Source organism: Klebsiella sp. RHBSTW-00484 (assembly GCF_013705725.1).
In the GTDB taxonomy this organism is placed as follows: Bacteria; Pseudomonadota; Gammaproteobacteria; order Enterobacterales; family Enterobacteriaceae; genus Klebsiella.
Genome location: NZ_CP055481.1, coordinates 4,706,978 through 4,764,648 on the forward strand (window position 1 = coordinate 4,706,978; position 57,671 = coordinate 4,764,648).

51 protein-coding genes and 2 pseudogenes (1 of these 53 cut by a window edge) are annotated in these 57,671 nt (G+C 48.2%); 16 read left to right on the forward strand and 37 right to left on the reverse strand.

What is annotated here, in order from left to right; all coding sequences use genetic code 11:
* Positions 1 to 176 precede the first annotated feature (176 nt).
* The 5 genes from HV213_RS22205 to HV213_RS22225 all read left to right on the forward strand — a co-directional run bounded on the left by HV213_RS22205 (position 177) and on the right by HV213_RS22225 (position 6,875).
* Complete coding sequence (locus tag HV213_RS22205; protein WP_181483325.1) at positions 177 to 1,577, forward strand: MFS transporter; 1,401 nt, start codon at positions 177 to 179, stop codon at positions 1,575 to 1,577.
* 99 nt (positions 1,578 to 1,676) lie between these two features.
* On the forward strand, positions 1,677 to 2,855 hold the full coding sequence (locus HV213_RS22210) for a Gfo/Idh/MocA family protein (RefSeq protein ID WP_181483326.1): 1,179 nt from the start codon (positions 1,677 to 1,679) through the stop codon (positions 2,853 to 2,855).
* Positions 2,856 to 3,013: 158 nt separating this feature from the next.
* Complete coding sequence (locus HV213_RS22215; protein WP_181483327.1) at positions 3,014 to 4,378, forward strand: MFS transporter; 1,365 nt, start codon at positions 3,014 to 3,016, stop codon at positions 4,376 to 4,378.
* Between the two features lie 1,258 nt (positions 4,379 to 5,636).
* On the forward strand, positions 5,637 to 5,963 hold the full coding sequence (locus HV213_RS22220) for a hypothetical protein (protein WP_181483328.1): 327 nt from the start codon (positions 5,637 to 5,639) through the stop codon (positions 5,961 to 5,963).
* 744 nt (positions 5,964 to 6,707) lie between these two features.
* Positions 6,708 to 6,875, forward strand: coding sequence for a hypothetical protein (locus tag HV213_RS22225; RefSeq protein ID WP_181483329.1), 168 nt, complete (start codon positions 6,708 to 6,710; stop codon positions 6,873 to 6,875).
* Between the two features lie 501 nt (positions 6,876 to 7,376).
* Here HV213_RS22225 and HV213_RS22230 read toward each other — a convergent pair.
* From HV213_RS22230 to HV213_RS22290, 14 genes and pseudogenes are all read right to left on the reverse strand, one after another.
* Positions 7,377 to 8,306, reverse strand: coding sequence for an ACP S-malonyltransferase (locus HV213_RS22230; protein WP_181483330.1), 930 nt, complete (start codon positions 8,304 to 8,306; stop codon positions 7,377 to 7,379).
* Between the two features lie 12 nt (positions 8,307 to 8,318).
* Complete coding sequence (locus HV213_RS22235) at positions 8,319 to 9,707, reverse strand: hypothetical protein (protein WP_228288563.1); 1,389 nt, start codon at positions 9,705 to 9,707, stop codon at positions 8,319 to 8,321.
* Positions 9,704 to 10,456: an outer membrane lipoprotein-sorting protein gene (locus tag HV213_RS22240; RefSeq protein WP_442788171.1), complete on the reverse strand. Its 753-nt coding sequence runs from the start codon at positions 10,454 to 10,456 to the stop codon at positions 9,704 to 9,706. The genes HV213_RS22235 and HV213_RS22240 overlap by 4 nt, the downstream gene beginning before the upstream one ends.
* Positions 10,457 to 10,501: 45 nt before the next feature.
* Positions 10,502 to 11,812: an ABC transporter permease gene (locus tag HV213_RS22245; RefSeq protein WP_181483332.1), complete on the reverse strand. Its 1,311-nt coding sequence runs from the start codon at positions 11,810 to 11,812 to the stop codon at positions 10,502 to 10,504.
* Positions 11,813 to 12,040, reverse strand: coding sequence for a hypothetical protein (locus HV213_RS33345; RefSeq protein ID WP_228288565.1), 228 nt, complete (start codon positions 12,038 to 12,040; stop codon positions 11,813 to 11,815).
* A 101-nt stretch (positions 12,041 to 12,141) separates the two neighbouring features.
* Positions 12,142 to 12,462 (reverse strand): hypothetical protein, encoded by a 321-nt coding sequence (locus HV213_RS33350; RefSeq protein ID WP_228288566.1) that lies wholly within the window; start codon positions 12,460 to 12,462, stop codon positions 12,142 to 12,144.
* Positions 12,446 to 13,153, reverse strand: a complete 708-nt coding sequence (locus HV213_RS22255; protein WP_181483333.1) for an ABC transporter ATP-binding protein — start codon at positions 13,151 to 13,153, stop codon at positions 12,446 to 12,448. The genes HV213_RS33350 and HV213_RS22255 overlap by 17 nt, the downstream gene beginning before the upstream one ends.
* Positions 13,150 to 14,118, reverse strand: coding sequence for an ATP-binding protein (locus tag HV213_RS22260; RefSeq protein WP_228288567.1), 969 nt, complete (start codon positions 14,116 to 14,118; stop codon positions 13,150 to 13,152). The genes HV213_RS22255 and HV213_RS22260 overlap by 4 nt, the downstream gene beginning before the upstream one ends.
* A 13-nt stretch (positions 14,119 to 14,131) precedes the next feature.
* Positions 14,132 to 15,352 carry a beta-ketoacyl synthase N-terminal-like domain-containing protein gene (locus HV213_RS22265; protein WP_181483335.1) on the reverse strand — a complete coding sequence of 407 codons (1,221 nt, stop codon included), beginning with the start codon at positions 15,350 to 15,352 and terminating at the stop codon, positions 14,132 to 14,134.
* A 4-nt stretch (positions 15,353 to 15,356) separates the two neighbouring features.
* A complete protein-coding gene (locus tag HV213_RS22270) occupies positions 15,357 to 17,915 on the reverse strand; it encodes a beta-ketoacyl-[acyl-carrier-protein] synthase family protein (protein ID WP_181486479.1) in 2,559 nt (852 codons plus the stop codon).
* An 84-nt stretch (positions 17,916 to 17,999) separates the two neighbouring features.
* Positions 18,000 to 19,169 (reverse strand): aminomethyltransferase family protein, encoded by a 1,170-nt coding sequence (locus HV213_RS22275; protein ID WP_181483336.1) that lies wholly within the window; start codon positions 19,167 to 19,169, stop codon positions 18,000 to 18,002.
* 28 nt (positions 19,170 to 19,197) lie between these two features.
* Positions 19,198 to 19,479 carry an acyl carrier protein gene (locus tag HV213_RS22280; RefSeq protein WP_181483337.1) on the reverse strand — a complete coding sequence of 94 codons (282 nt, stop codon included), beginning with the start codon at positions 19,477 to 19,479 and terminating at the stop codon, positions 19,198 to 19,200.
* Positions 19,480 to 19,500: 21 nt separating this feature from the next.
* Positions 19,501 to 20,049 carry a hotdog family protein gene (locus HV213_RS22285; RefSeq protein WP_181483338.1) on the reverse strand — a complete coding sequence of 183 codons (549 nt, stop codon included), beginning with the start codon at positions 20,047 to 20,049 and terminating at the stop codon, positions 19,501 to 19,503.
* A gap of 3 nt (positions 20,050 to 20,052) precedes the next feature.
* Positions 20,053 to 20,670 (reverse strand): annotated as a pseudogene (locus tag HV213_RS22290) (SDR family oxidoreductase); the annotation flags it as partial.
* Between the two features lie 89 nt (positions 20,671 to 20,759).
* Here HV213_RS22290 and HV213_RS22295 point away from each other — a divergent pair.
* Positions 20,760 to 21,980, forward strand: a complete 1,221-nt coding sequence (locus tag HV213_RS22295; RefSeq protein ID WP_086816680.1) for an ISL3 family transposase — start codon at positions 20,760 to 20,762, stop codon at positions 21,978 to 21,980.
* 31 nt (positions 21,981 to 22,011) lie between these two features.
* Here HV213_RS22295 and HV213_RS33355 read toward each other — a convergent pair.
* The 5 genes and pseudogenes from HV213_RS33355 to HV213_RS22315 all read right to left on the reverse strand — a co-directional run.
* Positions 22,012 to 22,131: pseudogene (locus HV213_RS33355) on the reverse strand (3-oxoacyl-ACP reductase); the annotation flags it as partial.
* Between the two features lie 19 nt (positions 22,132 to 22,150).
* Positions 22,151 to 22,519, reverse strand: a complete 369-nt coding sequence (gene acpS, locus HV213_RS22300) for a holo-ACP synthase (RefSeq protein WP_181483340.1) — start codon at positions 22,517 to 22,519, stop codon at positions 22,151 to 22,153.
* 19 nt (positions 22,520 to 22,538) lie between these two features.
* Positions 22,539 to 24,185: a ShlB/FhaC/HecB family hemolysin secretion/activation protein gene (locus HV213_RS22305; protein WP_181483341.1), complete on the reverse strand. Its 1,647-nt coding sequence runs from the start codon at positions 24,183 to 24,185 to the stop codon at positions 22,539 to 22,541.
* Between the two features lie 61 nt (positions 24,186 to 24,246).
* The gene (locus HV213_RS22310) at positions 24,247 to 26,907 is read right to left on the reverse strand and encodes a two-partner secretion domain-containing protein (RefSeq protein WP_181483342.1); all 2,661 of its coding nucleotides are present in this window, start codon (positions 26,905 to 26,907) and stop codon (positions 24,247 to 24,249) included.
* Positions 26,908 to 28,030: 1,123 nt separating this feature from the next.
* The gene (locus HV213_RS22315) at positions 28,031 to 28,522 is read right to left on the reverse strand and encodes a YajQ family cyclic di-GMP-binding protein (RefSeq protein ID WP_181483343.1); all 492 of its coding nucleotides are present in this window, start codon (positions 28,520 to 28,522) and stop codon (positions 28,031 to 28,033) included.
* Positions 28,523 to 28,664: 142 nt separating this feature from the next.
* Here HV213_RS22315 and panE point away from each other — a divergent pair, with 142 nt between their 5' ends.
* Positions 28,665 to 29,576 (forward strand): 2-dehydropantoate 2-reductase, encoded by a 912-nt coding sequence (panE, locus tag HV213_RS22320; protein WP_181483344.1) that lies wholly within the window; start codon positions 28,665 to 28,667, stop codon positions 29,574 to 29,576.
* The gene (gene yajL, locus HV213_RS22325; protein ID WP_181483345.1) at positions 29,539 to 30,129 is read left to right on the forward strand and encodes a protein deglycase YajL; all 591 of its coding nucleotides are present in this window, start codon (positions 29,539 to 29,541) and stop codon (positions 30,127 to 30,129) included. The genes panE and yajL overlap by 38 nt, the downstream gene beginning before the upstream one ends.
* Before the next feature lie 63 nt (positions 30,130 to 30,192).
* Here the strand turns inward: yajL and thiI are convergent, their stop codons facing one another.
* Complete coding sequence (gene thiI, locus HV213_RS22330; RefSeq protein WP_181483346.1) at positions 30,193 to 31,641, reverse strand: tRNA uracil 4-sulfurtransferase ThiI; 1,449 nt, start codon at positions 31,639 to 31,641, stop codon at positions 30,193 to 30,195.
* Between the two features lie 199 nt (positions 31,642 to 31,840).
* Between thiI and xseB the strand changes: the two genes are divergently transcribed.
* The 4 genes from xseB to HV213_RS22350 are packed head-to-tail and all read left to right on the forward strand — an operon-like array spanning position 31,841 to position 35,898.
* On the forward strand, positions 31,841 to 32,083 hold the full coding sequence (xseB, locus tag HV213_RS22335) for an exodeoxyribonuclease VII small subunit (RefSeq protein WP_110273767.1): 243 nt from the start codon (positions 31,841 to 31,843) through the stop codon (positions 32,081 to 32,083).
* Positions 32,084 to 32,983, forward strand: a complete 900-nt coding sequence (gene ispA, locus HV213_RS22340; protein ID WP_181483347.1) for a (2E,6E)-farnesyl diphosphate synthase — start codon at positions 32,084 to 32,086, stop codon at positions 32,981 to 32,983.
* A gap of 18 nt (positions 32,984 to 33,001) precedes the next feature.
* Positions 33,002 to 34,864, forward strand: a complete 1,863-nt coding sequence (dxs, locus tag HV213_RS22345) for a 1-deoxy-D-xylulose-5-phosphate synthase (protein ID WP_181483348.1) — start codon at positions 33,002 to 33,004, stop codon at positions 34,862 to 34,864.
* 59 nt (positions 34,865 to 34,923) lie between these two features.
* Positions 34,924 to 35,898, forward strand: coding sequence for an aldo/keto reductase (locus tag HV213_RS22350; protein ID WP_181483349.1), 975 nt, complete (start codon positions 34,924 to 34,926; stop codon positions 35,896 to 35,898).
* A 127-nt stretch (positions 35,899 to 36,025) separates the two neighbouring features.
* On the opposite strand, the gene pgpA is transcribed toward HV213_RS22350, so the two are convergent.
* The 6 genes from pgpA to nrdR form a co-directional block, all read right to left on the reverse strand.
* A complete protein-coding gene (gene pgpA, locus HV213_RS22355) occupies positions 36,026 to 36,541 on the reverse strand; it encodes a phosphatidylglycerophosphatase A (protein ID WP_181483350.1) in 516 nt (171 codons plus the stop codon).
* The gene (gene thiL / locus HV213_RS22360; protein WP_181483351.1) at positions 36,522 to 37,496 is read right to left on the reverse strand and encodes a thiamine-phosphate kinase; all 975 of its coding nucleotides are present in this window, start codon (positions 37,494 to 37,496) and stop codon (positions 36,522 to 36,524) included. Before thiL ends, pgpA begins: the two co-directional genes overlap by 20 nt.
* A gap of 74 nt (positions 37,497 to 37,570) precedes the next feature.
* Entirely contained in the window at positions 37,571 to 37,990 is a 420-nt protein-coding gene (gene nusB / locus HV213_RS22365) for a transcription antitermination factor NusB (RefSeq protein ID WP_110273773.1), read from the reverse strand.
* 19 nt (positions 37,991 to 38,009) lie between these two features.
* Entirely contained in the window at positions 38,010 to 38,480 is a 471-nt protein-coding gene (gene ribH, locus HV213_RS22370) for a 6,7-dimethyl-8-ribityllumazine synthase (protein ID WP_110273774.1), read from the reverse strand.
* 88 nt (positions 38,481 to 38,568) lie between these two features.
* Entirely contained in the window at positions 38,569 to 39,672 is a 1,104-nt protein-coding gene (gene ribD, locus HV213_RS22375) for a bifunctional diaminohydroxyphosphoribosylaminopyrimidine deaminase/5-amino-6-(5-phosphoribosylamino)uracil reductase RibD (RefSeq protein WP_181483352.1), read from the reverse strand.
* A gap of 3 nt (positions 39,673 to 39,675) precedes the next feature.
* The gene (nrdR, locus tag HV213_RS22380) at positions 39,676 to 40,125 is read right to left on the reverse strand and encodes a transcriptional regulator NrdR (protein ID WP_110273776.1); all 450 of its coding nucleotides are present in this window, start codon (positions 40,123 to 40,125) and stop codon (positions 39,676 to 39,678) included.
* A gap of 147 nt (positions 40,126 to 40,272) precedes the next feature.
* Here nrdR and HV213_RS22385 point away from each other — a divergent pair, with 147 nt between their 5' ends.
* Positions 40,273 to 40,815 (forward strand): SadB/YajI family lipoprotein, encoded by a 543-nt coding sequence (locus HV213_RS22385; protein WP_181483353.1) that lies wholly within the window; start codon positions 40,273 to 40,275, stop codon positions 40,813 to 40,815.
* Positions 40,816 to 41,110: 295 nt separating this feature from the next.
* Entirely contained in the window at positions 41,111 to 41,995 is an 885-nt protein-coding gene (locus tag HV213_RS22390) for a nucleoside-specific channel-forming protein Tsx (protein WP_181483354.1), read from the forward strand.
* A 44-nt stretch (positions 41,996 to 42,039) separates the two neighbouring features.
* On the opposite strand, the gene HV213_RS22395 is transcribed toward HV213_RS22390, so the two are convergent.
* The 8 genes from HV213_RS22395 to queA all read right to left on the reverse strand — a co-directional run bounded on the left by HV213_RS22395 (position 42,040) and on the right by queA (position 50,144).
* Positions 42,040 to 42,729: a helix-turn-helix transcriptional regulator gene (locus HV213_RS22395; protein ID WP_181483355.1), complete on the reverse strand. Its 690-nt coding sequence runs from the start codon at positions 42,727 to 42,729 to the stop codon at positions 42,040 to 42,042.
* 14 nt (positions 42,730 to 42,743) lie between these two features.
* Complete coding sequence (locus tag HV213_RS22400) at positions 42,744 to 43,109, reverse strand: VOC family protein (protein ID WP_181483356.1); 366 nt, start codon at positions 43,107 to 43,109, stop codon at positions 42,744 to 42,746.
* Between the two features lie 64 nt (positions 43,110 to 43,173).
* Complete coding sequence (locus HV213_RS22405; protein ID WP_181483357.1) at positions 43,174 to 44,565, reverse strand: M24 family metallopeptidase; 1,392 nt, start codon at positions 44,563 to 44,565, stop codon at positions 43,174 to 43,176.
* Between the two features lie 115 nt (positions 44,566 to 44,680).
* A complete protein-coding gene (secF, locus tag HV213_RS22410) occupies positions 44,681 to 45,652 on the reverse strand; it encodes a protein translocase subunit SecF (protein WP_181483358.1) in 972 nt (323 codons plus the stop codon).
* A 10-nt stretch (positions 45,653 to 45,662) separates the two neighbouring features.
* A complete protein-coding gene (gene secD / locus HV213_RS22415) occupies positions 45,663 to 47,510 on the reverse strand; it encodes a protein translocase subunit SecD (protein ID WP_181483359.1) in 1,848 nt (615 codons plus the stop codon).
* 27 nt (positions 47,511 to 47,537) lie between these two features.
* Complete coding sequence (gene yajC, locus HV213_RS22420; RefSeq protein WP_110273784.1) at positions 47,538 to 47,870, reverse strand: preprotein translocase subunit YajC; 333 nt, start codon at positions 47,868 to 47,870, stop codon at positions 47,538 to 47,540.
* Between the two features lie 22 nt (positions 47,871 to 47,892).
* Positions 47,893 to 49,020 carry a tRNA guanosine(34) transglycosylase Tgt gene (tgt, locus tag HV213_RS22425; RefSeq protein ID WP_181483360.1) on the reverse strand — a complete coding sequence of 376 codons (1,128 nt, stop codon included), beginning with the start codon at positions 49,018 to 49,020 and terminating at the stop codon, positions 47,893 to 47,895.
* A gap of 53 nt (positions 49,021 to 49,073) precedes the next feature.
* The gene (gene queA, locus HV213_RS22430; protein ID WP_181483361.1) at positions 49,074 to 50,144 is read right to left on the reverse strand and encodes a tRNA preQ1(34) S-adenosylmethionine ribosyltransferase-isomerase QueA; all 1,071 of its coding nucleotides are present in this window, start codon (positions 50,142 to 50,144) and stop codon (positions 49,074 to 49,076) included.
* A gap of 91 nt (positions 50,145 to 50,235) precedes the next feature.
* On the opposite strand from queA, the gene acpH reads away from it, so the two are divergent.
* Complete coding sequence (gene acpH, locus HV213_RS22435; protein WP_181483362.1) at positions 50,236 to 50,817, forward strand: ACP phosphodiesterase; 582 nt, start codon at positions 50,236 to 50,238, stop codon at positions 50,815 to 50,817.
* Between the two features lie 170 nt (positions 50,818 to 50,987).
* Positions 50,988 to 51,587: a peroxiredoxin gene (locus HV213_RS22440; protein WP_181483363.1), complete on the forward strand. Its 600-nt coding sequence runs from the start codon at positions 50,988 to 50,990 to the stop codon at positions 51,585 to 51,587.
* 49 nt (positions 51,588 to 51,636) lie between these two features.
* Here HV213_RS22440 and HV213_RS22445 read toward each other — a convergent pair whose 3' ends face one another.
* The 3 genes from HV213_RS22445 to HV213_RS22455 all read right to left on the reverse strand — a co-directional run.
* Positions 51,637 to 53,031 carry a DUF3999 domain-containing protein gene (locus tag HV213_RS22445; RefSeq protein ID WP_181483364.1) on the reverse strand — a complete coding sequence of 465 codons (1,395 nt, stop codon included), beginning with the start codon at positions 53,029 to 53,031 and terminating at the stop codon, positions 51,637 to 51,639.
* Positions 53,028 to 55,685: a DUF2339 domain-containing protein gene (locus HV213_RS22450; protein ID WP_181483365.1), complete on the reverse strand. Its 2,658-nt coding sequence runs from the start codon at positions 55,683 to 55,685 to the stop codon at positions 53,028 to 53,030. Before HV213_RS22450 ends, HV213_RS22445 begins: the two co-directional genes overlap by 4 nt.
* A gap of 137 nt (positions 55,686 to 55,822) precedes the next feature.
* Positions 55,823 to 57,671 carry the 3' portion of an amidohydrolase gene (locus tag HV213_RS22455; protein WP_181483366.1) on the reverse strand. Its footprint extends 20 nt past the window's final position, so only the last 1,849 of its 1,869 coding nucleotides appear in the window; its start codon lies off the right edge, out of view; its stop codon occupies positions 55,823 to 55,825.

The following is a 57,671-nucleotide window of genomic DNA, read 5'->3' on the forward strand; positions in this document are numbered from 1 at the left end:
TCTCTGACGCAATATTTTCATTTTTCGATCCCCCTCGCATATACAGAAATTAAATTTCAAATAACCATTGAAATGAAATAAATATTTCCATATGTTCTGGCTGACATTCAGGATAAGGTTGTGCCGGCGGAACTGGCACTGAGGTACTTACTTGTCCCCCGACAAAGGAATAGACCATGAGTGAACAGCAGATCCTTCTCTCCCCCGCAGCGGCGCGCGGCGATAAGCTAACCTGGACCACCCGCATTGCTTACGGCGGCGGCGATACCGCCTGCAACGTCGTTTTCGGCATGATTGGCACCGTATTAACCCTGTTCTATACCGACTACGTAGGAATCAGCATCGCCACCGTCGGTCTGGTGATGCTGATCTCCCGTCTGTTTGACGGCGTTTCCGATGTAATAATGGGTTTGATGGTCGAACGAACAAACTCCCGCTGGGGTAAATCGCGTCCCTGGCTGCTCTGGATGAGCGTTCCCTATGCCGTTTCCGCGATCCTGTTATTTACCGTCCCGCAAACCACCGGCACGCTACAGTTTCTCTACCTGCTGGTGGCTTATAACTTCTGTACCACCGTGTGCTACACCGCTATCAACCTTCCCTACGGCAGCCTTTCCGCCATGATGACTCGCGACTCATGGGAAAGGGATATGCTCAGCATCACCAGAATGTCGATGTCGCCATTCGGTCGTATTCTCGCTGTAGCTTGTACATTGCCACTGGTGAAATATTTCGGCGACGATCAGGCCGCATGGATCAAAACCATGTCTATCTGGGCTTTTCTGGCGCTGCTGTTGCTGCTGTTCTGCTTCTACAAATGTGAAGAGAAGGTAGTTATCAAAGCGCGAGAAAAACAGGGAAATGTTCCCGTTAAAAAACAGCTCTCTGCGCTCTTTCGTAACCAGTACTTCTGGGCCAGCGCAATCCTGTGGACAGCACAGAGTGTTTACTACACCGTGGTTGGGATCGCACTGCCTTACTACTGCCGTTATGTACTGGGCGACGATACCTTCTATAGCTCCATTTTCGTTGCCGAAACTGCCTGTATCATCATTTTCACCTTCCTCAGTTCCGTCCCCATCCGCAAATACGGTAAGCGCAATGTTGCATTGTGCGGCATTGTGCTGGCGACCATCGGGCAGGTGCTGTTTATGTTTAACTCCAATGATTACCACTGGGCGCTGGCGAACGCGATTATTCGCGGTATTGGCTTCGCGCCTCTGAACGCCGTGCTGTTCGGCTTCTGCGGCGATGCCGTTGAGTTCGGCCAGTGGAAAACTCGCGTGAGGCAAGAAGGAATGATTTTTTCCGCCGGTTCCGTCGGAACGAAGCTCGGCGCGGGTGTTGCCGCTGCGGTTATCTCCGGCCTGTTGAGTATGGCGGGCTACGTCAGCTCCAGTAGCGGCTCCGGCGTTCAGCCGCAAAGCGCTATCGACATGATTAACAACGTTTACCTCTACGGCTCTTTCTTCCTGTGGATCCTGGTCATTATTACGCTGCTGTTTTACCGGCTGGATAAGCAGTACCCGCAGATTATGCAGGAGCTGAAAGAACGCGAAGCCCGTGGAGAAATGTAAAACCTATTCTGGAATTGCCCAGAAACCACACCTGCGCTCTAAGAGCGCGGGTACACAGAACCTCTGAAATCCGTAGTATCTATAAAGGAGAGCACCATCATGTTAAACGGCATGAAACCCTTATCTCGCTCCCTGCGCTGGGGAATGGTCGGCGGCGGCGGTACCAGCCAAATTGGCTATAGCCACCGCTGCGCGGCGCTACGCGACAATGTCTTTACCCTGCTGGCCGGTGCGCTCGATATAGATGCCGAGCGGGGGCGTCAATTTGGTGAGCAACTCGGAATCGCTCCCGAGCGTTGCTACGCCGATTATCAAACATTGTTTGCAGAAGAGGCCAAACGTCCTGACGGTATTGAGGCCGTTTCGGTGACCACGCCAAATAATACCCACTTCGCCATCACCAAAGCGGCGCTGGAAGCCGGGCTGCACGTTGTCTGTGAAAAACCGCTGTGCTTTACCGCCGATGAAGCCCGCGAACTGCTGGCGCTGAGTAAAAAGCAGAATAAAATCATCGGTGTGACCTACGGCTATGCCGGACACCAGATGATCCAGCAGGCACGTCAGATGATCGCCGAAGGGATGCTCGGTGAGATCCGCATTATTAATATGCAGTTTGCCCACGGTTTTCATAATAAAGCCGTCGAACTGCAGGCTGAATCTACACGCTGGCGCGTGACGCCAAAATATGCGGGGCCAAGCTATGTGCTGGGGGATTTGGCAACTCACCCGCTGTTTATTGCGGAAACGATGGTGCCAAATCTCAACATCACCCGGCTGATGTGCTCCCGCCAGAGCTTTGTCAAATCCCGCGCCCCGCTGGAAGATAACGCCTTTGTACTGATGGAATATAACAATGGCGCAGTCGGTTCTCTGTGGACCAGCGCAGTCAACAGCGGCGCAATGCACTCACAGAAAGTGCGCGTTATCGGGGAAAAAGCCAGTATCGAATGGTGGGATGAGCGCCCGAACCAGCTCAGCTATGAGGTACAGGGCGAACCGGCACGCGTTCTTGAGCGCGGGATGCCCTATCTGAGTCAGCAAGCGTTGGCGGACGATCGTATCGGCGGAGGCCATCCGGAAGGATTATTCGAGGCTTGGGCTAACCTCTACCGCCGCTACGCTATCGCCATGGACGCAATGGATCGCGGCGATCGTGAGTTCCTGGAGACCTTCTGGTATCCGAACGTCGAAGCCGGACTTCACGGCGTTTACTGGGTTGAACAGTGCGTTAAATCCGCCGATGCAGGCGGTCAGTGGGTTGACTTCAACTGCCAATAATCTCTGCGCGCCAGTGGAGGCTCCTCCACTGGTTTCTTTCTCTCTCTACCCCACCCACCTCATCATGCAACACTGCCGTAATATCTGTTAAACAAACATTTATTTACGCTTTAGATTCCCCCCACTACACTAGTCGCAGTTTTTATATTGAGGTGGTAATGAACGATAACAAAATGACGCCAGGCGAGCTGCGCGCGACCTGGGGTTTGGGGACCGTATTCTCTCTGCGCATGCTTGGCATGTTTATGGTCCTCCCGGTTCTGACCACCTATGGCATGGCGTTACAGGGCGCAAGTGAAGCACTCATTGGTCTGGCTATTGGTATCTATGGGCTGGCTCAAGCGATATTTCAGGTGCCTTTCGGCCTGCTTTCTGACCGAATTGGTCGTAAACCGCTGATCGTCGGCGGCCTGTTAATCTTCGTTATCGGCAGTATTATCGCCGCCCTATCTGACTCCATCTGGGGCATCATTCTTGGCCGCGCGCTACAGGGCTCCGGCGCGATTGCCGCAGCGGTAATGGCGCTGCTTTCTGATTTAACCCGCGAGCAGAATCGTACCAAAGCCATGGCTTTTATTGGCGTCAGCTTCGGCGTCACCTTTGCTATCGCTATGGTTCTCGGGCCCATTGTTACTCATCAGCTTGGCTTGCATGCCCTGTTCTGGATGATTGCCGTCCTGGCGACGCTCGGTATTTTGCTCACTCTGTGGGTGGTGCCTAACAGCCACAATCACGTGCTGAATCGCGAGTCCGGGATGGTAAAAGGCTGCTTTCGCAAAGTGCTTGCAGAGCCAAAGCTGCTGAAGCTTAATTTCGGCATTATGTGCCTGCACATCATGCTGATGTCCACCTTCGTCGCCCTTCCGGGTCAGCTGGAGGCCGCAGGTTTCCCTGCCGCGGAGCACTGGAAAATCTATCTGGTCACCATGCTGGTCTCATTTGTCGCCGTGGTACCGTTTATTATCTACGCCGAAGTGAAGCGCAAAATGAAGCGCGTATTCATGCTGTGCGTGGCTATTTTGCTGATAGCTGAAATTGTCCTTTGGGGAGCTGGGGGATACTTCTGGGAGTTGGTGGCCGGCGTTCAACTGTTCTTCCTTGCGTTCAACCTGCTGGAAGCGCTACTGCCCTCGTTAATCAGTAAAGAATCACCTGCCGGATATAAAGGCACCGCAATGGGAATCTACTCTACTAGCCAATTCCTCGGCGTGGCAATTGGCGGAGCTCTCGGCGGTTGGGTGGATGGCTTCTTTGACTCGCAAACCGTATTCCTGCTCGGAGCATTGCTGTCTATGCTGTGGTTACTGGTAGCCAGCACCATGAGCGAACCGCCATATGTCAGCAGTTTACGAGTAGAAATTCCAGACGATGTTGTGGCTGATGCAATGTTGCAGGCGCGCTTGCAATCTAAAGAAGGTGTAAAAGAGGCTCTGGTGGTTGCAGAAGAGCGTTCGGTGTACATCAAAATCGACAGTAAATTGACTAACCGCTTTGAGGTTGAGCAGGCCATCAATGAAAGATAGAGATAGGCTCCTGCTAATGTTTGATTTTATTCAGCAGTTGCCACATAAAATGGCACTGATAATTGCGTGTTACTGTCTAATGTAACGCAAGCTACAATAACTCAGCTCAATTCACCCACGGTAAATAAATCGGCTGAAATATAAGTTTGAATTCGAAGTTCTTTTCTAGCCAATTATCGGTCTCTTTGCTTTTATGGATACGATAGTTATGGCATGAAAATGTATCTGTTTCATATCTTCGAATAAATTGATAGACAAGGAAGTTTTATACTGGCCCTGCAGTATGAATCACCTCCTGCGCAAGATAATATCTTGCGTTAATTCCTGTCGTGACGGCACCATTTTATGGTCCTCAGGGTTGCCAGCCCGCACCGAACTTAGACTCACTGCTCCATTACGAGCGCTGATACCCAAAATCAGCAAGAGAAAACGTTATCAGATGATGTAATAGCTGACTAACGCGTTCTTTCGACCCAGAGGAAGGGACTCCCGCGCATCCATACAGCCAGCGTTGAACCGTCCAATGGATGAGAGTGTGCTGGCAACGTGGCTGGCACTGTCCCCTTGGCGCAACATCAGCATGGGGATCAGTCGGCGGGCATGGTTTTTGTCACGCATCTTATGGATAGTTTTCTGCATCTGGCATCGTTCAGTACAGGGAATGGGGGTCATGATCGGTATCACTCAGTCCGGTTGATGATTTTGATTAGTTTGGCAATTGCTCAGACCACACAATACAGGCTGAGCTCCTCACAAGAGAGCTACTATTTGGCGCAGCTATTTATACCCACTCCGCGATATTTCAGGTTAGGCCTGGCAAAATTCTGCAGTACGTGTCCATCCTATCTTCGGTTGTCAAAGCAATCACTGGATACATCTTTTCTATCCTAACCAGAGAAAAACACCAACAATAACCATGCTTGTTTAGTTTTGTATGAAATCACCAACAATAAAGCTCATTTCCACATGGCTACCAATATAAAAAAAATTGCCAAGAGCTTGTGTGATTTATATTACAATTAGCATAACATGAACACATTCAGTTCATAAAGAAGGCACAAAACGCTCCAGCATTGAATCATCTCCACAAAATTAATTCACATATGATATTTTATCATTCTCATTCATAAAAACTTATTCATAGAATAATCTAATAGATCATTTCAATATTCACTATGATTAATAAAAAAGGATCAGTAATATATAAATGATGGTTACACACCATCAAACCCTCATTAATTTAAAATGGAAATAAGAAATGAAAGAACTCACTCAAGCTGAAATGGAATATATCTCGGGTGCGGGTATTATCGACCTCCCTTGCGCATTGATAGATTTTACTGTTAAATCAGCGCTTGGTCTTGTCGGCGCGGGCTTTGAGAGTGGCTGGAATGCAGCTTTTGCAGCAATGGAAACCACATTTGACATTGTGAGTAACCTCCTGAGCGGCTCTCCGAATAGCCTTGGAAGTATCCTTACAGATCATATTAACTCCTTGCTGTATGCCGAGTCTGGTGTATGGTCAAACTTTGTCTATAATGCAGCAACCAACTGGGGTAACGTTACTTATTCTTTACAAAAATAAGTAATACATATATGGCCAGTCAATGTTTCGACTGGCCATACTAAATAATCACCCATAGTTATGTATTTAAAAATAATCCACCTGCTTTATCTGAGCAATGTAAAAACACTATTTCAGATATGTTTCGCAATTCCAATCATAGCATCAGAACTCGATTCCCAACGGTGTCTGGTATAGAGTTTATTCAGCAAAACGACGAAAAAAATCAGAGCAAGGATTACAGAAATACCATCGAAATACTTGATGAATCACCGTAACAGCAATGACAACTGATTTCCTGATCTCTCTATATATAGACAAGCATCATTACCAGGCAGTTTTATTTAACACTTCCAATAGATTGAATCTTAAACACAAGAGGTAAAAATGGACCACATGATGCCATGTGGCCCGATAAATAATCAAAGGAGGTTATTTTTTTTATCAATTTCACCACACCGGAAATACATATCACATGCGGAAAGGTAATCATGATGCCATAACCAATAAACATGAAGATAGAAGTAACCTGTTATGGGTAAAACACATAATGAAAAATAACCATAAAAATTTATATTCAATCCTACCTGAGAGAGAATCATACTGATTATAAATACCCACAAGGACTCAACAACAAATAAAATAATCAATCGCCACCATGTAGGTTTCTTATAAAAACCAGGAAATGGAATGGATTTAGATAAACTGAAATCAATTTCCTTTAGAAACAATCTTCCTAAAAAACTATAGCGCCGGGAAGATCGAGTGAATACCAAATTAACAAGAAGAACTAAACTACAAACGATCAAAATTGCTATCATCAAACGAAATGAAAAAAAACCTTCAGATAAAGAAAAATCAGAATGTGTCGCTAAGGGGCTAACAATTAGAGAACTAGTAATGAAGGCGATAACAACATTAAAAGTGACATAACTGTATAAACTTTTATATTTGAGTTTTTTGGCCGTTGCTTGTCGCATCAACTTCACATAGGTATGCCTGGTAAGCCAAAATAGAAAATAAATAACCATTGGTGAGACCATTGCAATACAGAGTAAAGCGCTAATAGTAGAAAAGAAGAATAAGCAACTTTTGGCTATCAGATAACATAGTAAAAAAACACACCCAGAGACAATCGCCGGATGTGAAAGAAAGGTTTCATATCGTGATATTGATCTATCATGAAAATAATAAAAATCAATGTTTTTTATCGCGCATTTGTATGCCCAATAGCCCTTTAACTCATATATAAAACCAAACATTATTAATGATAAAATGGCACTAATTGAGTAAGCATCATTGGGGGACAGCGAATACCCACAATTCTTCCAAAATAGACCTAACAGAAAAATGCACACAAAGTAGAGGTATGGAAGAAGTCTCTTATCCTGACGATAAATAAAAATTAGATAACCTGGAATCATAATAACCTCGTTAGCACTCAACCCATTTTCTGCAATGTGTAACATTTTCAGTTCTAAAATTATCGAAGTCTTTAAGCAATTGTCCCAAATAAGCTTTATTACTTATTTCGAAAAACATCACAGGCGCGGAGGGTTGTAAAAATGAAGTCATCGAAGTTGTCCATCGCACCGTATTTGTCAGATGTAAAGATAAATTCTCTTTAATCTTCTGTGGATTAAATTCTTCCTGTCCTGTGACATTCATAAACACTGGATATCCAGGTTGACCAATGTAAACCTGTTGTAAGAAATCTCGCATAAGCTGAACACCCTCGGCCATAAGATGCGTATGCCAGGCACCGCTGACCCCCAGCTTTACCACTTCAAACCCTGAACCGATCAAAACCCGGGAGAATTCGTTTACATCAGCAAGCTCGCCACCAATCACCTGTTGGAACTGGCTGTTATCACAGCAAATGTCAAGCGAAAGCATAGAATCAGAAATCAATCTAAACATTGATTGATAGTCAGTACCTTTAACTGCAAGCATGGCGCCTTTATAAATCTGACTTAGATTATTCATGATATTTGAACGTACATGTATTATACGGAATAAATCTTCCATGCTTATCGCTCCCGCAGCATAAAGCGCGCTGTATTCCCCAACACTATGACCGCAGGAACCAACCACACTCTCTTTTTCAAGTTTTTTAGTACATAGAGTGTAAAGCGTCACATTAATAGCCGTTACTGCTATCTGCTGTACTGTCGTCTTAACCAGACGATTCATAGGTCCCTTCTGACACAATCGGCGAACATCCATACCTGTAATATCACTGGCACAATCCCAGATATTCCTGGTCAGGGTATTTAAACCCCATAAATCGGCCCCCATTCCAATAACAGGATTCCCTTGACCAGCAAAAAGAAGAACATGTGATTGTTCAAACTGGTTTTTCATTGTAATACATCCTTATAAATAATATTTAAAACCAAAATATACTCCGACTGTATCGCCAAAAAGTTCAAATTCAGAATTTTTACTCCCCTGCGCACTATACAACCCCATATAAAATTCAGCCTGATCGTTGGCACCTTTTAGAGGTTTCACGTAATGAATTCCCAATAATGTACTGTTATCTAATAAGTTCATAACAAGATAGGGTTGTATAACTGAACTACCCTTGTTTTGTAAACTCCCCCATGTATTAACATAATGTCTTCCTTGTAGCATTCCTTTATTTGATGTATTGCTAATCTCCCCTCCCATCAAGTATTTATAATTATCAAATGCCTTATTCAAAGTCTGATAACCTGTATCTCCATTCAGAAATTTAACGAAGTTAACCTGATTACGCCATTCAGACTCTGTATACCCCTCACTCTGAAAATAATATTCCATACCAAATATACTAAAGTTATTGGTTGTATATTGTCCGCCAACAGAGAATTCAATCCCTTCTTTATCTTCCTGTGAATATAGTGATGAAGGATAAACTCCAGATAACACTTCATTCTTTTTCTCATTAGAAAAATGTCGCCACTGCTGATTCTTATGTAATGCCAATTCGCTATTAATAATAAATTGAGTGATATAGTTATAACTGTCAGCTAGCGCGATTGAAGGCGAATCACCCAACATCATGTTTACAGATAAGCTATGATTTTCAAAGCGATAGTCAGCATAACCAAATAAATAACGTTCACTGCTATTGGTACGTTTATTTTCACTCCAGTTACTGGAAGACTCATAGTAATTATTTATATTTGCTAATTTTGGCGATATTGTCAGAGAAAAAGCATAATCACGATATTCCTTAGATATACTTGCCCCCCAGTAGGAATCGCTATAAAGCGATTTCATTGCTGGATCATATATTCTGGTAGATTTAAACCCTGAGTAATAATTGGTTATAAGCTCCGCTGGCGATCTTAAAAAAAATGCCCCCTGTGGGGTTGGGAGTTTGCCTCCTTCCAAACGAACCGTATTGGATAGCGTCCATGTTATACGAAGTTTTTCTGTAAGAACCTTTGAGCGACTGTCATCTTTTTCAAATAAACCCACGCTACGAGTTGGATAGTAGCCTAACGCATATAGAGAGAAATCTAAATCCAGCATATCATTAGTTAAAGAGCAAGCACTGGCAAACTTAAGGGCAATATCATTGTAAACATTGGTAGCAGTATAGGGATTTTTCCTATTTATTTGCCAGATAGATTCATTTTTGTGAACAAAAGAGGTCTGCCCAGTGAGTACAATTTCTAGATTTGACCGCAACTCCTCTCCAGAAAAACAACCAGCCTGCCCCCATGGAGATACCATGGCAATAGGTAAGATAAAAATAGAGAGTCCCACTTTCACTTTGAGCCTCGCTGAATAGATTCCTTGGTAAAGTAAAATTCAGGCAAAGATTCGAGCCGAACATCGCTATATTTCATAACTGAATATCCCCTGGAGTATCGGGCATTCTGCACAACAATTTCAGTGGGACGATGACGCCCTAAAACCATTTGATATTTTTTATATGACACTTTTTTGAGTAAGATATTATCAAGAGAATAATAGGATGCCTGGTATGGTCGATGTTCAGCATCCTTTTCTACCAGATAAATTACCTTAGGGTAGGTGACCGAATCAACTTTACGCACCAGTGATAACCTGTAGCATTTTTTATCACCGCAAACCTCTTCTCCCTCCAGAGTTGAATCATAGGAATACTCAAAGTTCGTAACAATAACGTCACCATTAGATATTTGGCCGATTAATCTTTGCGATCGAGAAATAGGGATTGGTCGACGGAGGTCTGGAGTATAAAACCATAGGTCGTACCAATCAGATAGCATCACCTTCCCCTTATCACGTGGAGGATAGATAAACCTCACCAAGGAGCGGGCATCAGCATGAGTACCATTTTCTGGTTTAATGAAACGCATTGATATATCTAAAACTTGCTTATTTTCTGGCTCTATAGCACCCTCTTTATATTCAAGCACTGTCACCGTATAACGAAATGGTTCATTTGGTGAACGAACACTATCCGCCTTGCGTATAATTTCAAGCGCCAAAGCTTCATCAGAAGCCAGTACAGGTATCACTGATTGAGCTAACATGATTACTATAAATAAACACCAGACATGTTTTTTCATACTCATCCCTTATGAAGACTTAAATGCATCAGAAATATTAAGCCGGGATGCACGAATAGCTGGAAGTATAGAAGCAAGAGCTGATATTATAATTGGTAATACTATCGTTATCCAAATCAGTTCTGCATTATCTGTTTTAATAAATGCGGTGTAACCTGCCGATTGCCCTGGTGATGGAGGCATTGCAACTCCAGAAATATTAATCATTGCAGAAATTGCGTAGCCAACAATAAGACTCCCGAGAGCACCAATAATACCAACAAATACCCCCTCCAACCAAAATAGCAATGTTACATGTCCAGACTGTAACCCAATAGCCCTTAGCGTAGTAATCTCTCTGGTTCGCTCTACTATATTCATGGTCATTGAATTACTGATCATAAACACCACAATGAGAGCAACAATAAGTTTGATAAAGAAATAGATACCCGACAGCATTCCCTCTACTTGCTGATAATAAAGAGAACTAGATTTCCAGTCCTTAACAATCAATGGTAATTTGTTATTAGCTATATATTTCTTCAGTTTCGTTAAAAACGGTAAAACATCATCATTTTTGAGTAAAATAAGAATTTTACTCACGCTGTTAGTACCCATTATTTTTTGCGCTGTATCAAGTGGAATCTTCATTGCCACGTCATCATAATCCTTGATACCTGACTCAAAAATACCACGTAGTTTTAAAGACATGGCTCCCTGCCCACCGGCAGTATTAATGACTATAACATCGAGCCAATCTCCGTATTGACTGTCAAGCGTTTTTGCTAAACCACTACCAATGGTAATTTCGTTATTTTTTACTCTTGATAAATCACTACCAAAAACAATCTTATCAAATGCACCTAATTTCAAAGCCGGTAGAGGCTCTACGCCAAGAGCAGAAAAATAGTTAGATGTTTCACTCTCATAGTGTGAAATAATACCCGTAAACTCAAGCTGCCCTGAAATTGTCGATATATCTCGGAATAAATCTGGATTATTTAAAATATTATCCTTTAATGATGTGTAATCAACAATAATGCTTTTATTTTTATTAGATGTATCAAAATAAGATTTATTGTAAATTTGCACATGTCCAATATTTGTACGGATCGTTTGTTCCTTAAGAATCCAAAAAGAATAATTAATAAATCCGCCATATAAAAAAATTGCACAGCCACCTAAAATAATAGCTAAAATAGTTGAGAATGTTCTTCTACGATGACGTAGAAGATTAAGGAAAGCAAATTTTACATCACCAAAACGAAAGGCAATGTTATACATAATAAACAATAACACCAAAATCACAATGCAGTTAATAAACATCATATCCTTTGACATCTAATCACCTTTAATGACAGGAAGAATAATCTGCGTAACTTCTGAAATATTCCAGGCGGGAGAATCGCTTTGCACAAAATTTATTTCGAAACCTGGATATCTCTGTTGCAATTGAGCCAGTAAAAGATTGGCCTTATCATACATTTTACAAGCATTCAGAGCTCTTAAGCGCATCTCATTTATATATTTAACAATATCATCGCTAAATTTTTCTTTCTCTTGTAACAATAGCGCGGTATCCTTAATCGTTACAACACAACGTCCAAGGCTGGCTGGTAAATAAGCATCAACCCGTGCACGTAAGTATCTAATAAGAATTTCATTCTCATTTAAATCAACTGCCTCATCCAGATAAAAAAACCTATTTTTGCATACTCTGAGGCTTCAATTATATTATTTACACTAAGGAAGTAATTTGCTTGTCTCAGCATTCCCCAAGAGTAAAAAACCAATGAACCTGAGTTACCGTTTTCTTTATATTCTTGAAATAAGTTTTCTGTGAGAAGAGCTAATTTCTCAGGTTGTGCCGGAAACCCATTTTGTAGTACACGATCAACCGCTGGAGTTGAAATCATACCTGCAACTCCGGAAAAAAATGTCATCGACAGACTTAGACATAACACACTAAAAATTCTATTTTTCTGAATCATAGGCTATTTCCCCATCCTTAATTTCAACCACTCGTCTAGCACGCTCTTTAAGTTGAGTGGAGTGGGTAGAAATAATGAAGGTAGTTGCTGTTTTTTGATTAATCTCAAATAAAAGATCCAGGATTGCTTCTCCGGTAGCATGATCGAGATTACCAGTAGGTTCATCGGCAACAACGACCCGAGGGCCATGTGCTAATGCCCTTGCAATTGCTACTCGCTGTTGTTGCCCACCCGACAATTGTCCTGGCTTGCGATCCTTCATGTGAGTCAAACCAACACTATCGAGAAAGTGCAAACTCCGCTCCTTTGCTTCTTTGCTCTTAAAATGAACGTTCAGCACTAATGGATAAAACACATTATCAAAAGCATTTAGTACAGGGATTAAGTTGAAAAACTGAAATATGAAACCAAGATGTTTACCACGAATAGTTGCTAAATCCTTTTCTGGTAAAATAGTAAGGTGTTTATTAAGAAAAAAGACATTTCCAGCTGATGGCTGATCAATACCAGAAAGTATATTAAGCAAGGTACTCTTACCACTACCTGAAGGCCCACATAACGCTATAAACTCACCTTTAGAAATCTCGAGATTGATATTTTTAAGTGCGTCAATTTTATTTTCATGGGAGCTGTAACTCTTATATATGCCATTCAGAAAGACATCAGGCAATTCCTTTATATTACTTCTCATTTTAATTCCTCCTCTTCAAAAAAAGTATCAAAATAAGTATAACCACCAGGGTTACATGGAATTATTGTTCTTGTACAACTAGAATTCAAAGAACGATGAAAAATATATTGCCAGATTAATGCAGGTGTCATACATCCGCTGTAACCATAGATATTAAGCAGTTCTATAACATTCCCAGGTGAGTTTGAAATTTGGTTTATACCTCCAGCATATGCAATTTGATCAATATCATGAGTAGTACAATAGCCTTGTTCAAGAACCTCATTAATATTACTGTTAATATACGGCCCACAGTTTATCCTCAGATCACTCCCTCGTTGACTAAAAATAAAACAACCAACCCGTTCAATAGATAAGTTTATATGTGGTGTCAACCGTTCTTCTTTTTTTCTCTCATCTAAATTGATGTTTTCAGCAGTAAATGATAACAACGGAACAGTCCGATAACCGCCACAAATAACTACAAAATCAAATATATTCCATGCAAGATAATCTTGGGCCAATCGCATAGCCAGGACAAGTGAGTTGCTTTCCCCACGAATTTTACAAGTGACATCAGTTACTGAAAATTTTTTAATTAAATTCCTAGGTAAAGTGTCAATCGCTGATAAATGCAGACTGCTTATATTACATTCAAATATCCCAGACTCTCCCCATGAGTCAATATAAACAAAGGCGGTTCGAGATTTCAATAATAGCATACACTCTTTAGCAGATAGTTCATGTAACGCTGTATCTGAAACCTTGTCCAATGCATTTATATAAGGAATATGCTCTGGTCGACGAGTAATTTCCCTGCTATATACTGCCTCCGATGATCCAAATCGCTTAAACGCCCAACTATTTGCACCTGTAGACTTCAATGCATTATTGTATGAGTGAGATTCCCAAACATTCAACCAACTGGGATAATATAAAAAAAATGGTTCTTCCGGTTCAATGAAAGAATATGATGATAAATACATTGCATTCCTCATTTCAGTCACCCCGCCTATCCATATTGGTCAGAATAATCGCAATAACTGAGCCATCTACGCCAAGCCCGGTTTTCAGAAGATGTATTTTATCGTGTTTTTTTACTCCGGGACCAATGAGTACATGAGGTGCAATATTTTCCATTATAGAATCATTACTAATAGGCATAATTAATTCACCATTAACTAATGAATAATGACCAATAATTAAATCCACTAAACCAGAGCCTGTAGCTGTATAACCAATTTGACCTTTATAAGCCAAAACAGGCAGAGATTGCTCCCCCACCAACATACTGATAACTTTTGCCTCAACGCTATCACTAAACGCTGCACCGTTACCATGTGGAATTAGTGCACATAAGTCTTCAACTTTTACGCCAGTCTCATTAAGTACCTTATTAATTAATTTATATATGTTAGTGCTTTGCCAGTATGCATCATTACCTCTACCAGCATTAATTTGCTTATAGGCTGATTTTATACTCACTCCGTAGCTCAAACCTCTGGCTTTACGATGCTGGCTACTTTCAAGCAACATCACGCTATATCCTTCGGAAAACATTACCCCCTTACTGTTCACACCGAATGGCTGAGCAATTTTACTATCCAACATCGATTGATTTTCAAGAAACCACATATCCTGAAGCGTAACTTTAGAAATATTGATTATAAGTGCGAGTTCAATTCCTCCTTGCTCAATAGCCTGAGAACTCAAATGGACTGCAACCAATGAAGAATTACTAGTACAGTTCATATTAGGTGGTAAATATGTAAGGCCATACTTATTTGCCAAATGATATGAGATACTATCCTGCGACATATTTGCAACACATAAATTCGTTATCGAAGGAGTAAGATTGATATCCTCCATGTCATTGTAATTATAAAAGCCCCTATAATCCACTACATCAACTCGAGGACCAATCCCTGTCATATAAACTCTGACATTATTCTCTTTCAGAGAATCCTCTTTTAATCCAGCCTGCGCAAGAGCTTCACCAATAAGTTGATAAAGGAGGCTGAAATCGCTATCACCCACAGATTCAAGCTTTGCGGAAAATATATTCCTGGCAAATCCATACTTAATAGCCTGTTCATCCGAATTGAACCACGGCAACACACTCACACGTTCACCTTGCTTCAGATTTGTAATAACCTGAGCACTACTACCTGCAAACGGCAAATAAGAACTATAGCCAGAAATAATAGATTCTCTGTGCACTTGATTATCCTTTAATAACAAATGCGTAATAATTACCGCCTTCAGTAGCTCCAACCAAAAGAGCATTTTTAATAGTTATTTTGAGAGGCCGCGTTACGAAATTGATTCGTTCATCTACAAATTCTTTAGTGTACGGAATAGCAGGAACCAACTCGTTTTTAATACAATCCAGAAGTAGGGCTAAGTTTAACAAGCCGGCGGACGAAGAAACAAACCCAAAGAAAGCATTATAATTCACCACAGGCACTTGCGGATTATACAGATGGAATGACTCAAAAATTGCATTAATTTCTATTAATGAGCAAACTGCACTGCCATTGCTGGTTCCGCAAACTAAATCAACATCCCCAGACGAAATTCCCGCATCTTTAAGCGCACGATCGATCGCCAGGGCCATAGCACCAGACTTCTCTTCTATCTGAGAAGCATCAAAATAACTATTACTGCATGATTTACCATAACCAGAGATTTCAGCCAAAACATCAGCGCCACGTGCAACTGCCGCTTGCGAGTCCTCAAGTAACAGCATACAGGCACCTTCACCAGGTACGTAACCTTTAGCTCCTTCAGCATATATTTGATAATCACTAGCATCAGAAGTCATATGAATTTTATTAGTCACCGCATCCATATAGAGTGACATGGAGGGAAAGTATTCGTCGGCTCCTCCAACGATAACTTGAGGCTGAAGTTGCTGGCGAACAATTTCATAGCCATATGTTAATGCGCCAAGTGAAGCGTTTTCGCCTGTTGCCAGGGTCGTCGTATATCCTTTTATCCCTTCTGAAATTCCACAAAATGTTGCAATTGAGTTCATTAATGAACCAGGAAATTCAGAAGTACGAACTTTTCGTGGATCCGGTTTCAAACTTTGCAAATATTTATAGGTCGTTTCTTGCGGACCTCGTGACATTCCCATCACCATGCCAAGCTCTTCTCCATCACGCTTGATCTTACGTTTAGCCATATTTAACGTTTCTGAAAGCGCAATCAGTGCAAATGTACCTCCGCGAGTGGCTTTGCGTGGATCGTAGCGGCGCAAGTGCTTACGAGGCTCAAGCCCACTAATCTGGAAAGATTTAAAATCCTTTTCTTCTTCTGGCAAAGTGTTGGCGTCAAAAAGATACTCGTTACCAAATAATTCCTCAAACTGGTTTGTTTTTATCAATACATCCAGTAATTCCCTAACTTCTTTAACCGTATCTTCAGGGAACACTTTCCCGCCAAGCCCAACTGCGCTATCGCCTCCATCAACACGGTGCAGAATTTCATTAATACTGTGACCAATGGCAGTAACTGCACCAATTCCGGTTATAGCAACTCGCTTTGCATCGTATGATGTCAGCGGAACCGAGCATGGTTTCATACTGACAATCATGCAGCAATTATTTCCACCGAATGCATAGTTGTTCTTCATGAATATATTAATATCTTTTTTCCGAAACTCATTCGGAACGTAATCCAGATCGCAATTAGGTCGTGCAAGTGAAAAGTTTAGGGTTGGTAGAACATTTTTCTCAGGCAACGTGACTAAGCATGCTATCAGTTCGACGATTCCTGCGGCCCCAATATTGTGACCAAAATATGATTTAGTAGAACTGATTAATACTTTCTCTACGTCGGAGAAAACTTTTTTCATCGCCAGCGTTTCAATTTGGTCATTGGCTTCAGTGCCGGTGCCATGCGCGTTAACGTAATCGATTTGATCTGGCGTGATGCCAGCATTCATCATAGCTTTCTGCATTACCTGCGTCGCACCGCTGGCTCGCGGATCGGGCCCGGTTTCATGGTATGCGTCGCAGGAAGTGGCGTAAGACAGAATTTCGCCATAAATTGTTGCACCACGCGCTACGGCATGCTCATATTCTTCCAGGACAATAGCTCCAGCCCCTTCGCCAATTGACATACCAGACTGACCTGAAAACGGCGAACAAGAAACGGGATGCATGACATTTAATGCATAAAAACCAGCAAATGTTGGCAAATAAATAGGTTCGGTTCCGATAGCCAACATCGTTTTGCTTCTACCATTTTGGATATAGTCGAAAGCCATGCCGACCGCATTTGGACTCGCGGTACAGGCTGTTGCAACCAGTTCCACGCCGCCTTTTAACCCTAACAGCGTTGACACACTGGAACAACAGGAGGAAAAACCTCCTGAAAATAGTGCCTTGCGTAAAGAAAAATCCTGTACTCGCTGCTCAAAAAGAGGAAGAAAAGCTTCTGTCCCTGCCGAAGAGACACCGATAATTAACCCGGTTTCATCAAGACATACACGATTTTTTGCCAGACCAGCCTGCTCAAGTGCGTTTTTACCCACTTTATAAGCCCAGAGTGCTGCATTATCCAGGGAGGCAACGACTTCTTGAGATAGCTCCGAATAATCTATTTTGTGCAGTATTTCTGCCGCTCGAGCGTTCTCAAACCATGTAGAAAAACGCTCGCTGTCAGCAATGCCGTTTTTTTTCTCCAGCAACGTCTGCCTGAAGTCCGCAATATTATCCGCAAGAGATGACAAAATTCCCATGCCAGTGATAACAACTCTTTTTCTACTTGTCTTCATAGTTTCCTGACTCTTCTCAATTTCGCCAGCCATATCGTCATATTATGGAGCGAATGGTCACAAAGATATTTCTTCTGCTAACTGTTATTCGATTGGCAATGCGCTCTTTGCTTTTGATGCATCAACATAGCTGTGCATTGTTGGATTGACTAACAAACTTAGGTTATAAATGAAAGGCACATTTTGAGTTTTCGCAGCGACCTCACCATTAGCATTTTGTATAGTAAAACCAGCAATATCAGATAAAGCATAGCATTCATCAATTAGCGCCAGGGCAATCCAATTATGCAACGCAGGGGAATATAAAGCCTGAATAATAATACCGACCTGCAGTCCATTCATTAAAACTTTATCCGATGAGTCAATAATATTACATTCCGTACATGGCATTATCCCAACAACCTTACGAACAGCCCCCATAATAGATAACCGTTCAACAGCATGTTTGCCAATAAAATCATCTTTGTCATACTGAATAGCCCATTGGATTTGTAATTCAATGGGGTTACGCGAGTAACTCCCGAACAAACTTTCATCCCAACCCGTATTCTCAATACGAGCTAAACGCTGATAATCTAAACCACCTGTCTTCAGCAAATACTTATCACCGATACTCTGTAGTTTTACCCACATACCAACCAATGTACTTTGCGGACCAATTAGCAGATATGCGAATTCACCATGCTTACCACAACGGAACACCATCAGTTCATCCGAAGTATTCATATATTCATAATATGGTAACCCGATGATATCAAAGCCATAAACTTCAGCCATAACCTCCCATGCATAAGGTCCTTCAAGCATAATAGCTCCCCAGGAATCTTCCGCCATAGACTTGATTTCCGGATTTTCCTGAATATCTAACTCATCCGCTTTTTCCAGAATAGTTTTCAGTGCCTCCATAATATATTCAGAAGAAATATTTTCTGATAAAATATAGTAACCTTCAGCAGAACAGAGCACATAAATATCGCCACGAATAGTTCCATCATCGTTAAGCACCAGAGAGTAAATACCTTGCTCATCGCGAATAATGGAAACATCAGCCGATACCATATAGTTTACCAGCACCCAAGAGTCATCCCCAACAACACTGACAATAGACATGTGCGAATAATCGACCAGCAAAACGTTCTCTCTTACTGCTTTATATTCTTCGAGGATATTATGATATGAAGAAGGTACCCTACGGTCATTATACGTCCCCATTACAGCGTTATTCTTTAAATGTAATTCTGAGAGTGTGTTCATAAAACGTCCTTTTATATGCTTTGGCGGATTACGATGATTTTTTCTGGATGATAAATGAAGCAAGGCTATTTATGCTTCTCATATAAGCAGGGTCATCACCTTCAGATGCCTGAACATTAAACGTTTTATCGAGCATAACGATAATTTCCGTTGCATCAACAGAATCAAGCTTTAGTCCATTACCAAACAATGGTGTATCGTCATCAATTTGATGAATTTCACGCTGCACATTCAAACGTTGAATAATTTCTGTTTTAATAGTAAAAAGTATGGATTTTCGCTCGTCAATCTTCTCATTAATATCAGTCATAAACTTTACTCCTTTGATAAATTATAAAACTTCTCTAAAGTTAATGATTATTCCTTGGCTAATTATTTTTTTACCTACATTAGCCGTAACCAAATAATGCTTGAATCCATTCTCATCTGAGAACGAGAGTTTACTCATTACCTCAATTGTATCGCCGGGATAAGCAGATCCCCTGAACTTCAGATTCTGAGCAGCCAGTACACCGCGGACTTGGGCCCGTCTCATACATATTGTTTCCAGCATTTCTGGATATTCTATGTAGGCATAAATATCACGTAATGTCCTGAACTCTATACCTTCACGTTGTCGATAGATATCACAGATATAAGTTAAGAGAGAGAAATACTCGCTTGCCTGACCAAATATTTCCGAAATAATCGCCCCCGGCATTATAGGGTCTTCAGGAAAATGCCCAAGTAAATATGGATCATTATACGTAACGTGTTTTACAACTTTTATAAATCCATTATCCCCATACTTAAAATCAATTATTTTATCAACCATCAATAAGGGTTGTCGCCACCCTCCCATTTTGAGAAAGATTTTTGAAGGAATTGAATATTTAGACATACATCACCGCATTACCATACCGCCATCAATGACGATGGTTTGACCAATAATATAACTTGATGCTGAGGAGCTTAAATAAACAATGGTATTCGCCACCTCTTCACATCGCCCAAGACGTTTCAGAGGAATAGAGTTGATGATTTCACGCACTACCGTGCGTGACACTTTTTTTACCATTTTAGATTCTACCATTCCTGGCGCAACTGCATTTACTCGAACTCCCCGTGGAGCAAGTTCTGCTGCCAATGTGCGAGTAAAACTTAATATTGCGCCTTTCGATGCGCTATAGTTAGCTTGGCCAACACTCGGGACAATGGCGGCAATAGATGCTACATTAATTATCGCTGGATCTGCTGCTGAACGTAATAGCATTAATGCCTCTTTCGTTAATCTGAACAGGCTCAGTAGGTTAGTATTTATAACAGAATGAAAATCATCAAAACTCATTGATGCAAAAAGACTATCTTTTACAATTCCCGCATTGTTTACTAGTACGTCCAACTTACCTACTTCTCCGGACAAGTATTGACATAAAGCGGAGACATCGTCGGCACAAGCAAGGTCGCACTGCAATATATGGAGTCTCTCCCCATTGGGATGACGAGTCTTAAGTTCAACTAACGGTCCAGAATTGAAATTATACGGGTCTTCCCTTGTTGTGGTGGCTAAAGGCATGATAATGGCGTATTAATTCGCCAGAGGTCACCACCATGGACGAAAAGTCCCTCTATGCTCATATCCTCAACCTGTCTGCTCCGTGGCAGGTAACGTCTCTTTCTCTCGATGAAAATGCGGGGTCTGTTACCGTTACTGTCGGGATCGCTGAAAATACTCAGTTGACCTGTCCGGCCTGCGGGAAATCCTGTCCTGCTCACGATCACCGGCATCGCAAATGGCGTCATCTCGATACCTGCCAGTTTTCAACGATAGTCGAAGCCGATGTCCCCCGCATTATGTGCCCGGAACATGGTTGCCTGACGCTGCCAGTTCCGTGGGCGGGACCCGGCAGCCGGTATACGTTGTTGTTCGAATCCTTCGTGCTCTCATGGCTGAAAATCAGTACCGTTGATGCTGTCAGGAAACAACTGAAACTCAGCTGGAATGCCGTCGATAACATCATGCAGCGTGCGGTAAAGCGAGGACTGGCGCGCCGACGGTTGCCCCAGTCTGCGCGTCACCTCTGTGTGGATGAGGTGAGCTTCAAAAAGGGTTATCAGTATGTCACCGTTATCTCGGATACGCAGGGACAAGCGCTTGAGCTAAGGGATGATCGTGGTGTTGAGAGTCTTGCCGGTTATCTCCGAAACCTGGGTGACCGCCAGCTCGAATCCATCAAAACCTTGTCGATGGATATGAACCCGGCCTATATCAGCGCGGCCCGGATCCACTTACCCAACGCAGTAGAAAAAATCGCCTTCGATCACTTCCATGTAGCCAAAATGCTCTGTGCCGTGGTGGATAAAACACGGCAGTCAGAGATGAAAACGATCCCGTTGCAGGCCCGAAAACGTGCACATCGCTCCCGCTATCTGTGGCTGTACGGCCGTCATAAGCGTCATGGTCGAATAGCAGAAAGACTGGAGGCAGCGCAGATGGTCCTGCCTGATACCAGCCGTTGCTGGGCAATGAAAGAGCTGGCGCGGGAACTCTGGAACCGTCGGTATGACGAGCACAGCAGACGCCTGTGGCAGGAATGGATAGCGATGGCAAAAGATGTTGGCGTCCCGCTGCTGAGTAGTGCCGCCAGAACGTTACGTAAACGGCTGTACGGTATCCTGAATGCGATGAAGCATCGGGTATCAAACGGCAATGCAGAATCGCTGAACAGCAAGATCAGACTGCTGCGGATCAAGTCGAGGGGATACCGGAACAAGGAGCGGTTCAAAGTAGCTGTGATGTTCCATTACGGCAGGTTAAACATGGACTTCTGAGTCTCCCACCATGATCGGGGAAGACCCAATTATACACAGCGAAAACAATACATTTTTGTTCCAGAAATTTCGTACAAATAGCAAGTCCAATATCACCACTAGCACCAGTAACCAGCACCGTTTTATCAGCAAGGTCGTTATAGTTATACATATCGATAATATACCTTCAACTAATAAATAATGGTTGCCGCAATAGCATAAGTACGGCAGTGAGAGATACTGAGTGAAATACCCATAACCTTTTGTTTATTAAGTATTTCCTTCAGCATGCCAGATAGTATAAACTCAGGTCTTCCATGCTCGTTATGAGTAACTTCGATATCCTGAAAGCGAATTCCCTGACTAAATCCATACCCAGCTGCTTTTACGATAGATTCTTTTGCCGCCCAGAACCCCGCAGCACGTGTATAGTTTGGTTCAGCAATGTTTATTTTTTCAATTTCTCTAATCGTAAAAACCCGTTCCAAAAAACCTTTTTTTTCGTTCAAAATGGCTTTAGTGATTCTGGCAATTTCAACAATATCTGTACCAATACGCATAATATATCCCTCACGCCCCTTATATCTGATAAGAAAAATTAAAGTTAAATTTATATCTATCAATGTCCAGGTCATTAGGATAGAGAAAGGGGCTTGATAATGAGATATCATACTCTAGTGCTTTAACACCGCCTTTGAGGCCGATAACTCCACCCATTATTTTTTTCCCACTAAGATCCTGAGATGGAAGCTTACCAATAATTTGACCATAATCTATACCTGCATATGGAATCATACCCATACAGCCAGTCACCAGATTAAGCGTATTCTGTATATAAAACCCTTTATTACCATATATTCCATTACTATTTTGAAAACCACGAACGCTCCATCTGTCACCAATGGTGAACTGATCCTGTAATGTCAAGTTACCGGGCGAATACTGCGCACCTAAATTAAATTCGTAATAAGCATCAGTTGGCAACATTGCTAACCATTTTACATAATTTGTATTTAGATTCATTATCTGACTATTTGTACTTACATCACCACTACGCATATCTGGCGTTTCAGATCCACCCACCTCCTTCATAAAGCGTTGCCACGTGAAAGTAGAATCTAACCCAGCACCAGTAAAATTCCTTTTATAATTCACCCCCAATCGCAAATTTCTCATATCACGCTTTTGAAGTACTAATTCAGTCCCCCCAAGAGTATAATCATACTTACGGCTAATTAACTCAGCACTTGCAGAGATTTTTGAGTTCACATTGCGATAAAGCATCCTGTTCCCTTTGATACTTAGATACTCTGTTTTCCCAACGTAACCAAAAGTATATTCTCCAATATCGATATTTTGCCTGGATTTACTGTTGCTATAAAAAAGGCTAAACTCAGAATATCCAAAAGGGATACTGTAATAGGTACTGAAGTTTATATAAGCACCCGTCTGACTGCTTGTCCCTGCAAGATAGAATAGATCGCTTAACTTGGTAAAGTTGTATAAATACCCCGTTCCACCAATAAGTTGACTTCCAGTACTCTCATCGCCGTAGTTATTATATGAAGTTCTTATACTCCATATTTTTTTACGCTGAGGATTTATCACAATTTTACTCACACCCTCATCAACCCCGGGCATGATATTTATTTTCACATCGACCTCAGGCGTTCTTTGGATGTTTTCAAGCCCTTGCTCTACGTCTCTAATATTGAGAATATCACCCTCAGAAAATGGCAGCATCCATTTTCTCACATCATCATCAGCAATGATGATCTCTGCAATTCTACCCGGAATTATTGTTAAGTTTAGTTTTTTTGTTAACAAATCCTGAGATGGAATTTCCACCCGAGTAGTAATATAACCTGAACTTATAAAATAATCTTGTAATAATACTGCGACTTTTTTTATCCCATTAACCCCAAGGCATTTTTTGACAATATTATTTTTTATTTTTCTCAGCCCTCGATCGTCCAAGAAATCATTTCCCAGGATTAATTGATCAATTTGATAGCAGGGAGTTTCCTGTAAAAAATCACCATCAATAATTGTCTTTTCTGTTATATCGGAAAAAACATCTTTCTTTTCAATTTTTCTTTCTTTGATGGTGGCACTATCATTACTTTGCTGTTCTTTAATAAGTCGACCTAACTGACCATCTGCAGTAACATCAAAACTAGCAATAAATAAAAAGACAGCCACTTTTAAAAAACGACGAATTTCCATTTCATATCCTGATAAGGTAGAAGTAATAATCCCTTACTACTTCTACCAGCAGCTTAATTACTTATTTACCGACTACAGTACCAAAGATATTTACAATATTTGCTGTGGATTGTAATCCTTGAGCACCGCCTAATACGGCCCAAAAACCGGTGTTTATAATTTTATTGGCATTTATTACAGCTATGCCACTAGTGTAAATATTGCTATAGTTATAAATATTATTACTTGCAGTAACATTCAACTGGGAATCCGCAACTAAATTCCCCCTATTAGAGATGTTTTTTGCATTAACAATTGTTTTGTTCGCTGTAATATTAGCACCACTATAATTAGTTAAATCATTATCAGATTTAATTGTCAGGGTGTTTTTTGCCACTATATTATTACTGTTTGTGACAGCTTTACCGTTTAAAACCAAATTGCTATCTGAGTTGATCGTATGGGCATTATTTAAATGCCCTATTGTTTTTACAGTTACATCACCCTTACCACTAACCCAACCATTATTAAAATAATTTCCATTAATATCAATTTGAATATCACTATCCGATGAAATAATACCTGTAGCAGTATTTTTTGCAATGGAACCATTCCCTTTCAAAGATAATGAATTAGCATTCACCTGCATATTATCTGAGCTATAGATAGTAGAATAATCAGCATTGATATTATTTGCAGTGATTGCCATGCTCCCGGCATTAGCAGCAACCTGACCTTTATTGTTTAACAAGTTACCCGTTAGATTGACATTAACATTTCCGGTCTGCGCGACTATACGACCAGAGGTATTATTGAAATTCTTTGCAGTGATATCAACACCTTTACCGCCAATCAGACCACCTGCTTGGTTCCCGTAACCAAAATATTGCCCCACGAAAAAACCAAACATATCACTGGAACTGCTATCAATCGAACCTGCAGCATTAAGAGTTAGTTTCTCATCAGCAACCATCATTGAATACTTATTATCAATGTTAGAATTAGACTGAATATTGATGTTTTTCGCCAGTATGATTGAGCTATCATTACTAACTTTATTGGCTTTAATTGACACATCGCCATTAAGTGAAGTCACAATCCCCAAACGGCTGTAGAAGGTATCAAGATCCATATTGACACCATTAAGACCGTTTATACCAGATTGACTAGTCTGCAATTCACGTCCTTTAATTGAAACATTCTGACTACTTTCAATCTTACCCATGTAGTTGCTAATATCTTTCGCCGTTTCAACACTAATATTACCGGAAGAGGCAATCTTTCCAGAATTATTAAAAATATAATCAGCAAAAATTTCCGTACCATTACCAGAAATAATCCCCAACGATTCAGCACCAGTAGTATCGGCTGATTGGTTGTTGTTATTTTTGACTGCTTTGGTAGTTTTCAGTTTCACAGTACCGGTACTAGATCGAATTAGCCCAGTCACATTGTCAATGTTTCCGGTGCTTTCCACATCAACATTTCCAGCCACATCAATGATGCCAGAATTATTGTTTAAATATGTATTTTTTAGACCAACATAACCTGCATGAACCTGACCATTATTATTATCAAAAGCACCCGCATCTATAGCAACCACACCAGCCTTAATACCTGAGGTTTTTGATTTCCCGGTGTTAGTCAGAGTATTGCCTCTGGTGTTTATCGCTAATGTCTGACCAGCAGCCAATTTACCATTACTATTATCTAACGCACCACTTTCAATATAGCTGTTAGTCGTTGCTGAAATATCACCACCATTAGTATTGCTAATCTCATTCCCAGCTGTGTTAATCACGATCATTTGATCGCTATTGATTTTCCCTGTGTTGTTTTGCAATTTTCCGTTCGTGGTTGCGATAATATCACCGCTAGATTGAATAATCGCACCGTTATTGACTAGCATGCCATTGCTGTTAATGTTAATGCCACCATTTCCACCTGAAATTGTCCCGACGTTACGTACACCCACTCCGCTTTCGGTACTGACAAGGCTGATTTTATTGGCATACATACCTCCTAACCTGGAAACATCCACGCCATATGTACTCGCCTCCCCGCGGGCTAATACACTACCTGTAACAACGCCATCACTGTTAATCGCGTTATTGCCAGCGACAACGGAAAGCTCGCCCACTTGCACACCACCGTTAATTTTGACACTACGTGCCAAAATTTCAGTTGGCGATTCACTTTGGAACCCTCCAACTGTGATAGCGCCGCCACTCACTGAATATCCCGTTAATGCCCCCTCATTAGTGAGGTTTGGCGTACCAGTCGTCAGCGTACCTTTTTTAGCATTGATAAATCCGCCACCCTGGGTGGTGATACCATTCGGGTTAGCAATGATAAGATGAGCTGAATCGCCAGCAACCTCCATCATACCGTTAATGGTACTCGAATTTGTTGAAGTAACTTCGTTCAGAATAACTTTTGCGGTTCCTCCAGCCAGGTTAGAGTTAGCGGCAATTTGTCCAGCCAGCAAAGTTTGAGCGGCGCTAGCGGAGTTGTTAAAGATGACCCCTTCTTCGCCAACGTTCAAAGTTTCATAAATGTTATGTGAGAGCCCCTTACTGTTCGCTTCTTTAATATTAACAATGGGAACACCATTTGCAGCGGTTGTTACACTTCCATTTTTAATGACAATTTCTGCTTGCGCCATTACCGGTATAAGCAGTAACAACGATGCAGCAATCGGGCTTAATTTTACGAAGCTTTTCTTCTTTTCGTAATGTTTCATATGAACCTTTTCAGATAGTATTGATTGAGTACAGCCAAAAGGAACAACCTGATAACATTCATTGTTATTCACATTCGACTATTTGATGCACATATTAATGCGCAAAATCCTTGCATGAAGAATTACGTAAAACTCACCAAATAGCATGTAGCATCAACAAATCTAATATCCATGGTATACGTTGATATACCCTTAAGGACACCTAAACTGGATACATGCACGAAAACTCACCCATAATATATTAAGTTGCATATGCATAAATATTACTGCAACTCCAATTACATTAGGTATAGAGAGTAAAGAAGGTTAAAAAGACTTATATGAAACATGCGGCACTCCTTGTCCTTGCTCTGAGTGTTTTCACTCGCAATTTAAATCTGGCTAATAACTTCCCCTGCGCTCTTAACGCTGTTTTTATAAACAACTTAAAACGATATCGTAACGGTATTATAGCTTCCAATATTTCATTAATGAACAAAAGTGAATTTTTCACCAACAGTATCATCTCCACATAATTCACAATCCCAATCAGCATTCAATTACTTCATCACGCGACCTCAATAAATAATCAATCTAATTTCATCATTCAACTTAGTCACACTTATCGTCACAGCAAGCCTCGAACCATAAGATAAGCCCCTCAACCCTAATAAACCAAATCACTATAATTTTGAAGTAAAACCCACACCTCAATTCACACTTCAATAAAATCACATTTGGAATTCATAAAGATTTAGTTATTGTATCGCTATGTATTCAACAACTTAAAGTCACAGCCCTATCTAAATATAATTTCACATAAAAAAACTCACAAACACTTCAATTAAACGACACTTTCGTTTTATCACCGATAATTTTAATGCAATAACATTCACCACCGACCTAATTAAGTTGATGAGTGACAATCATCTGCTGCCGAGGCTATATATTTAATGCAATCAATATTCACTGATTGAATATATAAAAATAATGCCACCGAGGGAGTGTCAATCTAAAAATTGAGATATGGGGTCGAAAAAACATGGCTTAAAGTATAAGTATGTCGGGGACGACAAACGTCTTCTCCGACATACAGTGTGGCAAAATTAAAGTTTGATAGCATCGCGCCATCAAATATAGCGGCTTAATCGCGGAAGTTTTTGAACTGGAACGGCTGGCCTAAATCACCACCGCGCACCAGCGCCATGACCGCCTGCAGATCATCACGCGCTTTACCTGTCACGCGAATTTCTTCGCCCTGGATCTGCGCCTGCACCTTCAGCTTGCTGTCTTTAATCAGTTTGACGATTTTCTTCTGCATCGAGCTCTCAATGCCCTGCTTCAGCTTCGCATCAACAAACCAGGTTTTACCGCTATGCACGAACTCATCCGGCACCTCGATAGAACTGCCTCCAATTCCGCGTTTTAGCAGCTTGGCGCGCAGAATATCCAGCAGCTGATTAATCTGGAAATCAGATTCGCTGAGGACCTTGATGGTCTCGTTTTTTTCGTTCAGCTCAAAACTCGCTTCAACGTTACGAAAATCGAAACGCGACTCAACTTCACGGGTTGCGTTCTCTACAGCGTTTCGAACTTCCTGAAGATCGACTTCAGAGACAATATCGAAAGATGGCATCTTTTCCTCTCCTTCCGTTTCTTTTGCGTTGCATAATACCCACAACGCGACATAACTCAACTTGTTATCCCGAAAGGATAACTGATAACGCTATACTTTAGCCATGAGCACCTGATGCTGCACTTACAGGTGAGGAGGAATAATGAAAGTAACCGTACTCGGATGCGGTGCACTGGGACAGTTATGGCTAACTGCGCTGTACAAACACGGACATGAAGTCCAGGGCTGGTTACGCGTCCCACAGCCATTCTGTAGTGTTAATGTGATTGAAACCGACGGTAGCGTGTTTAATGAATCATTCACCGCTAACGATCCTGATTTTCTCGCCAGCAGCGACCTGCTGCTGGTCACGCTCAAGGCCTGGCAGGTCTCCAATGCGGTGAAAAATCTCAGCGAAATCCTACCTGTTTCATCACCTATCTTATTAATGCATAACGGTATGGGTACCGTTGATGAGCTTAAGAGCGTCAAACAACCGCTGCTGATGGCCTCGACCACCCAGGCAGCCCGACGCGATGGCAACGTTATCGTCCACGTTGCCAACGGTACCAGCCATATTGGCCCGGCAAAACTTTATCCGCAGGACTACAGTCACCTTGCCGATGTCTTACAGGGCGTGCTGCCCGATGTCGCCTGGCATAACAATATTTATCCCGCAACCTGGAGTAAGCTGGCGGTAAATTGCGTCATTAACCCGCTGACGGCGTTAAAAAATTGCCAGAACGGTGAATTACGTAAATATCCGCAAGAGGTCGCCGCTATCTGTTATGAAGTCGCCGCGGTCATGGAACGTGAAGGGATGCATACCTCGCCGGAAAACCTGTTATTCTATATTCATCAGGTCATTGAAAGTACGGCAGAAAATACATCCTCAATGCTGCAGGATATTCTCGCCCAGCGCCATACGGAAATCGATTATATCACCGGTTTTTTACTCAAACGCGCCCGTGCCCACGGCATAGCCGTACCGGAAAATGCCCGCCTATTTGAACAGGTTAAGCGTAAGGAGAATGAATATGAGCGCGTCGGCACTGATTTGCCTCGCCCCTGGTAGCGAAGAGACCGAAGCGGTCACCACCATCGATTTACTCGTTCGCGGCGGCGTTAAGGTCACCACGGCGAGCGTCGCCAGCGATGGTAATCTGACGATCGTTTGTTCGCGCGGCGTCAAACTGTTGGCAGATGCGCCGCTGGTCGAAGTTGCCGACGGTGATTTTGACATCATCGTTCTGCCTGGCGGGATTAAAGGGGCAGAGTGCTTTCGTGATAGCCCGCTGCTGGTAGAAACGGTGCGCCAGTTTCATCTTTCCGGGCGTATTGTCGCGGCGATCTGCGCCGCGGCGGCCACCGTACTGGTACCGCATAACCTCTTCCCTATCGGCAATATGACCGGTTTTCCCACGCTGAAAGATCAAATCCCCACCGAGCAGTGGCAGGATAAACGCGTCGTCTGGGACCCACGGGTTAACCTGCTCACCAGCCAGGGACCGGGAACATCAATTGATTTCGCACTGAAGATCATTGATTTGCTGGTTGGGCGTGAAAAAGCCCATGAAGTCGCATCACAGTTGGTGATGGCAGCAGGAATTTATAACTATTACGAGTAAATGCAAAACGGCAACCCAATCCAGGGTTGCCGTTTTCAATGTTTACGCCTTAGTCAGGAAAATCTACGGGCGATACACCTTAACATTCTCAAAGCCCTGCTCGCGCAGATACAGCGCCTGCAGGCGGCTCATCACACCGCGTTCACACCACAGCAGCCAGGTTTTACTCTGGTCGAGATCGCCGAATTTAGTGCTCAGCTTGTAGAACGGCAGGGAAACCACATCGATACCCTCTACCTTCAGCGGCCTTTCATCCTGCTCATCAACAGAACGAATATCGAGGATAACGTCGTTAGAGCCGAAACCGCTGACGGTTTCCACTTCCACCACGTCCTGCTCGGTCTGCTGGGCAATATCGCGAATATCAATGTTATTCGCTTCCGCCACCACTTTCTCAAGGATGCTGAAATCGAAGTTTTCTTCTTCCGCTTCGATCTTCGCCTTCACCGCTTTCACGGTCGGGCTCTTCGAGATAACACCGCAGTATTCCGGCATCGTGCGGGCAAAATCTTCGGTGCCGATTTCACGCGCCAGATTAATGATGTGCTCTTTATCGTGTGAGATCAGCGGACGCAGAATCAGCGTATCGGAGACATTGTCGATTAAGCGCAGATTGGTCAGCGTCTGGCTGGAAACCTGACCCAGCGCTTCGCCGGTTACCAGCGCCTGCACACCATAGCGCTCAGCCACTTGCGACGCCGCACGGACCATCATACGTTTGAGCACGACGCCCATCTGGCCGTCGTCGACTTTCTCAAGAATTTCGCCCACCACCGGCTCGAAATTAATCGCCACAAAACGCACGCGGTGGGAGCTGCCGAAGCGGTTCCACAGATAATGCGCCACCTGACGTACGCCGATTTCATGCGCAGCGCCGCCGAGATTAAAGAAGCAGTAGTGCACACGGCAGCCACGACGCATCAGCATATAGCTGGAAACGCCGGAGTCGAAACCGCCGGAAATCAGCGACAGCACGTCTTCCTGAGTACCGATGGGATAACCACCGATACCTTCATAACGCCCTTTTACCAGCAACAGACGATCGTTTTCGATCTCCAGGTTCACCGTGACATCGGGGTCAGTCAGCTTCACGCGCGCCGTTTCAATGTGCTGGTTAAGACCGCCGCCGACATAGCGTTCAACTTCGATAGAGGTAAACTCATGCTTACCGCGACGTTTGACGCGCACACAGAAGGTTTTACCTTCCAGCGTTTCACGCCACAGCGGCAGCGTTTGCTCGAAAATATCGTGCAGCGAGGTGAAAGGAACGTCTTCGACTTCCAGAATATGGTGAATACCCGGAATACGGGTCAGCGCATCGCGAATAGCCAGACGCTGATTTTCATCTTTTGCCCGGACTTCGATATGATCCCAATGACGAACGACGGCAAGCGTCTCATCATAGTTTTTGAGAACGTTACGAATGTTCCCGGTTAAGATTTTAATGAAGCGCAATCGCACAGATTGGCTTTTGATGGTGATTTCCGGGAACAATTTAATGATAAACTTCATGGCGACAATAGTTCGTTGGCAAGCCCGACTGGGCTTTGAGCATAAAAAGTTGTACAGGCGCAACCGGCGTCTGCATCCAGGGCGCGGAGTATACCACTATTGGACGCTTTTCACCTGGCATTGCGCGTTATTTGATTAACCGCTCGACTTCGTTACCATATTGATAGCCATCGAGACATAACAAGAGTCTATATTCACTATGCCAAAGAAAAATGAAGCCCCGGCCAGCTTTGAAACCGCCCTGGGCGAGTTGGAGCAAATAGTCACTCGCCTGGAAAGCGGCTCACTACCGTTAGAAGACGCACTCGGCGAATTTGAGCGCGGAATACAGCTGGCCCGCCAGGGGCAGGCAAAACTGCAGCAGGCCGAACAGCGCGTACAAATTTTGCTGGCGGATAGCGAAGACGCGCCGCTCACGCCTTTTACGCCGGACGCTGAATAAATGAACTTCCCGCAACAGCTACAGGCGTGCGTTGAGCAGGCCAATGAAGCGCTGCGTCGCTTTATCGCCCCGCAGCCCTTTCAGAACACTCCGCTGGTCGAAGCGATGCAGTACGGTGCATTATTAGGCGGCAAACGCCTGCGTCCATTTCTGGTTTACGCCACTGGTGACATGTTTGGCGTTAGCCGTACCACGCTGGATGCCCCCGCCGCTGCCGTCGAATGTATTCATGCTTACTCGCTGATACACGACGACCTGCCGGCCATGGATGATGACGATTTACGCCGCGGCCAGCCAACCTGCCATATTAAATTCGGCGAAGCGAACGCAATTCTTGCCGGGGACGCGCTACAAACGCTGGCGTTTTCTATACTGAGTGATGCGCCGATGCCAGAAGTCGCGGACCGCAATCGTCTGGCAATGATTTCTGAACTGGCGCAGGCTAGCGGCATCGCCGGAATGTGCGGCGGTCAGGCGCTGGATTTGGAAGCGGAAGGGCATCAGGTTGACCTGCAGGCGCTGGAACGCATCCATCGCCACAAAACCGGAGCGCTTATTCGCGCGGCGGTGAGAATGGGCGCGCTGAGCGCGGGTGAACCCGGTCGCAGGGCGCTACCCGCGCTCGATCGATACGCAGAAAATATCGGTCTCGCCTTCCAGGTCCAGGATGACATTCTCGACGTGGTAGGGGATACTGCGACCCTTGGCAAACGTCAGGGAGCCGACCAACAGTTGGGCAAAAGTACCTACCCCGCCCTTCTGGGACTTGAGCAAGCCCGGAAAAAGGCCCATGACCTGATTACCGACGCCCGCCAGTCGCTAAATGAGCTGGCCGCGCAATCTCTGGATACTACGGCACTGGAAGCGCTCGCGAATTACATAATTCAGCGTGATAAATAAACAATAAATGAGTCTCTGATGAGTTTTGATATTGCCAAATACCCGACCCTGGCGCTGGTGGACTCCACCCAGGAGTTGCGTTTGTTGCCGAAAGATAGCCTACCGAAACTGTGCGATGAACTGCGCCGTTATCTGCTGGACAGCGTCAGCCGTTCCAGCGGGCATTTTGCTTCTGGTCTCGGCACGGTAGAGCTAACCGTGGCGCTGCACTACGTCTATAACACGCCGTTCGACCGTCTTATCTGGGACGTCGGCCACCAGGCCTACCCGCATAAAATTCTGACCGGTCGCCGTGACAAAATCGGCACTATTCGCCAGAAAGGCGGCCTGCATCCCTTCCCGTGGCGTGGAGAGAGCGAGTATGACGTCCTGAGCGTCGGCCACTCTTCTACCTCTATCTCTGCCGGGATCGGCATCGCTATCGCCGCCGCGAAAGAAGATAAGCAGCGCCGTGCGGTCTGCGTGATCGGCGACGGGGCAATTACCGCCGGGATGGCGTTTGAAGCAATGAACCACGCGGGCGATATCAAACCCGATCTGCTGGTGGTGCTCAACGACAATGAAATGTCGATTTCCGAAAACGTGGGCGCGCTAAACAACCATCTGGCGCAACTGCTTTCTGGAAAACTCTACTCCACGCTGCGCGAAGGCGGCAAAAAGGTTTTCTCTGGCGTACCGCCGATTAAAGAGCTGCTCAAACGCACCGAGGAACACATCAAAGGGATGGTGGTTCCGGGGACGCTGTTTGAAGAGCTGGGCTTTAACTACATTGGACCGGTGGACGGTCATGATGTTATCGGTCTGGTCAATACACTGAAGAACATGCGCGACCTCAAGGGGCCGCAGTTCCTGCATATTATGACCAAAAAAGGTCGCGGCTATGAGCCAGCCGAAAAAGACCCGATTACCTTCCATGCGGTGCCTAAATTCGACCACACCAGCGGCGTGCTGCCAAAAAGCAGCGGCGGCCTACCCTCTTACTCGAAAATCTTCGGCGACTGGCTGTGCGAAACTGCCTCGAAAGATGACAAACTGATGGCCGTTACGCCAGCGATGCGCGAAGGTTCCGGGATGGTCGAGTTTTCAAAAAAATATCCCGACCAGTATTTCGACGTGGCGATTGCTGAGCAGCATGCGGTGACCTTTGCCGCCGGCCTGGCAATTGGCGGCTACAAGCCAGTGGTCGCAATTTACTCTACCTTCCTGCAGCGCGCCTATGATCAGGTAATTCACGATGTCGCCATCCAGAAGCTGCCGGTGCTGTTCGCTATCGACCGCGCGGGGATTGTCGGCGCAGATGGTCAGACCCATCAGGGCGCGTTTGATATCTCCTTCCTGCGCTGCATTCCGGATATGGTCATTATGACCCCGAGCGATGAGAACCAATGCCGGCAGATGCTGTATACCGGTTATCACTACAACGACGGTCCAAGCGCGGTGCGCTACCCGCGCGGCTCCGGCACCGGCGCTGCGTTTGAGCCGCTGACCTCACTGCCTATCGGTAAAGGCGTGGTGAAACGTGAAGGCGAGAAAATCGCAATTCTGAACTTCGGCACGTTGCTGCCGCAAGCGGCAAAAGCGGCGGAAAATCTTAACGCCACGCTGGCGGATATGCGCTTTGCCAAACCGCTGGACGAGTCGCTGGTCCTACAACTTGCTGCAGAACATGACGTGCTGGTGACTCTGGAAGAGAACGCCATTATGGGTGGCGCGGGTAGCGGTGTGAATGAACTGCTGATGGCCCGTCGCCGTGTGGTGCCGGTGCTGAATCTGGGCCTGCCTGATTTCTTTATCCCACAAGGGACTCAGGAAGAAGTTCACGCCGAGCTCGGCCTGGATGCCGCTGGTATAGAAACCAAAATCAATACCTGGCTAGCATAATCCCCCCTGGTGCTCCTGCTATGCTTAAAGGATACCCTTTAAAGTAGCAGGAGCGCATTATGCATTACATTCCCCTTGGCGATACCGATCTGCGCGTTTCCCGGCTTTGCCTCGGCTGCATGACCTTTGGCGAACCGGATCGCGGTAACCATGCCTGGACCTTACCGGAAGAGAGCAGCCGCCTGCTGATAAAGCACGCTCTGGAAGGCGGCATTAATTTTTTCGACACCTCAAACAACTATTCTGACGGCAGCAGTGAGGAGATCCTCGGCCGTGCGCTGCGTGAGTATGCCCGCCGCGATTCCGTTATCGTCGCGACCAAAGTTTATCATCAGGTAGGCGATCTACCGCAGGGCCTGTCGCGGGCGCAGATTCTGCGTTCCATTGACGATAGCCTAAAACGCCTCGGCATGGAGTATGTCGATCTGCTGCAAATTCACCGCTGGGATTACACTACGCCCATTGAAGAGACCCTGGAGGCGCTAAACGATGTGGTTAAGGCAGGTAAGGCTCGCTATATCGGCGCGTCGTCGATGCATGCCCGGCAGTTCGCTCAGGCTCTGATGTTGCAGGAGCAAAACAACTGGGCGCGCTTCGTGACCATGCAGGATCACTACAACCTGATTTACCGCGAAGAAGAAAATGAGATGTTGCCGCTGTGCAGCCGCGAAGGCGTCGCGGTGATGCCGTGGAGCCCGCTGGCGCGCGGTCGCCTGACTCGTCCCTGGGGAGAAACTACCGCCCGACTGGTATCGGATGAAGTCGGTAAGGCGCTCTACAACGCAACGGATGAAAACGATGAATTGATTGCCAACAAACTGGCCGAGGTAGCGGAGGAGCTTGACGTCAATCGCGCCCAGGTCGCGCTGGCCTGGCTATTGAGCAAACCCGGCGTGGCCGCGCCAATTATTGGCGCATCAAGGCAGGAGCAAATGGACGAGCTGCTACATGCAGTCGATTTAACGCTCACACCGGAGCAGATTGAAAAGCTGGAGACACCGTATAAACCGCACCCGATTGTCGGGTTCAAGTAGCGCTCTGTTCCCACAAGATTCCCGGCTCGCGCTACGCTAAGCCGGGCTACGGGTCCTGCGGATTAGGTAGCCCGGACAGGTGCGCAGCACCGCCTCCGGGAAGCTGCTGACCTGGAGTTTACTGTGCTTAGAAAAGACCAATCGGCCAGTGGTGACCAATCACGTACAGCACCCCGGCGGAAATCACCCCGGCGACGATATCGTCTACCATGATCCCCATCCCGCCATGAATGTTGCGGTCGAACCAACGGATCGGCCACGGTTTCCACATATCAAAAATACGGAAAATCACAAACCCGGCGGCGACCCACTGCCAGTCCATCGTCGGTAACGCCATCAGGGTTATCCACATCCCGACAAACTCGTCCCAGACGATACTGCCGTGATCGTGGGTACCCATATCTTTCGCCGTACGATGGCAGATATAGACGCCGATGCAGATGCTCATCATCACCACCAGCGAATAGAGCTGCCAGGGAAGAAAGGTCATCAGATACCAGAACGGAATCGACGCCAGCGACCCCATTGTTCCGGGTACAACTGGGCTCAGACCGCTACCAAACCCCGTCGCCAGCAGGTGCCAGGGGTTAAGCATATTCAGGCGGCTTTTCGCCACATCTCTACTACGCGCCAAAATGGTCATATCCCTTAAAATCAAGCGTTACCGGCTTGCTATCGCGGATAAACTGCAGGCCTTCCGACTCTGGGAGAATCTGGCCAATACAGGTAAAACGCGCGCCGAGATTGGCGAGAGCAACATCCAGCGCCCCACGGTTCAGTTCAGGAACGGTAAAGCACAGCTCATAATCTTCGCCGCCGGAGAGTGCCCAACGCAACGCCTGTTCCGTTTCAACCTGACGCTGCATAGCCTCGGAGAACGGCATCGCATCGAGATCAACGCGTGCGCCGCAGCCGCTGGCGTTAAGAATATGACCCAGGTCGGAAATTAAGCCATCGGAGAGGTCAATAGCCGAGGTTGCCAGATCGCGCAGCGCCTGCCCTTGCAGAACGCGCGGCAGCGGACGCAGGTGGCGCGCCAGCAGGTAATCAGCATCGGGTGCATCTTCAACCTGAAGCCTGTCCTGCAAAATCGCCAGTCCCGCAGCGCTGTCACCCGGCGTTCCGGTGACGTAAATCCAGTCGCCAGGCTTCGCTCCAGAGCGCTTCAGCCCGCGCCCTGTCGGCACAAAGCCGTGGATACCCAGCGTCATCGACAACGGCCCGCGGGTGGTATCGCCGCCAATCAACTGCATATCGTAATAGTTGAGCTGGACAAACAGGCTGTCGCTAAAGGCTTCAAGCCACGCTTCGTCTGCTTCCGGTAGGGTCAGGGCCAGCGTTAACCACGCCGGTTCAGCGCCCATTGCCGCAAGGTCGCTCAGATTCACCGCCAGCGCTTTATAAGCGAGGTCGGCAGGGTCGATGTCAGGTAAAAAATGGTTTCCCGCCACCAGGGTGTCGGTGCTGATTGCCAGCGTTTTTTTCTCGGGGATATTCAGGAGCGCGCAGTCGTCGCCAATGCCGGTTTCAACATCAAGACGAGCGCTTTTAACACGATCAAAATAACGGGCAATCAGGGAAAATTCGCCGCATGCCATACGTTATGCCTCAGCAAAAGAAAGAATAAGGCCGGATTTGCAGGAAAGATAATCTGCAAATCCGGCCCTGGAGTTTACTTTTTGTTGGGACGAATTACCGGGGCTGCTTTATCCAGCACGCCGTTGACAAACTTGTGGCTATCTTCAGCGCCAAAGGTTTTCGCCAGTTCAATGGCTTCGTTAATCGCAACTTTGTACGGGACATCGCTACGCTTTGACAGCTCAAACAGCGCAATTCGCAGTACCGCTTTTTCCACCTGACCCAGCTCTTCCAGCAGGCGGGACAGGTACGGCTTCATCAGGCCGTCGAGGTACGCGCTGTTAGTCGCCACTCCGGTCAGCAGTTCACGGAAATACAGAACGTCAACATCTTTCACATCCTGTTCCGCCAGGAACTGGTATTCGACATCAGCGATGTCGTTTTTGGACAACTGCCAGGAGTAAAGCGCCTGGACAGCACACTCACGGGCGCGGCGACGAGCAGCAGGTTTCACGGAATTCCCCTTACAAAAATCAGGCCTTGATGGCTTTCAATACGTTAATCATTTCCAGCGCAGTCAGCGCTGCTTCAGCGCCTTTGTTACCGGCTTTGGTGCCAGCACGCTCGATGGCTTGTTCAATACTTTCAGTGGTCAGAACACCGAAGGCTACCGGGATCCCGCTGTCCTGAGCGACATGCGCCAGGCCATTGCTTGCTCCGCCAGCCACATATTCAAAGTGCGCAGTGCCGCCACGGATAACGGTACCCAGCGCGATCACCGCGTCATATTTACCGGTTTTCGCCAGTGCGTCAGTCGCCAACGGCAGCTCATACGCACCTGGAACCCAAACAACGGTAATGTTTTCATCTTTGACCTGGCCAATGCGTTTCAGGGCGTCAATCGCACCTTCCAGCAGGCTGTCATTGATAAAGTTGTTGAAACGCGCAATGGTGATGGCGACGCGGGCGTCCGGGGTAGCAACGTTAGCTTCAATAATGTTCATACTCTTCCTTCGGGTTCACTTGGCCCCGCAAGGGGGGCGGATTCTATCATATTAATCGGCGCACTGCTTTCCCTTTTGTCCGGGGAAATCAAGCGTTCACTAAATGCAGGCAAATATCCGGGCCTACATGACGTATCTCGTTGAATTTGAAATGGGGTGCTTGTTCAAGTTTCTCAAGCCCCGGCAGCGCACATAATCCGCGTGCGTCGGTGCCTAACAGTTTAGGCGCAATGTAGACGATAAGCTCGTCCACCAATCCGGCCTGCAACAGCGCACCGGCAAGCGTTGGCCCCGCTTCGACCCAAATACTATTAATTTGCTGTTTACCCAGTTGCATCATCAGCACCACCAGATCGAGATGGTCGTTATGCTCAGGAACCAGCAGATTGCGCACGTTTTCCGGCCACTGACGAGCATCTTCGTGAGTGCGGGCAAACAGCGTCTCGCCCGCCTGCTGCACAATGCGATGCTGTGGGGTCACGCGATTCTGGCTATCGATAACAATCCGTAAAGGCTGGCGCAGATTTTCCTGTGGGTACAAGGTCTGGGTTTCGGCGTTGAGCTCGTCCCAGCGAACGGTCAGCGCCGGGTCATCCGCCAGCACGGTTGCGCTGCTGGTAAGGATGGCGTGGCTTTGCGCACGCAGACGCTGCACGTCGCGACGCGCCTGAGGCGAGGTGATCCACTGGCTTTCACCGCTAGCCATCGCCGTACGGCCATCCAGCGACGCGCCCATTTTAAGCTGGATATAAGGAAATCCGGTACGCATCCGCTTGAGAAAACCTTTATTCAGCGCTTCAGCTTCGTTCATCATCAGCCCGTGGCTGACGTCGATGCCTTCCTGCTGCAGGCGGTACAGACCGCGCCCCGCCACCTGCGGATTCGGGTCCTGCATCGCGGCAACCACACGAGAAACACCCGCGGCAATCAGCGCTTCGCAGCACGGCGGCGTACGCCCATGATGGCTGCAGGGCTCCAGCGTGACGTAAGCCGTCGCGCCTTTGGCTTTTTCACCGGCCATACGCAGCGCGTGGACTTCAGCGTGAGGTTCGCCAGCACGGTAGTGAAAACCTTCACCGACGATCTCGCCATCTTTGACGATAACGCAGCCGACATTCGGGTTGGGATGAGTGGTGAAGCGTCCGCGTGCGGCCAGCTTGAGCGCCCGCGCCATGTACATTTCGTCCAGCATAGCTTAGTCCTGTAGGCGGGCGATCTCTTCGCCGAACTCTTTGATATCTTCAAAGCTGCGATAGACGGAAGCAAAGCGGATATAGGCCACTTTATCGAGCTTTTTCAGCTGCTCCATCACCAGGTTGCCGATCATTTTGCTCGGTACTTCGCGCTCGCCGGTCCCGCGCAGATGCGTTTTAATGTGGTTAACAGCCATTTCCACGTCGTCAGAGCTGACTGGACGTTTCTCCAGGGCTTTCAACATTCCGCTACGCAGTTTTTCTTCATTGAAAGGTTCACGCACATCGTTGCTTTTTACGACCCGCGGCATCACCAGCTCCGCCACTTCAAACGTCGTAAAGCGTTCATTACAGACCAGACACTGGCGACGGCGGCGCACGGAAGAGCCCTCGCCCACCAGACGAGAGTCGATAACTTTGGTATCTACGGCGAAACAGAAAGGGCAATGCATAGCGCGTCCTGACATGTAGTTAAACTAACAGGTAGTTTACCGCGAAGTGGCGCGACAACAAAGGAAGAGCTTTTGAGATAAAGGATCTATAGTGCGCTTACCCGAACAGTCTACCATTAAGCATCCTCTGTTAACGGAATCCCAACCATGACAAGACGTTATTTAAAACTGGCCATTATGGGTAGCCTTTTCGCCCTCAGCGCCTGTGCACAGCAAAGCGAAGTCCGCCAGATGAACCAGAGCGTGAGTACGTTGAGCAAAGAAATGACTCAGCTCAATCAACAAACGGTAAAAATTACGCAGCAAAACGTCCTGAATGCGAAATCGACCCGCGGCGTTTATCTGCTTCCGGACGCAAAAACGCCAGCGCGATTGAACAGCCAGATCGGTACTCTGCGCATGTCGCTGCTCAATATCACGCCAGATGGTGACGGTACCAGGCTGACGCTGCGCATTCAGGGCGAATCCAACGATCCGCTGCCGGCATTTAGCGCAACCGTGGCTTCAGGACAAATCAGCGGTACGACCGATAATTATCAGGAAGTGAACGTGCAGGATCAGCTGATTAGCGCCCCGGCAAGCACGCTGGCACCCAGCGACGTCGATGTTCCACTGCGCCTGAATGGCGTCACGCCGGAACAAGTCGGTTTTGTCCGTATCCACGATATTCAGCCCGCAAATATGCAGTAACACCTTCCGCCGGATATCACAAACATCCGGCGCTTCCCTGTACTGAAAATCCATTTACAGATTTCCCGATCGGTTCACTAAAAATTGACAGCATTTATGAATTTCAGTGGCATTTTGTCAAGAAATGCATAAAATCGTGAACGCAATCGATTACGTACATGTTCGTTATGTGAAACAACACATATTTTTGTGAGCAATGATTCCTATAATAGACGCCACAGAAATACGAAATATTTAGAAACGCTTCGGCGATTCTTTTAACGCCTTCAGGCTTAATTTAAACAGTGGCATCATTATGAAAAAAACATTACTGGCAGCGGGCGCCGCTCTTGCGCTCTCCGCATCTTTCTCTGTCAGCGCGGCAGAAAACGACAAACCGCAGTATCTGTCTGATTGGTGGCACCAGAGTGTAAACGTGGTGGGTAGCTATCACACCCGTTTTGGGCCGCAGATCCGTAACGATACTTATCTGGAATATGAAGCGTTCGCCAAGAAAGACTGGTTTGATTTCTATGGCTATATGGATGCGCCGGTCTTCTTCGGTGGTAACACCGACGCAAAAGGTATCTGGAACCACGGTTCGCCGCTGTTTATGGAAATTGAGCCACGCTTCTCTATCGACAAACTGACCGGTACTAACCTCAGCTTCGGTCCGTTCAAAGAGTGGTATTTCGCGAACAACTACATCTACGATATGGGCCGCAACAAGTCTGGTCGTCAGAGCACCTGGTATATGGGTCTGGGTACCGATATCGATACTGGCCTGCCGATGAGTCTGTCCCTGAACGTCTATGCGAAATACCAGTGGCAGAACTACGCAGCGTCCAACGAAAATGAGTGGGACGGCTACCGCTTCAAAGTGAAATACTTTGTGCCGCTGACCGATCTGTGGGGCGGTTCACTGAGCTATATCGGCTTCACCAACTTTGACTGGGGTTCCGATCTGGGCGATGACAACTTCTATGATATGAACGGCAAGCATGCGCGCACCAGCAACTCCATCGCTTCCAGCCATATCCTGGCCCTGAACTACGATCACTGGCACTACTCTGTCGTGGCGCGTTACTGGCATAACGGTGGCCAGTGGGCGGACGACGCTAAGCTGAACTTCGGCAACGGCGACTTTAACGTCCGTTCTACCGGCTGGGGTGGTTACCTCGTAGTCGGTTACAACTTCTAATCTGCTCTGTTTTCCCCGGCGTCCGCGCCGGGGATACCTCATCATTAGCGCTCTTCGCATCTCACCTTACGCATAAAATCGCTCAATGAACGATCGGCTCGTTCGCTGAAATGACGCCCGGTCATGACAATATCCAGGCACCGATCAAGGCGAAAACAGCGATAATCCTCACGCAGTTCGCACCAGGTTACCAGCAGCCAGCGCTCGCCCCAGAAAAAAAGCCCCAGCGGCAGCACTTCGCGCTGCGACACGTTTCCGGCCTCATCACGATAGTGCAGCGCCAGTGCCTGCTGACCAGAAACCGCCCGATGAACTAAATCAAACTGGTCTTTAGTGTAGCCCTGAGCGCCAAAGTCCGGAGCAAACAAGCGCGACTGTTCCGCCTTGCGCCGACTCTCCGCGGGCAAAATCGCCAGCACTTTTTCCTGCGCCGACTCCAGCGCTTGAGACAACGACGCGCCGCCCCAGGTCTGCAGCATCCGAATCGCCGCCACCAGCGCTTCGGATTCCTGGGTCGTCAGCATCAGCGGAGGTAAATCGTAGCCCGCCAGTAGTCGGTAGCCGCTTCCTGCCTCCCCCACCACCGGCACGCCAGAGAGCGACAGATCGCGAATATCACGGTAAATCGTGCGTTCCGACACGCCAAGCCGTTCGGCCAGCAGCCCGGCAGTGGTTAACCTTCTGCCGCGCAGGATCTGGACGATTTGAAAAAGGCGGTCGGCGCGTCGGCTCATTTCTGTTATCTCATTTACGCTGGTTGGTGAAGGCCAATCCGATTACCCTCGCTATCAATAAACAGGGCAATAGTGCCGATATCGTCCGCCAGCTCAAGCGGGCCAAAAACACAGCTTCCGCCCGCCGAATTTACACGATCGAGCGTAGCCGCCAGATTGTCAGCATGCAGATAGATAATGCATCCCTGATCGGAAGGCTTAACTCCGTCGAACTTTGCCAGCGCACCGCCGGGAGCAGGATCCTGATAAGGAAATACCGCCATTTCAGCACAGTCCATATTCTCCCGCTTCAGCGTCACCTGCATCACTGGCTCGTAAAACGCGACGGCACGATCCATATCCACGACCGGAATTTCAAACCAGTTAATAACGTTATTCATACATCCTCCTGTCCATTGTTTGGGTTCAGGAGGAGTGTATGACAGGGCTACTGACAGCATTATGTCAGTATGGTGCGCAAATCAGCGCACGCTCGGGGCTCAACAGCCACGGACGCAGGTATCCCACGGTATTGGAAAATGGCAGCACTTCTTCAGGAAGCAAGATACCCAATTGCTCGCGAATATACTTCCAGCGGGCGACCACACGTTGCCAAAGCCCGGGGTAGTTCTGCGCCAGCGCCTGACGCAGAGCGCTATCAGCGAGCGCCACGGTATCTTCAATGCTTGCGCCACCATAGCCCGCCCGGGAAGGAATGATGTCAATTTGCAGTATCATTCCACTCTGTAAGCATGCCGTTGAATTGGGCCCGACAGGAGAGCACAGCCACTCTTCATCAGCAACCAGGTGTCCGGGGTTCAAATGCCAGTGATACTCCGCCTTCGGCAACACTTGCTCGATTAGCGCATACATATCACCACCGCACATGCCGATACGCAGATTTTCCAGCCAGGTAACCACCGCATTAAAATAGGGCTTCGCCACTACCTCGAGATAATCCGCTACTTCGGGCGCAAGTTCGCTCTCATCCGCCACCACATAGGCAGCACGGCTGCTTAGCCCGCCTTTGAAGCTGGTGGTCAGCGAGAATTTATCCCCATGCTGAATAACCTTTTCACCGGGATAAAGATTCGCGTGAGCAAAGCGATCGCCGGTCGCAGCAATCATCACCACGTTATTGGGTTGGCCTTCCGCCGCCAGCAGCGCACCAATTTGCTTTTCCGTTTTACCCGGAGCAATGGCATTAAGGGCAGTCATAATAGCCGTGGAGGCCAGATTGGCGCCATACTCATAGTGCGCCAGCTCATTGGCATTATTGGTGATTCTCGCCCCGCTTGCCGGGTTGATAAAAATGCCGGTGGCATTGGTTAATTTCGCCTGCGGCCCGGCAGCCTGGCGAATGGCGTCAACGATAAAAGCCGGCAAGTCAAACATCTGCGAACGGTCATCTGCTACACCCGTGAATAATTTCCAACCGGCCAGCCCTATCCTCTTTTCCGCTATCACTCCCGCATCCTGCAGCAACTGCGTCAGCGTTTTCGTGGTTTCCATCGGCTGATTGGGCAACGAAAACCACGGGGCGTGGATGACCCGATTATCCAGACGGGCATAGCCTGCCAGCTTGAGGTTCTCATTACCCAACACCAGCACCGCCTCACCGTCCTGATGCAGCACCAGCAGCGCCTCTTCAAAGCGGGGAATAAACCCAGTCAGATACTCGAAATTGCCGCCATGCTCTTTATCGGCATAAACGATAAGCGTATCTAACGCCTGCTGACGCATATTCGCCAGCACCTTAGCTCTGCGGTGACGCAAAGTCTCATCGTTGAGAGTAACGGAAGGCACATCGTGCCAGAGGGTAGGTTGAGCAACGGGGGAAAGAGTTACGACAGCCATTGGCAATTCTCCATGTCATTTCACGCTGATACTGGAGAGTAACCAAAATCCGGCCAACTGTAATAAAAAAATCCCGGCCTTGCGACCGGGATTCATTTATCAACGTGCAATTACCTTACGGCAGAATTGACGGCTGATCCGCCCCTTCTTTCTCAACTTTCTGCTGCAGCATGTGCTCGCGCTTCATGCCCAGCTTCAGCGCCAGTGCGGACGCCACGTAGATAGAAGAAGCCGTACCGATGGAGACACCAATCAACATGGTCAGCGAGAAGCCTTCCAGAATCGGGCCACCGAAGAGATACAGCATCAGGATAACCATCAAGGTAGTCCCGGATGTGATCAAGGTACGGTGCAACGTCTGCGTCAACGACACGTTGAAGATTTCGTACGGCGTACCGCGGCGAATCTTACGGAAGTTTTCACGAATACGGTCAGATACCACGATGCTGTCGTTTAGCGAGTAACCGATGACCGACATCAACGATGCCACGATGGTCAGGTCAATCTCGATATGCAACAGCGACAGCACGCCCATGGTAATCACCACGTCGTGCGCCAGTGCGATAACCACCCCCGCCGCCAGACGCCATTCAAAGCGGATACCGACGTAGATCAGGATACACACCAGCGCCGCTATCAGCGCCAGCGCACCGGTCTGAGCAAGATCGGCCCCGACGCTTGGCCCGACGAATTCAATTCGTTTGACCGTCGCGCTCTGGCTGGTTGATTCGTTAATCACGTTAACGACCTTGCTACCCAGTTCCTGACTGCCGTTGGCGTCGTGCACCGGCGGCATACGTACCATGATGTCGCGGCTGCTACCAAAGTTCTGCAACTGCGGCTCTTCAAAACCCGCCGTTTGCAGCGATACACGTACCTGGTCCATATCGACAGGTTTTTCCAGGGTAATCTCAATCACCGTACCGCCGGTGAAATCCAGGCCCCAGTTAAACCCGCGCACGCCAATAATGGCGATGGACAAAATCAGCAGAAAACCTGAAATGCCAAAGGCCCAGTAGTCCCAGCGCATAAAGTCCCAGACTTTACGGCCGTGGTTCAATTGTTCAACAGTATATTCCTGTGCCACAACGCACTCCTCAGATAGACAGCTTTTTAACGCGCTTGCCGCCGTACAGCAGGTTCACGATGGCACGGGTGCCGACGATAGCGGTAAACATTGAGGTTGCGATACCGATACCGGTTGTGATCGCAAACCCTTTAATGGCACCGGTACCGACCGCGTACAGGATAAGAACTTTGATTAGCGTCGTAATGTTGGCATCAAAGATGGAGCTGAAAGCACCGGCATAACCTTCATTGATTGCCTGCTGTATAGAGCGCCCATTACTCAACTCTTCTTTAATACGTTCGTTAATCAGAACGTTCGCATCGACCGCCACCGCAAGGGTTAAGACGATCCCCGCAATACCCGGCATGGTCAGCGTCGCCCCCGGAATCAAGGACATAATGCCGACAATCAGCACCAGGTTAGCAATCAGCGCCGAGGTCGCAATCAGGCCGAACTTCTTATAGAAGAAGATCATAAACAGGATGGAGACCACCAGACCGGCCAGACACGCTTCCAGGCCCTGCTTGATGTTCTGCATACCCAGAGTTGGACCAATGGTACGTTCTTCAACAATCTGAATCGGCGCAATCAACGCACCGGCACGCAGCAGCAGAGAGAGCTGACGCGCTTCAGTCGGGTTGCTGATGCCGGTGATACGGAAGCTGTTACCCAGACGAGACTGGATATTGGCGATGTTAATCACCTCTTCCTCTTTCGCCAGAATCGCACGACCATTGGCATCTTTCTTACCGCTGTCTTTGTACTCCACAAACAGGGTCGCCATCGGCTTACCGATATTGTCCTTGGTGAAGTTAGACATGATGTTACCACCTGCGCTGTCCAGCGAGATGTTCACCTGCGCCTGATTGTACTCATCCATGCTCGACGTCGAGTCGGTGATATGGTCACCGGTGAGGATCACACGCTTGAACAGCACAACCGGCTGGCCTTCACGAGTGCTTTTCACTTCAGAGTCGCCCGGTACGCGGCCAGAGGCAGCGGCAGAGCTATCAACGTTGGTGTTAACCAGACGGAATTCCAGCGTCGCGGTCGCGCCCAGAATTTCTTTCGCACGCGCGGTATCCTGGATACCTGGCAGCTCAACCACAATACGGTCAGAACCCTGACGCTGAACCAGAGGTTCGGCTACGCCCAGCTGGTTTACACGGTTACGCAGGATATTGATGTTCTGCTGAACGGCATATTCGCGGGCTTCTTTCAGGCGGTCGTCAGTCATCACCGCTTTCAGGCCAGTACTGCCCTGAGTGGAGATAACCAGATCGCGATGGCGAGGGCTAAGATATGAAATAGCCTGGTCGCGCGCCGCGCTGTCGCGGAAAGCGATGCTCAGGCCATAGTTGTCTTCTTTACGCACGGTCGCGTAAGGAATGCCTTTATCACGCAGCTCGCCGCGCAGGCTGTCGATATTCTGTTCCTGCAGTTTGCCCAACGCAGTGTCCATGTCGACTTCCATCAGGAAGTGCACGCCGCCGCGCAGGTCGAGACCCAGCTTCATCGGTTCGGCATACATGGCCGCCAGCCAGCGCGGGGTTGCCGGAGCAAGGTTAAGCGCCACGACGTATTTGTCACCCAGCACGCCCATCAGCGCTTCGCGCGCGCGCAGCTGGATATCGGTGGTGTCGAAGCGCGCAAGAATTGCGCCCTCTTCCAGTGCCACAGACTTCGCGGTAATTTTTTCTTCTTGTAGTGTTTTCTGGACCTGGATCAGCGTTTGCTCACTGGCGGCGACTCCGCGCGCGCCAGTGATTTGAACAGCCGGATCCTCACCATACAGGTTGGGAAGCGCATACACTAAGCCGACGACAATAACGACGACCAGCATGACGTACTTCCACAAAGGATAACGGTTTAACACGGCAGTTCCCTTAGGGAAAATGGGTAATTACAGCGCCTTCATAGTGCCTTTCGGCAGAACGGCAGCTACGAAGTCACGTTTGATAACCACTTCAGTGGTATCGTTCAGCGCGATAGCAATGTATCCGCTTTCAGCGACTTTAGTGACACGCCCGACCAGACCACCGTTCGTCAGCACTTCATCACCTTTGGCGATGGAGCTCATCAGGTTTTTGTGTTCTTTACTACGTTTCTGCTGTGGACGCAGGATCATGAAGTAAAAAATCAGACCAAACACCACCAGCATCAGAATCAGAGACATCGGGCTGCCCTGCGCTGCGCCACCGGTTGCTGCTACCGCATCAGAAATAAAAAAGCTCATTGAAATTCCCTCATTATTAAAATTAGTCAACGTTCAAAGGTGGAACGGTTCGACCTTGACGTTGGTAAAAATCGGTCACGAAGCTCTCTAATTTACCCTCTTCGATAGCCTTGCGTAAACCAGCCATTAAACGCTGATAATAACGCAGGTTATGAATGGTATTGAGGCGCGCACCCAATATTTCGTTGCAACGGTCGAGATGATGCAAGTAAGCGCGTGAATAATTGCGACAAGTGTAGCAATCACACTCCGCATCCAGCGTCGCAGTGTCGCTCTTGTGCTTCGCGTTGCGGATTTTCACCACGCCATCGGTAACGAACAGGTGGCCGTTGCGCGCGTTGCGCGTCGGCATGACGCAGTCGAACATGTCGATCCCGCGGCGCACCCCTTCAACCAGATCTTCCGGCTTACCGACGCCCATCAGGTATCGCGGCTTGTCGGCCGGAATCTGCGGGCAGACGTGCTCCAGAATACGGTGCATGTCCTGCTTCGGCTCGCCAACAGCCAAACCGCCGACAGCGTAGCCATCAAAGCCAATATCTACCAGACCTTTAACAGAGATATCACGTAAATCTTCGTAAACGCTTCCCTGAATGATGCCAAATAGCGCGTTTTTGTTGCCCAGACCGTCGAAACGGTCGCGGCTGCGCTTCGCCCAGCGCAGAGACATTTCCATCGAGCGCTTAGCGTAATCCCAGTCCGCCGGGTAAGGCGTACACTCGTCGAAGATCATCACAATGTCGGAACCGAGATCGTATTGAATCTCCATCGATTTTTCTGGATCGAGGAAAATGGGATCGCCGTTGATCGGGTTGCGGAAGTGCACGCCCTGCTCGGTGATCTTACGAATATCGCCCAGGCTGAATACCTGGAAACCGCCGGAATCGGTGAGAATCGGCCCTTTCCACTGCATGAAGTCGTGCAGGTCGCCGTGCAGCTTCATGATCTCCTGGCCTGGGCGCAGCCACAGGTGGAAGGTATTGCCGAGGATGATTTGCGCGCCGGTCGCTTCCACTTCCTCCGGCGTCATCCCTTTTACGGTGCCGTAGGTGCCAACGGGCATAAATGCTGGCGTTTCAACAACGCCGCGCTCAAACACAAGACGGCCGCGACGCGCGCGACCATCGGTGGTATCTAACTCAAATTTCATTATAACTCCTGCGTCAGAAAAACAGTCTGACGTTAAACACTCGTGTCGCGGACTTATTCCCCAACACGCTCAGAAATAGCCTGCGGATTGTACGTGATAAACATCGCGTCCCCGTAGCTAAAAAAGCGATAATTTTGCTCTACCGCAGCCTTATAGGCATTCATGGTGTGCTGATAACCAGCAAAGGCAGAAACCAGCATAATCAGTGTCGATTCAGGCAGATGGAAGTTGGTCACTAACGCATCAATGACTTTGTACTGATAACCAGGATAGATAAAAATCTGCGTATCGTCGAAGAAAGGCTCAATCAGATCATTTTTTGCCGCTTGCGCCGCGCTTTCCAGCGAGCGTACGGACGTCGTTCCAACGGCAATCACTCGGTTACCGCGCGCTTTTGCCGCCAGCACCGCGTCGACCACATCCTGCGGTACTTCCGCATATTCGGAATGCATAATGTGGTCTTCGATAGAATCTACACGCACTGGCTGGAACGTCCCGGCTCCCACATGCAGCGTGACAAACGCCGTTTCGATACCTTTTTCGCGCAGTGCCGCCAGCAGTGGGTCGTCAAAGTGCAGACCCGCGGTCGGCGCGGCAACGGCGCCAGGCTTAGTGCTATAGACCGTTTGATACAGCTCGCGGTCTGCCTCTTCATCCGGGCGGTCAATATACGGTGGTAGCGGCATATGACCGATAGCGTTGAGGATATCCAGCACCGGGCGCGCGTCATTGAATTCAACTTCGAACAGCGCGCCGTGACGCGCCAGCATGGTGGCGTTAATGCTTTCATCATCACCGAGTAGCAGCTCGGCACCGGGTTTCGGCGCTTTAGATGCGCGAATATGTGCCAGAATACGTTTATCATCGAGCATGCGCTCGACCAGCACTTCAATCTTGCCGCCGCTGGCTTTACGGCCAAACAGACGGGCCGGGATCACGCGAGTGTTGTTAAAGACCAGCAGATCTCCAGGGTTGAGCTTATCGAGTAAATCGGTGAAAGTACCGTGCGTCAGCGCGCCCGTCGGCCCGTCTAATGACAGCAAGCGGCAGCTACTGCGCTCAGGCATGGGATAGTGGGCAATCAGGGATTCGGGTAATTCAAAGGAAAAATCGGCAACGCGCATGACGGTAACTCAGACTTAATAAAGAGGCGGGTAGTCTAGTGCCGGGGCGTTCTCCCTGCAACCGTTACCACCTCAGGACAAAGATTAAACGATGAATTTTCTTGCACACCTGCACTTAGCCCATCTCGCCGACAGTTCGCTACCCGGCAACCTGCTTGCCGACTTTGTTCGCGGCAATCCGCAACAGGATTACCCCGCCGATATCGTTGACGGCATTTTTATGCATCGGCGTATCGATGTGATGACCGACAACCTGGCAGAAGTGAAAGAAGCCCGCGAGTGGTTCCGCCCGCAGACCCGCCGCGTCGCGCCGATTACTCTCGACGTAATGTGGGATCACTTCTTGTCGCACCACTGGGAACGCATTTCTCCTGAGATGCCGCTGACCGAGTTCGTTCGCTACGCGCATACTCAGGTAGCGCAGATCCTGCCCGATTCTCCGCCGCGCTTTGTTAATCTCAACGAGTATCTCTGGTCGGAGCGCTGGCTTGAGCGCTATAAAGATATGGATTTTATCCAGAACGTACTCAACGGTATGGCCAGCCGTCGCCCGCGTCTTGATGCTCTGCGCGACTCCTGGCAAGATCTGGATACGCATTATGATCAGCTTGAGCAGCAGTTCTGGCGCTTCTATCCGCAGATGATGGCCCAGGCAAAAAAACACGAGCTATAAATGATTGCGCTTTTTCTGGAAAAGACTATTCTGAAAAGCGCATTTAAATAATGATTGATAGACAATACCTATCTCATCGATTGTCAGCTTACCATTGAGTTCATTCGCCCCTCTCCCTATACTTGCCCGCGTTGCGTTCCAATTAACCTTAGTATTAACAGGAGAATCATATGGTTCTGGTTACTCGTCAGGCTCCGGATTTTACCGCGGCAGCAGTATTAGGTAACGGCGAAATCGTTGAGAAATTCAATTTCAAACAGCACACCAACGGTAAAGCTACCGTCCTGTTCTTCTGGCCGATGGACTTCACCTTCGTTTGCCCGTCTGAACTGATCGCTTTTGATAAGCGTTATGAAGAATTCCAGAAACGCGGCGTAGAAGTGGTTGGCGTTTCTTTCGACTCCGAGTTCGTGCACAACGCATGGCGTAACACCCCGGTCGACCAGGGTGGTATCGGTCCGGTTAAATACGCGATGGTTGCTGACATCAAACGCGAAATCCAGAAAGCGTACGGTATCGAGCATCCGGACGGCGTTGCCCTGCGCGGCTCTTTCCTGATCGACGCTAACGGCGTTGTTCGCCACCAGGTGGTTAACGACCTGCCGCTGGGCCGTAACATCGACGAAATGCTGCGCATGGTTGACGCGCTGCAGTTCCACGAAGAGCACGGCGAAGTTTGCCCGGCACAGTGGGAAAAAGGAAAAGAAGGTATGGCCGCTTCTCCGGAAGGCGTTGCTAAATACCTGACCGAGAACGTTTCCAGCCTGTAATCGGCAGACGTTTCAGAAAAAGGCTCGCAGATGCGGGCCTTTTTTGTTTTTATACCGGGCCGCCTTTTCTCACTTCGCGCCAGATCCGCCATGCCATCAGCGCCAGAACGACGACGCCTAATATCAGCGCTCCCCATACCAGTAGCGTTTTCCAGTTGCTTTGCTGTTCTGCAGCCGAAGTTGCCGTCAATCGCGCCTCGCCACCCAACGCGACGCTTTCTTGCGCCACGGCCAGCGGCAGGTCATTCACGGTCTGCGTTTTTTGCAGCGACGCCGGGATCAGCATATCCAGCCCGACATCTGCCTTTTGCGCCGCCCGGTTTCCCCAGGCCAGCATATAAGGCCCTTTCCCCTGCGGATTAAATACCAATTGATAACTGTCGCGTGAGCCGCTCAGCGCAGGCAGCGACGCCGGTAATCTGGCATTAATCGTCGTCATCCGAACCGCGTCAACCAGTTGGCCTGAAAGATGAATATCCTCCGAACGCTTCCCGTCCAGTTGATACAGCACGGTTTTCGTCAGCGGTTGCCAGGGCTCTTTTTCGCCACTGCGCCAGGATAGCTCCACCGGCAAAACGCCTTCACTTTCCAGGGATATTCTGAGCGAAGTCAGCGGCTGAGGCTGAGTCCAGCGCCAAACGGCTTCCTCATCCGAAATCTTTTTCACCTGAGCATCAAGCTCAATACGTGTAGATTCAGGTTCTCTGCGCTCGGCCAGTGCGGTCACGCTATTTAACACTAGCGCCTTACTTTGCGAATCGAGGATCACCAGCAGATAACGATTACCTTGTGTGAAGAGCGTCAGGTTGGCGCTAATCGTGTCCATTTTCAAACGATCGTTATCACGCGCCAGATCCATCAGTGGAGCATCCTCCTGTATCGGACGCCAATGCTTCAGGTCACGACTGGAATAAACCGACGCTTTCCCCTGCCAGCTGTCCGCCAGCGAATTCCAGTTCAGCCGCAGTTGAGACAGTGCAAAAGCGTCCGTTTTATCCTCCGGCAAAGTCAGTAAATAGCTCTGCCCGAGCGCCTTAACATCGTCACTTTCCAGACGAATTTCGATCCCCGTTGTTGAACGCAAAACCAACGAGTCTACACCGCGACGTCCCTCTTCCCGTGGTGGAACCAGCGACATTTCCAGAGGGAAGAGTCGTAGCGTCATCGTCTCGGGCGTCACTGGCTGGGCCTTCTGCACTTGCAGAGCAAACGGCACCGTATCACCCAGATGATTAAAGACCCGCACATCGCGCAAATCAGGCCATGCTGTGCTCTGATACACCGTTTGAGGAAGCATAATTCGATACCAAGGCGATGCAACTGCGGTTTCCAGCATCATTCCCTGCATGTAGTCCTTAGGCGCTTCTCGCGCTTCATCACTACTCGCCGCAGCGCCCGTCACGCCCAGCAGCACGCTGCATAACGCACCTTTCATCCATTTCATTTTTCTTCTCCTGCTTTGGGCGGTAACGGTGAAAAATACCCGACGATCAACACCAAAATAGCCACACCGATGAAGGCTACCGCGCGCGCCAATCCGCCGCCTCGCGCGCTATCTACCAACATGAGTTTCACAATGACAACCCCTAATAACACCGCTCCGCATAGCCATTCGCGGCGTGAAAACCGCCGCGTCGCACGCAACATTACCGCCAACGCCACCAGCGTCCAGACCAGCGCAAAAGTGGTCTGAACCAGGCGCGAATGCCACAGAGCCTCTATACTCCAGGCCACCTCGCCGTACCAGGCCAGAGCGCGCAACAGCACGCCATTCAGCCACCAGAAGCTGAGCGCCAGCAGCGCAATAACAGGCCAGGGGCGACATACCGATAACTGCACCGGGAAATAACGCAGCGAAACGCGATAAAATATCGCCAGCCCAAGTAGCGCGAAAGCTGCGCCCTCTTCCAGTGGGTTAATAAACGGCAAATAAGTCTGGCCATAGACCACGCCATCGTGCAAATTTGCCAGCGTTAACAAGCACGCCAGCAACACAGCCACAGGAATCATCGCCTGAGAAGCATACAGCGCAGGCCACACGCGGAACGGCCAGATTTGCCGGTGAACCGCTTCAGAGACGAGGAAGATAAGACCCCCTCCTGCCGCCATCATTAAACCGCCCGCCCAGGCCGACATGCCCCACGGCAAATCCTGCGTAAACCAAAACAACTCCATTGCCAGCGCCAGCAAAATCATCCAGAACAACGACAGGTGGGTAAGCATACTGATGCGCGGCGGTAGTGAACCTCCATCACGCCAGAGCAAGGCCGCCGCCGCCGGTAACGCAATACACCAGGCCAGGTTTTGCCAGCCAGCAGAGAAAATCTGTTGTTGGGATATCTGGTAACACAGCACTATCATCATCATTGGCCACAGCAACCATTTGCTCGCATCCAGCTCTCGCCAGGCTAAACGAGCCGCAACCGTACGCCAGCACCACGCCGACGCCGCTAATGTCGCCAGTACGCCAAATACAATCTGCGAGTCTTTATTCAACGCCAGCTGCGATGCGCCGATAAGCGCCACCATCCAGAACAGTAGTCCGCCCGTGAGCAATGCCCAACTGCCTTGCGCATGAAGATTTCGCCACAGCCATGCGGCAACCAGCCAGCTAAGACTGAGTACCGCGAAGATCAGCATCAATGAAAGCGGCGTCGTCCCATTCGCCTGCGCCCAGAGCGCACTACCGACCGCAAGGACAAGTAGCGCGGTACCGCTGTAGCTCATGCGTCGCTGCTGCTGTTGTACGCCCAGCCAGAGGATGCCAAGCCCTTCCAGCGACCAGGCCATTGCCGTCCAGCGCGCTGAAAGCGCAAGTGGGATGGCAAGCGTGGTAAATGCGCCACCGAGCGCCAGTGCAGCCAGCACCAACGGTCTGCCCAAAGAAGGGTAGCGACGCAATGCCAGCCAGGCTAAGGTCAGATAAAAACCACCGTAGCCCAACGCACTCAGCGCCGGGCCATATTCCATATGCCGGGTAATGGCGTACTGCATACCAAAACCAACCAACAGCGGCGCAAACAGCAGCACGCCGTCAATAATCTGCTTACCTTTCTCCTGCGCGCGCAGCGACAACGCCACGCTCAACACGCCAAAAATAATGGTGTTGGCGATCAGGAACAGCTGGCAGCTCAGGTAATAATCCGGACGATACCCATCCAGTCCCCAAAGACCGCCGACGCCAAAGGTAAATAACAGACCCAGCAGGTTAAGCTCCCGCCAGTGCTGCCAGATACTGATGGCGAGTATGCCAATCGACAACAGAAGATAGAATGAAAACAGCGCCACATGACTACCACCGCCGGTGGAAAGCAGCAGCGGTGCCAAATAACCACCGAGGCTCGCCAGCATTGCCAGGCTGAGCGCTTTTTGCAAAATCGCCAGTCCTACGCTCGCCGCACAAATCACGACAAGCAGCGCAAACGCCAGCGTCATCGGTAACATCTGCCACAAGCGAAATGCGCCAAAAACGGTGAGATAGAGCACACCCGTTGCTCCGCCCTGCAAAATCAGAGCATAGACCGGCTGCTTATGCCGCAATCGCCACCCCACCGCCAGCAGGCCAATCGCAAACAGTGCCGCAGTCGCCAAACGCAACTCCAGCGGAAACAGCGCATGCTCAACGGTATAGCGCAGCAGGAACGACAGACCAAGGAACAGAAGCAGAATGCCGAGTTTCGCCATCGGGTTACCCTGCATAAACCAGCGCACCAACGTTGAAACCATACCGCCAAAAGCAGAAGGCTGTTCGACCGTTGGGGAAGAAACTTTTTTCTCCACGGTCTCTGGTTTTGCCTGTGAACTCCACGGGTCGACGGATTCAGACTCCGCCTCAATGGCAGGCTCTGGTTGAGCAACATTGACAACAGGCGTAATGGGAGGTGCTACGGACGCAGGGGGGATAACAGGTTCCGGTATGCTCTGCGTAGCGGGTATTTCCGCAACGCCACGCTCTTCAAGTTCCTCAACCCGACGACGTAACGTTGTCAATTCAAAACGCAGCGCTGCACTGCGATTAAGCGCGACAATCGCAAGGACAGGGGCGACCACCAGCGCGAAAAATAACACTATGCCGCCAAGGATTAGCAACTCATCCATGTTTCTTCCTTCACTATATAAGGGCAATCAGGCTAGCTTGACACAAATTATTGCATTTGTGTTATCCCGTAGCGAAGTGAACCGCTTTTCAGAAAAGATAATCAGCCCTTACGCGGGGTAAGGGCTGCGATCAAAAACTAAAATGCAAAGCAAGAGCAGCCCAGCACACCCCAGAATGCCTGCTCATCAGCAACCGGAATAGACGATTTGCGCGCAATATTATGCTGATGCCCATGTACTCCACAGCTGCCACAGCACTGGTGCATCTGGACTATCGCGCCAATTTTCGACGCCGTCGGCGGCGCTGAACGGTAATGTCCCGGCACCTTCACTACCGGAGACCACTCAGGCAGCACGGGGATTGGCGGTGGAGCCAGCGGCGAGAAGTGCCCAGCGGCGTAAACGACTTTGCCGTCAACGAACGTCAACACCGACTCGATTCCCTTAATTTCCTCTTCCGCGACGCTAAAGTAGTCTTTAGACAGCACCACCAGGTCGGCAAGCTGATCTGGCTCGATACGCCCTTTCTTACCCTGTTCGCTGGAGAACCACGCGCTTCCCGCGGTCCACAATTCCAGCGCCACGTCGCGCGGCAGGCGGTTGCTTTCGTCGTACATCGCCATCCCGCCAACCGTCCGCCCGGAAACCAGCCAGTAAAGCGCAGTCCACGGGTTGTAGCTCGCCACGCGGGTGGCATCCGTGCCCAATCCTACCGGCACGTCCAGCTCAAGCATCTTCGCTACCGGCGGGGTATGTTTGACCGCATCTTTGCCGTAGCGGTCGACAAAATATTCGCCCTGGAAAGCCATCCGGTGCTGCACCGCAATACCGCCGCCCAGCGCTTTCACGCGTTCGATATTACGCTCGGTAATGGTTTCCGCGTGATCAAAGAACCAGTGCAGGCCGTTGAACGGAATATCGCGGTTGACCTTCTCGAAGACGTCGAGCATCCGGCTGATAGACTCATCATAGGTCGCGTGCAGGCGGAACGGCCAGCGGTGTTCGACAAGATGGCGCACCACCCTTTCCAGCTCGTCTTCCATCCCTTGCGGCAGATCCGGGCGCGGCTGGAGGAAGTCTTCAAAATCCGCCGCCGAGAAGACCAGCATCTCCCCGGCACCGTTAGCACGGTAAAAATCAGTCCCCTGCCCCGGCTTGAGCATGTCGGTCCAGCGCTCAAAGTCTTCCAGCTCCTGCTTTGGTCGCTGGGTAAACAGGTTATAGGCGATACGCACGGTCATCTGCTCTTTGGCGTGTAACTGCTCAATAATTTCATAATCTTCCGGGTAGTTCTGAAAACCGCCTCCGGCATCGATAGCGCTGGTCAGCCCCAGGCGATTCAGTTCACGCATAAACTGACGCGTTGAGTTGATCTGCAGCTCCAGCGGCAGCTTCGGCCCTTTCGCCAGCGTCGAATAAAGGATCATCGCATTGGGTTTGGCGATCAGCATCCCGGTCGGGTTACCCTTAGCGTCGCGAACGATCTCGCCGCCAGCAGGATCCGGGGTCTCTTTGGTATAGCCCACCGCCTTTAATGCTGCGCGGTTAAGCAGCGCGCGATCGTAGAGATGCAGAACGAATACCGGGGTATCCGGCGCGGCGTCATTCAGCTCTTCGAGGGTTGGCATCCGCCGTTCGGCAAACTGGAATTCGCTCCAGCCACCCACCACCCGCACCCACTGCGGCGACGGCGTACGGTCGGCCTGATCTTTAAGCATCCGCAGCGCGTCCGCCAGCGAAGGCACGCCCTCCCAGCGCAGTTCAAGATTGTAGTTCAGACCGCCGCGGATCAGGTGCAGGTGGGAGTCGTTCAGGCCGGGGATCACCGTATGGCCTTTGAGATCGATAATTTGCGTTCCTTCCGCGGCAAAGCTCATGATCCGATCGTGACTACCGGCGGCGAGAATTTTACCGTTGGCGATCGCCACCGCATCGGCAAGCGGGTTTTGACGATCGAGAGTATGAACCCGACCGTGGGTCAGGATC

What these genes read in the sequence shown, in the direction of transcription:
- HV213_RS22205 (WP_181483325.1), top strand. Translation starts at nt 177, where the DNA reads ATGAGTGAACAGCAGATCCTTCTCTCCCCCGCAGCGGCGCGCGGCGAT.
- HV213_RS22210 (WP_181483326.1), top strand. Translation starts at nt 1,677, where the DNA reads ATGTTAAACGGCATGAAACCCTTATCTCGCTCCCTGCGCTGGGGAATG.
- HV213_RS22215 (WP_181483327.1), top strand. Translation starts at nt 3,014, where the DNA reads ATGAACGATAACAAAATGACGCCAGGCGAGCTGCGCGCGACCTGGGGT.
- HV213_RS22220 (WP_181483328.1), top strand. Translation starts at nt 5,637, where the DNA reads ATGAAAGAACTCACTCAAGCTGAAATGGAATATATCTCGGGTGCGGGT.
- HV213_RS22230 (WP_181483330.1), bottom strand. Translation starts at nt 8,306, where the DNA reads ATGAAAAACCAGTTTGAACAATCACATGTTCTTCTTTTTGCTGGTCAA.
- HV213_RS22240 (WP_442788171.1), bottom strand. Translation starts at nt 10,456, where the DNA reads ATGTTAGCTCAATCAGTGATACCTGTACTGGCTTCTGATGAAGCTTTG.
- HV213_RS22245 (WP_181483332.1), bottom strand. Translation starts at nt 11,812, where the DNA reads ATGTCAAAGGATATGATGTTTATTAACTGCATTGTGATTTTGGTGTTA.
- HV213_RS33350 (WP_228288566.1), bottom strand. Translation starts at nt 12,462, where the DNA reads ATGATTCAGAAAAATAGAATTTTTAGTGTGTTATGTCTAAGTCTGTCG.
- HV213_RS22255 (WP_181483333.1), bottom strand. Translation starts at nt 13,153, where the DNA reads ATGAGAAGTAATATAAAGGAATTGCCTGATGTCTTTCTGAATGGCATA.
- HV213_RS22260 (WP_228288567.1), bottom strand. Translation starts at nt 14,118, where the DNA reads ATGTATTTATCATCATATTCTTTCATTGAACCGGAAGAACCATTTTTT.
- HV213_RS22270 (WP_181486479.1), bottom strand. Translation starts at nt 17,915, where the DNA reads ATGAAGACAAGTAGAAAAAGAGTTGTTATCACTGGCATGGGAATTTTG.
- HV213_RS22275 (WP_181483336.1), bottom strand. Translation starts at nt 19,169, where the DNA reads ATGAACACACTCTCAGAATTACATTTAAAGAATAACGCTGTAATGGGG.
- HV213_RS22280 (WP_181483337.1), bottom strand. Translation starts at nt 19,479, where the DNA reads ATGACTGATATTAATGAGAAGATTGACGAGCGAAAATCCATACTTTTT.
- HV213_RS22285 (WP_181483338.1), bottom strand. Translation starts at nt 20,049, where the DNA reads ATGTCTAAATATTCAATTCCTTCAAAAATCTTTCTCAAAATGGGAGGG.
- HV213_RS22295 (WP_086816680.1), top strand. Translation starts at nt 20,760, where the DNA reads ATGGACGAAAAGTCCCTCTATGCTCATATCCTCAACCTGTCTGCTCCG.
- acpS (WP_181483340.1), bottom strand. Translation starts at nt 22,519, where the DNA reads ATGCGTATTGGTACAGATATTGTTGAAATTGCCAGAATCACTAAAGCC.
- HV213_RS22305 (WP_181483341.1), bottom strand. Translation starts at nt 24,185, where the DNA reads ATGGAAATTCGTCGTTTTTTAAAAGTGGCTGTCTTTTTATTTATTGCT.
- HV213_RS22310 (WP_181483342.1), bottom strand. Translation starts at nt 26,907, where the DNA reads ATGAAACATTACGAAAAGAAGAAAAGCTTCGTAAAATTAAGCCCGATT.
- HV213_RS22315 (WP_181483343.1), bottom strand. Translation starts at nt 28,522, where the DNA reads ATGCCATCTTTCGATATTGTCTCTGAAGTCGATCTTCAGGAAGTTCGA.
- panE (WP_181483344.1), top strand. Translation starts at nt 28,665, where the DNA reads ATGAAAGTAACCGTACTCGGATGCGGTGCACTGGGACAGTTATGGCTA.
- yajL (WP_181483345.1), top strand. Translation starts at nt 29,539, where the DNA reads ATGAGCGCGTCGGCACTGATTTGCCTCGCCCCTGGTAGCGAAGAGACC.
- thiI (WP_181483346.1), bottom strand. Translation starts at nt 31,641, where the DNA reads ATGAAGTTTATCATTAAATTGTTCCCGGAAATCACCATCAAAAGCCAA.
- xseB (WP_110273767.1), top strand. Translation starts at nt 31,841, where the DNA reads ATGCCAAAGAAAAATGAAGCCCCGGCCAGCTTTGAAACCGCCCTGGGC.
- ispA (WP_181483347.1), top strand. Translation starts at nt 32,084, where the DNA reads ATGAACTTCCCGCAACAGCTACAGGCGTGCGTTGAGCAGGCCAATGAA.
- dxs (WP_181483348.1), top strand. Translation starts at nt 33,002, where the DNA reads ATGAGTTTTGATATTGCCAAATACCCGACCCTGGCGCTGGTGGACTCC.
- HV213_RS22350 (WP_181483349.1), top strand. Translation starts at nt 34,924, where the DNA reads ATGCATTACATTCCCCTTGGCGATACCGATCTGCGCGTTTCCCGGCTT.
- pgpA (WP_181483350.1), bottom strand. Translation starts at nt 36,541, where the DNA reads ATGACCATTTTGGCGCGTAGTAGAGATGTGGCGAAAAGCCGCCTGAAT.
- thiL (WP_181483351.1), bottom strand. Translation starts at nt 37,496, where the DNA reads ATGGCATGCGGCGAATTTTCCCTGATTGCCCGTTATTTTGATCGTGTT.
- ribH (WP_110273774.1), bottom strand. Translation starts at nt 38,480, where the DNA reads ATGAACATTATTGAAGCTAACGTTGCTACCCCGGACGCCCGCGTCGCC.
- ribD (WP_181483352.1), bottom strand. Translation starts at nt 39,672, where the DNA reads ATGCTGGACGAAATGTACATGGCGCGGGCGCTCAAGCTGGCCGCACGC.
- nrdR (WP_110273776.1), bottom strand. Translation starts at nt 40,125, where the DNA reads ATGCATTGCCCTTTCTGTTTCGCCGTAGATACCAAAGTTATCGACTCT.
- HV213_RS22385 (WP_181483353.1), top strand. Translation starts at nt 40,273, where the DNA reads ATGACAAGACGTTATTTAAAACTGGCCATTATGGGTAGCCTTTTCGCC.
- HV213_RS22390 (WP_181483354.1), top strand. Translation starts at nt 41,111, where the DNA reads ATGAAAAAAACATTACTGGCAGCGGGCGCCGCTCTTGCGCTCTCCGCA.
- HV213_RS22395 (WP_181483355.1), bottom strand. Translation starts at nt 42,729, where the DNA reads ATGAGCCGACGCGCCGACCGCCTTTTTCAAATCGTCCAGATCCTGCGC.
- HV213_RS22400 (WP_181483356.1), bottom strand. Translation starts at nt 43,109, where the DNA reads ATGAATAACGTTATTAACTGGTTTGAAATTCCGGTCGTGGATATGGAT.
- HV213_RS22405 (WP_181483357.1), bottom strand. Translation starts at nt 44,565, where the DNA reads ATGGCTGTCGTAACTCTTTCCCCCGTTGCTCAACCTACCCTCTGGCAC.
- yajC (WP_110273784.1), bottom strand. Translation starts at nt 47,870, where the DNA reads ATGAGCTTTTTTATTTCTGATGCGGTAGCAGCAACCGGTGGCGCAGCG.
- tgt (WP_181483360.1), bottom strand. Translation starts at nt 49,020, where the DNA reads ATGAAATTTGAGTTAGATACCACCGATGGTCGCGCGCGTCGCGGCCGT.
- queA (WP_181483361.1), bottom strand. Translation starts at nt 50,144, where the DNA reads ATGCGCGTTGCCGATTTTTCCTTTGAATTACCCGAATCCCTGATTGCC.
- acpH (WP_181483362.1), top strand. Translation starts at nt 50,236, where the DNA reads ATGAATTTTCTTGCACACCTGCACTTAGCCCATCTCGCCGACAGTTCG.
- HV213_RS22440 (WP_181483363.1), top strand. Translation starts at nt 50,988, where the DNA reads ATGGTTCTGGTTACTCGTCAGGCTCCGGATTTTACCGCGGCAGCAGTA.
- HV213_RS22445 (WP_181483364.1), bottom strand. Translation starts at nt 53,031, where the DNA reads ATGAAATGGATGAAAGGTGCGTTATGCAGCGTGCTGCTGGGCGTGACG.
- HV213_RS22450 (WP_181483365.1), bottom strand. Translation starts at nt 55,685, where the DNA reads ATGGATGAGTTGCTAATCCTTGGCGGCATAGTGTTATTTTTCGCGCTG.